Below are 57,671 nucleotides of genomic sequence, written 5' to 3'. Positions count from 1 at the left end.
TCCTCGACCACGCGATCGGGTAGGAGTTCCGACGGACCGATCCCAGAGAGGTACGACGACCATGACGGACACCTCGACGAACCAGCACACGACGGAGCAGCCCGCGCCGCCGGTGCCCCGCTCGGCCGTACGGGCCCGCTGGTCGGTGGCGCTGCTCTTCGTCATCATGGGCCTGGCCATCGGCGGGTGGTCGGCCCGCGTGCCGGAGGTGCGGGACGCGGTAGGGGTCGGCAACACCGGCTGGGGCCTGGCGAACATCGCCACGAACGCGGGGGAGCTGGTCTCCCTGGTCGTGGTGGCGGTGCTGATCAGCCGGATCAACACCCGCCGGCTGGCGCTGGCCGGGGCCGCGCTGATCCTGCTCAACGCGCCGCTGCTGGCCGCGTCCACCACTGTGGTGGCGCTGGTCGGCGGCCTCGCGGTCTGGGGCTTCGCGGCGAACCTGCTGGCCACGCCGATGAACGCCCAGTCGGTCGAGGTGCAGAAGCGGTACGGGCGGCCCATCCTGTCCACGTTCCACGCGGGCTTCAGCATCGGCATGCTGGTCGGCGGCCTCTGCGGCACCGGGGCCGCGGCGATCGGGATGTCGCCGTCGGCGCAGATGGCCGTCACCAGTGTCCTGCTGGGCGCGCTGCTGATCGGCACGCACCGCTGGCTGCCCGACACGCCCCGCCAGGAGACCAAGGACGGCGAGGCGCGGCGCCGGCTGCGTGACCGGTTCACCCCGCAACTGCTGCTGCTCGCGGTGATCGCCTTCCTCGCCTCGTTCATCGAGATGGCCGGCGCCCAGTGGAGCGCGCTGTACGCGACCGAGGTGGCCGGCGCCACGGCGGTGCTCGCCGCGGCCACGTACACCTGTCTCTCGCTGGCCGCGACCGTCGCCCGGCTGTTCGGCGACCGGCTGGCCGGCCGGGTCGGGCGGATCCGCTTCGTCCGGCTGTCCGCGCTGGTCGCGACGGCCGGCGTGGCGCTGCCGGTGGCGTACCCCCATCCGGCGGCGGTGATGGCCGGGTTCGGACTGCTCGGGTTCGGCCTGGCGTGCGTGACCCCGACGGTGCTCGGCTTCGCCGGTGAGCAGCCGGGCCTCACGTCCGGCGAGGGCGTCTCCGTGGTGGCGATGGGCCAGTGGCCGGGCGCGCTGCTCGCGGCGCCGGTGATCGGCCTGCTCGCCGGCGCGCTGGACCTGCGTACCGCGTTCGTGGTGGTGGCCGTGCTGGCGCTCGCCGTGGTGGCGTTGATCGGGCGGGTGCGGGCGGCGGCGCTGCCCGGCGAGAGCCCGGCCCCGCCCCGGCCGTGACGGCCGGGGCGGGGGCGGCGGTCAGAAGTCGTCGTCGAACGTGACGCTGCCGGTCACCCCGACCTGGTACGCCGACACCCGCCGCTCGAAGAAGTTGGACAGCTCCTGCACGTCCTGCAACTCCATGAACGCGAACGGGTTGGCGCTGCCGTACATCGGGGCGATGCCGAGCACTGCCAGGCGCCGGTCTGCCACGTGCTGGAGGTACTCGCGCATGTCGGCCAGCGACATCCCCGGCACGCCCTGGCCCAGCAGGTCCGCGGCGAAGCTCACCTCGCACTCCACCGCCTCGGCCAGCATCTCCTTCACCTGCTTCTCCATCTCGGCGTCGAACAGGTCCGGTTCCTCGGCGCGTACGGTCTCCACCACGTCGAACGCGAACGCCATGTGCATGGACTCGTCCCGGAACACCCAGTTGGTGCCGGAGGCCAGCCCGTTGAGCAGGCCCCGGGAGCGCAGGAAGTAGACGTAGGCGAACGCGCCGTAGAAGAACAGGCCCTCGATGCACGCGGCGAAGCAGATCAGGTTGAGCAGGAACGCCCGCCGGTCGTCGCGGGTCCGCAGCTCGCGCAGCTCGAAGATCGAGTCGATCCACCGGAAGCAGAACTCGGCCTTGCGGGCGATCGACGGGATGTTCTCCACCGCGGCGAACGCGGCGAACCGTTCCTTCTCGTCCGGCACGTACGTGTCGAGCAGGTTCAGGTAGAACTGGACGTGCACCGCCTCCTCGAACAGCTGCCGGGACAGGTAGAGCCGGCCCTCGGGCGAGTTGACGTGCTGGTAGAGGTTGAGCACCAGGTTGTTGGCGACGATCGTGTCGCCGGTGGCGAAGAACGCCACCAGCCGCGACACCAGGTGCCGTTCGGCGGGGGACAGCTTCGCCAGGTCGGCGAGGTCCGAGTGCAGGTCCACCTCCTCGACCGTCCAGGTGTTCCTGATCGCGTCCTTGAACCGGTCGAAGAAGCGCGGGTAGCGCATCGGCCGCAGGGTCAGGTCCATGCCGGGGTCGAGCAGCATGTGCCGGGTCGGTGCGGTGGTGGTCACTGGCATGCCTCGCAGCTCTCGGGGTTCTCCAGGGAACAGGCCAGCGCCTCGTCGTCGCTCACGGCGGAGACCACGCCGGGCACCGGGGCGGGCACCGGGGCGACGGTGGCCTGCTGGATGCGGGTGGCGGGACGGGAACGCAGGTAGTAGGTGGTCTTCAGCCCGGCCTTCCAGGCGTACAGGTACATCGAGGACAGCTTGCCGATGGTCGGCGCGCTCAGGAACAGGTTCAGCGACTGGGACTGGTCGACGAACGGCGCCCGCGCGGCGGCCAGGTCGATCAGCGCCCGCTGCGGCAGCTCCCAGGCGGTGCGGAACAGCTCCCGCACCGGCGCGGGCAGCTCGGTGATGTCCTGCACCGAGCCCTCGGCCCGCTTGATCCGGTCGCGGACCTGCGGCGTCCACAGTCCGCGGGCCTTCAGCTCCCGCACCAGGTACGTGTTGACCTGGAGGAACTCCCCGGACATCGTCTCGCGCTTGAACAGGTTGGACACCTGCGGTTCGACGCACTCGTAGCAGCCGGCGATGGAGGCGATGGTGGCGGTCGGTGCGATCGCCACCAGCAGCGAGTTGCGCAGCCCGCCTGCGGCGATCCGCTCACGCAGCGCCGCCCACCGTCCGGCCTGCGCCGGCTCCGCGCCCCACAGGTCCGGGTGCAGGTCACCCTTCGCGGCCCGGGTCTGCGGGTACGCCGGATGCGGCCCGAACCGCTCGGCCAGCCCGGCGGAGGTCTCCAGCGCGGTCAGCAGGATCTCCTCCTGCACCCGGGTGGACAGCTCCTTCGCCTCGGGGGAGTCGAACGGCAGGCGCAGCGTGAAGAACGCGTCCTGCAACCCCATCAGGCCGAGCCCGACCGGCCGCCAGCGCGGGTTCGACGCCGCCGCCTGCTCGGCCGGGTAGTAGTTGATGTCGATCACCCGGTCGAGGAACACCACAGCGGTGCGGACCGTGGCGCGCAGCCGCTCCCAGTCCACCCCGTCGGCGGTGACGTGGGCGCCGAGGTTCACCGAGCCGAGGTTGCACACCGCCGTCTCGGCGTCGTCGTTCACCTCCAGGATCTCGGTGCACAGGTTGGACAGGTGGATCACGTTGCCCGGCTCACCGGTCTGGTTGGACAGCCGGTTCGCGGCGTCCTTGAACGTCATCCAGCCGTTGCCGGTCTGCGCGAGCGTGCGCATCATCCGCCCGTACAGGTCCCGGGCCCGTACCGTGCGGACCGCGTTCTTCTCCGCCGCCCGGTACGCGGCGTCGAACGCCTCCCCGTACAGGTCGGGCAGCTCCGGGGCGTCCGACGGATCGACGAGCGACCACTCGCCGTCGGCCTCGACCCGGCGCATGAACTCGTCCGGGATCCAGTTGGCCAGGTTGAGGTTGTGCGTACGCCGGGACTCCTCGCCGGTGTTGTCCCGCAGCTCCAGGAACTCCTCCACGTCCGGGTGCCACGGCTCCAGGTAGACGCAGGCCGCGCCCTTGCGCCGGCCACCCTGGTTGACCGCGGCCACCCCGGCGTCGAGCGTCTTGAGGAACGGCACGATGCCGTTGGACCGGCCGTTCGTGCCCCGGATCAGCGCGCCCCGGCCGCGCACCCGCGACCAGGCGATGCCGATGCCGCCGGAGAACTTCGACAGCTTCGCCACCTGGTGGTAGCGCTCGTAGATCGAGTCCAGCTCGTCGCGCGGCGAGTCGACCAGGAAGCACGACGACATCTGGGTGTGCCGGGTGCCGGAGTTGAACAGCGTGGGGGAGCTGGGCAGATAGGCCAGGCTGGACATCAGCCGGTAGAAGCCGACCGCCTCGCCCGGGGTGCGGGACAGCCCGCAGGCCACCCGTAGCAGCCAGTACTGCGGCGTCTCCACCACCAGCCGCGACTGCGGGTGCCGCAGCAGGTAGCGGTCGGCCACGGTACGCAGTCCGAAGTACTCGAACCGCCTGTCGCCGTCCGGGTCCACGGCGTCGTCGAGCTTGCGGGCGTGCCGGGCGACGAATGCGGCCGTCTCGTCGCCGATCAGCCCCAGCCCGTGCGCGTACGCGATCGACTGGCTGAAGCTCGCCACGCCCTGACCGCGGACCTCCTTGTCCACGTACGCGGCCAGCAGCCTTGCCGCCAGCTTCGAGTACTGCGGCTCCTCGCCGATCAGCTCCGCCGCGGTCTGGATCGACAACCGGTCCAGCTCGGCGGTGGTCGCCCCGTCGTAGAGCCCGCTGATCGTCTTGGTGGCCACCCGCAGCGGGTCCACCTCGTCCAGGTCGGCGACCCAGCGTTCGACCGCCCGGACGATCTTGCCGACGTCCACCGGCTCGGTGTCGCCGTCCCGTTTGCGTACCCGCATCGCCGGCCGGCGGGCCTCGGACCCGCCGCCGGTGGCCGGCGGGCTTTCCTGCACGACAGTCATGACCTCTCCTCGCTGTCACCGTCTGGAGACGGCGGGAGACGCCAACGGGCACGGCGCGGCCGGCCCGGCTGCTGGCGTCGGTCGTCCCGCGCGACCTCCGGCCGCCGTACGCGGAGGCGCACGGCGCGCTGGCAGGTCTTCGGACTCGCGGGCCCGACCGGGGTCGCCGGTCGCCTACCGGCCGTCGCTTCCCAGGCCGGTGGCCCAGTGCTGTTGACGGCTGTCGTTCCCACTCACCGCTGCGGGGCAGTCCCGGATTTCCACCGGGTTCCCTCTTGCCTCGGCCCCGCCCCGGAGGGCTCGGCCGAACCAGCTGCGGCACCACCATATATGGCGGTGGGGGCGGTTGGGCAACACCAGATGTCGTGTCGGGCGTGTCGCATGGATCTCACTGTCCACAGTGCCTACCCCCGATGCCGGCGCTCGCCGCCGGGCGCGATACTCGGCGTATGGGGAATACCGGACGCCGCTGGGCGTGGGTGGCGGTCCTGCTCGTCGGCGTCGGGCTTCACCTGCTGGTGCTGGAGACACTGTCCGGCACCGGCACCGTCACGTTCGTGCCGGCGCTGATCGTGCTCGGCGCGTGCGTCGCGCCCGCCACGTTCCTGGCCTTCGCCCAGGGGCGGCCGGCCCGCCGCCCGGTCCCCGGCTCCGTCGTCGGCGTCGCCGCGCTCCTCGGCGGCGTGGTCGGCGTGGTCGCCGCCGGCTGGCTGGAGTACGGCACGCTGCACCGCCTCGGCGTCCTGCCGATGGCGCTCGTCGGCCTGGCCGAGGAGACCGCGAAGCTGATCGTGCCGGCCGGCATCCTGCTGCTGTGGCGGCGGCACCGGTCACCGGCGCAGGGCCTGGTGATCGGCGTGGCCTCCGGCGCCGGGTTCGCCGCGCTGGAGACCATGGGGTACGCGTTCGCCGCGTTCGTCGGGTCGGAGGGCAACCTCGGCGCCGTCGAGCGGACGCTGCTGGTTCGCGGTCTCACCGCGCCCGCCGCGCACCTGGCCTGGACCGGGCTGACCGCCGCCGCGTTGTTCACGTTCGCCGCCGCGCCCGGTGGCCGGAGACTGGCGGCGTTCCTGCTCACCTTCGCCGCCGCCGTCACGCTGCACACCTGCTGGGACACGTTCGGCACGCAGCCCGCGTACGTGTTCATCGGCGCCGTGTCGCTGGGCTGGGTGCTGCTGCGCCTGCACCTGGACCGCGAGCGGCCCGCCGCCCCGCCCCGGGCGCCGGAGCGTGATCCTCACCAGCTCGCCGAGGTGGCGGGGTCGGAGCCCTCCTGATGCCGCCATCTCGGCGAGCTGGAGTCGAGCAAGCGTCAGCCGGCGGCCAGCCGGACACCGAGCGCGACGAAGGCGACAGCGCAGAGCCGGTCGACCCGCCGCGACCAGCGGCTGTCGCCCCAGCGGCGGGCGAACCGCCCGGCGCCCAAGCCGAGAGCCAGGTCCACGGTGAGCTGCACCGCGACGAACAGCGCGCCGAGCAGCACCAGCTGTGCCGCCACCGGGCCCGCGTCGGGCCGGACGAACTGCGGCAGGAACGCCACGCTGAACAGGATCATCTTCGGGTTGAGCAGGTTCGTGAGCAGCCCGCGCCGGAACGCCCGCCCGGCGCCGCCGCCGTCCGCCCCGTCCGCCGCGCCGCCGGGCCGGCCCGTGCCGCGCAGCGCCCGCAGGCCCAGCACGATCAGGTACGCCGCACCGGCCCACCGGATCGCGGTGAACAGCACCGGGGACGCGGCGATCACGGTGGCGAGTCCGGCCACCACGGCGGCGACGTGCACCGCCTCCCCGGCCGCGACCCCGAGCGCCGCCACCGCCCCGGCCCGCGCGCCGTACCGGGTGGCGTTGGCGAGCACGAACATCATGTCCGGCCCGGGGGTGAGCATGAGCACCACGATCGCGGCCAGGTATCCCGCGAGCGTGGCCGCCGACAGTCCGAGCACGCCTCAGCCCTCCTCGACGCCGTCGAGCAGCGCCCGGCGCAGCGCCAGCCGGTGTTCGCGCCGGATCTGCGCCTCCCGGTAGCGCCGCCGGTCACCGTCGGTGCCGGGCAGCAGCGGCGGCACCGGCCGGGGCTGGCCCTCGTCGTCCACGGCCACCATCACCAGGTGCGCGGTCGCCACGTCCACCGGCGGCACCGCGCGGTCCCAGCGGTCCGCGCTGACCTTCACGGCCACCTCCATCGAGCTGCGGCCGGCCCAGGTGATCCGGGCGTCCACGTGCACCACGTCACCGACGCGGACAGCGCGCAGGAAGGCCGTCTCGTCGATGGCGGCGGTGACAGCCGGTCCGTCGGAGTGGCGGGCGGCGACCACCCCGGCGACCGAGTCGATCAGGTTGAGGATCCGGCCGCCGTGCACCGTGCCCATCAGGTTGGTGTGGTGCTGGTCCATGATCTGCGACAGGGTCAGGTGCGACGCCGACGGTGGTCGGCCGGTGAGGGTGATGGCATCGGTCACGGTGCGGTTCCGTCCTCGCAGAAGCGGACCGCCGACCGGACGGGGGAGTTGCACGCCGAGGCACGCCGACGGCTCCCGCCCGGCGTGTCACCCGCCCGACCCACCCGCGAGGTCGACGGCAGCGCGCACCGGTGGTACGCGCGACGCGGGCAGGTCTTCGGACTCGCGGGCCCGACCGGGGTCGCCGGTCGCCTACCGGCCGTCGCTTCCCAGGCCGGTGGCCCAGTGCTGTTGACGGCTGTCGTTCCCACTCACCGCTGCGGGGCAGTCCCGGACTTCCACCGGGTTCCCTCTTACGACACCCGGCCGTCGCCGACCGGGTGAACCAGCGCTCCCGGCAGCCTAACCCAGCCCCGACCCGCCCTCGCCGCGACCCGCGTTCCGCCCTTCGGCGCCCTGCCCCCGGCCGTCCCACAGGCACGCAGGCTCCGGCACACCCGGTGCCGCCCCGCATGCGCAGTCCGCATGGCGGGACGTCTCTCCCGCTCATCAGGAAGCCGGGCGGACCCGCGTCAGCGGGCGACGGGTCAGGAGGCGCGGCGGCGTCGAAGCAGTAGCGCGGTCACGCCGGCTGCCGCCACCGCGGCGACCGCTCCGCCGACCAGGATTCCCACCGGTAGACCGCCGTCGTCGGCGCCCGTCGAGGCGTCGGCACTCGCCGGAGACGCGTCCGCGCCTGCCGCAGCGCCCGCCGAGACGTCCGCGGAGGCGGCCGGCGAGGGAGTGGCCGGTGACGGGGCGGCCGCCGGGGGAGCGGCCGGGTCGGCGACGGTGAAGCGGTACGAGCCCTGGACCGGGTGGCCGTCGCGGGAGACCACGCGGTAGGCGACGGTGTAGGTGCCGTTGGCCAGCGGCTCCTCGATCGTCACCGTGCCCGTCGCGCCGTCCACGGCGGGCGCGCTCGCGGGCACCTGACGGTCGGTGGCGTCGCGCAGCGTGATGGTGGTGAAGGCCGGGTTGAGCCGCTGCAGGAACCGCAGCGTCACCTGCGTCGGCGCGGTGGTGAGCCGGGCGTCGCGGGCCGGCGTGGCCTCCTGCAGCGAGTTGTGCGCCGCCGCGGGCGTGGCCGGGACCAGCAGCAGCGCCGCGGTGAACAGCGCGGCGAGGAGTGCGGAGACGGTACGGGTACGCATGACGCGCCTTCCTGGTCGTGGTCAGCGTCGTGGTCAGCCGAGCAGTTGCTGGCCGATCCAGCCGCCCTCGGGGCAGCCGGGCGGTACGGCGAACACGGCGGAGCCGATCGGGGTGGTCCACTCGTTGAGCAGGTCCCGTTCGGCCAGCCGCCGCTGGATGGGCAGGAACTGCCGGGCGATGTCGGCCTGGTACGCGGCGAAGACGAGCCCGCTGTCCGCGTGTCCCTCGGCGGTCGGCGCGCCGTCGTAGTTGTAGGGCCGGCGCAGGATCTTCTGCCGGTCGTCGGTGACGCGGGCCCGGGTCAGGTGCGAGAAGTCCGGGATCACGGTGAGCCCGTCCGGTCCGAGCGCGGCGAAGTCGGGCTCGTCGTGCTCCGCCTCGCCGGTCAGCGGCGCGCCGGTGTCGAGGCGCCGGCCCACCGCGAGTTCCCGGTCGGCGCGGCCGAGCAGGTCCCACGTCTCCAGGTTCATGCTGATCCGGCGCACCACCAGGGTGGTGGAGTCGCGCAGCCAGTCCGGCCCGTCGGTCACCCAGACGGCGGTGTCCGCCGACACGCCGGGCTTCGGGTTGGCGGTGCCGTCGAGCTGGCCGAACAGGTTGCGCTGGGTGCGTCCGGGCTCGGCGCCGGCGGCCCGGCGGAAGCCCTGCTGCACCCAGCGGACGGTGGCGAACGGGCGGCTGTCCTTGGTCAGGACCCGTTGGGCGTGCGCGACGGTGAGCGGGTCGTCGGCGCAGATCTGCAGCAGCAGGTCGCCGCCGGACCAGCGGGGCTGCAACCGGTCGATCCGGAACGCCGGCAGGTCGGCCACCGACGTGGGGCGGCGGTCGTCGAGCCCGGCGGCGGCGTAGAGCCCGGGGCCGAAGCCGAACGTGACTGTCAGCCGGGCCGGCAGCAGGCCCAGTTCCGGCTCGGTGTCGGCCAGCGCCGGGCGACCCTGGGTGAGTCGGGCGGCGTCGTCGGAAAGCAGTCGCAGCATCCGCCCGAGCGCGGCCCGGTTCGTGTCCGGGCGCAGCGTGAACGCGACGAACGCGGCGTGCGCCTGGGGCTCGGTGGTGACACCGGACTGGCGCGCGCCGTGGAACGGCTCGACAGCGCTGCCGACCTGGGCCACCGGGACGGCGTCGTCGGGGCGTACCCCGTGGGAACGGAGGGCGGCGAGGGCACCCGCGCCGGCCAGCGCGCCCCCGGCGGCCGCCGCGCCGCCGGTGAGCAGGCCGCGCCGGCTGACCCGGCGCGCGGGCGCGCCGGTTCCGGTCATGACGCGGGGCTCGCGCCGTGTCCGGGCGCGTACGTCTCCTGGGCGCCGGTGAACGGCTTGGCCACCGCGGTGAACGTCTGGGTGCGCCCGTCGGCGAAGGTGAGCGTGACGTCGAGCTGGTCGCCGGGGCGCACCGGGCGGGTCAGGTCCATCAGCATGAGATGGTCGCCGCCGGGCTCCAGCGCGGCCTGGGACCGGGCGGCGACCACGACGCCGCCCTGCTTCTGCCGCATCGCCATCTTCCCGTCGGTCATGGCCATCTCGTGGATCTCGGCCCGGGACACGTCGGTGGTCACCCCGGTGATCGTGACGTCGGCGTCGCCGTCGTTGACGAGCGTGGCGAACGCGGCGGTCATGCCCCTGTCGGCGGCCTTCACCCACGGGTCGCGGATCGTCAGCACGCCCGCTGCCGCGCTCGCCGGGGCCGAGGCGGGCGCCGACGCCGACGGCGCGGTTGTGGGCGTGGCGTCGGCGGAGCCGCAGGCGGCGACGGACGCGGCCAGGACGGCGGCGCCGATCAGGGCCGCCGTGCGTGGGAAGCGGCGGCTGGTGGTGCTGGGCATGCGGTCGTCCCCTCGAAGATCCGGTGTTCGTACCGTTGGTCGGGGCGGCGCCGCGGATAGTTCCGGCCCGGGGAGTCGGTCGCGTCACATGCCACCCGGGCTCACCGCGACCGGGGACCGGGGAGCGCCCGGAAGGCATAATGGTTCCGGGTGTCACGTGGCGCGCCGGGCGCGGCCGTGGCCGGAGAGGGCGCCCGGACGAGGGAGGCGGACGGTGACGGCGACGACCGGGGCGACCCGCAACACCCGGCAGCGCGCCGAGGTGCTGGCGCTGCTGCGGGAGCTGGACGGCTTCCACAGCGCGCAGCAGTTGCACCAGATGCTCGTGCAGCGGCAGGCGAAGGTGGGTCTGACCACCGTCTACCGGACGTTGCAGCTGCTCGTCGACAACGGCGAGATCGACTCGGCGCGGCTGCCCGGCGGCGAGCACCTCTACCGGCGGTGCAGCCAGAGCCGCCATCACCACCACCTGGTCTGCCGCCGCTGCGGCCGTGCGGTGGAGGTGGCCGGCCCGGCCGTGGAGCGATGGGCCGACCAGGTCGCCGCGCAGCACGGTTTCACCGACGTCGGGCACACCCTGGAGATCTTCGGCACCTGCGACCGCTGCGCCGCCTGAGCCACCGGCGCGGGCGGTGACCCGCCCGCGCCGGACCGCCGGTCAGCAGTTGCGCAGCGCCGGTGACTGGTTCAGCAACTGGCCGCGGCTGGAGGTGAACCGGCGGTACGCCTCGGAGCCGGCCGCGCCGGGGCGGAAGGCTGCCACCCGGTGGCAGTTCTGGAACGCCAGCGTGATCCCGAAGTGCCGCTCCAGCCCGGCGCGGATCGCGTCGCTGGCCATCGCGCGCAGCAGTTGCCCGCGCTCGGCGTCGCCGGGCGGCGGTACGACGTTGTCGGCGAACTCGGCGTCGGTCGCGGCCAGGTCGGCGGCGACCCGGCTGACCGTCTCCCAGGCGTACGGCAGGGAGTCGCGGACACAGGCGACGAACGCCTCCTCGTCGACGGGACCGGTCTCGGCGGCGTGCAGCAGGGCGGGCGGAACGGTGAGCGACATGGGTCCTCCGGCAGCTCTAACGAACACGGTTTCCATTACCATCTGAGCACACCATGTCACCGGACGACCGTCAAGGACCGGCGCACGCGAAACGGCGGACGGACCCGAAGGCCCGTCCGCCGTGGGACGTCGCGGAACGTGTCAGCGCAGGTGCGCCTCGATCGCCTCGATGACCCGGGGCCGCAGCTCGGCGGCGCGGATCACCGCGTCGACCGAGCCGACCTCGACCGCCCGCTGGATGCTGTGCACCCGGTCGAACTCGGCGGCCACCTCGCCCAGCTTCTCCGCCCGCACCGACCCGCGCAGCTCGTCCAGCTCCGCGCTGAGCGTGGCCCGCTCGGTACCGGTGGCGGACGCCACCCGGCCCTCCAGCTCGCGTACCCGGGAATCGGCCGCGGTGCGGGCGGCGACCTCACCGGCGAACACCACGGCGGCGGCCGGCGCGCCACCGAGCACCGAGGCGAACGACCCCTCGATCGCCAGCACCGTCATGTCCGGGTTGAGCGCCTTGGAGAAGACCACGAACGCGCCGCCGTGATAGCGCGAGATCACGCAGAACACGATCGGGCCGCGGAAGTTGACGATCGCCCGGCCGATCTCCGCGCCGTACTCCAGCTGGAGCTTGCGCATCGACTCGGGTGAGCCGTCGAAGCCGGACAGGTTCGCCAGCACGACCAGCGGCCGGTTGCCGCTGGCCGCGTTGATCGCCCGCGCGGCCTTCTTCGAGGAGCGCGGGAACAGCGTGCCCGCGGTGTAGGTGTCCGGGCCGTCGGTGGGCGGGAAGCCGTGCCGGGGCACCGACCGCGACTCGATGCCGAGCAGGCACACCGGGATGCCGCCCAGGTGCACGTCCTGCACCACAGCGGTCTCCGCGTCGGCCATGCCCGCCCACCGCTCCAGCACCGGATGGTCCTGGTCGGCGAGGGCCCGCATGACGGTACGGATGTCGAACGGCTTCTTGCGGTCCGGGTTCGCGGTGGCGGAGAAGATCTCGCCCACCGTGGCGAAGTCGCTGCCGGCCACCGCGTGCGGGTAGCCGCAGATGTCCCGGTCCACCGGGTCCATGGTGACGGCCCGGCGCGGCGCGTGCTCGCCCGGCACGACGTACGTGTGGTCGTAGTGCGCCATCAGCACGTCCCGCGCGCCCGGCAGGTCCGGCGCCCAGTACTGCGCCTGCCCGTTCGGGCCCATCACCCGGTCGTAGCCGCCGATGCCGAAGTTGTCCTCGGCGGACACGCCGCCGGAGAAGTCCAGCGACTGCTTGCCGGTGAGCACCATCGCCGAGTCGGGCGTCATGACCAGCACGCCCTTGGTGTGCATGAGCATCGTCGCCTCGGCGTTCCAGTACGGCTGGGCGCCGACGTTGATGCCCGCGACCACGATGTTGATCTCGCCGCCGTCCTGGGTGAACTCGACGATCCGCTTCAGCGCCGCGGCCACCCAGTCCATGTTCTCGGTGCCGGAGGTCATCGAGATCCGGGCGCCGGCGCTCAGCGCGTACCACTCCAGCGGCACGCCCATCCGCTGCGCCAGGTCCAGCGCGGCGATCACCCGCCGGCACTCCGGCTCGGACAGCGCGCCCAGCGACTTGGTCGGATCGCCGAGCAGCACCACCCGGGTCACGCCCTGCGGGTGGCGGGGCGTCGGCGTGGTGACCACGCCGGCCACGATCGCCGCGCTGTTGCGGCCCTTGGGCCGGTCCACCGGCACCAGCTGGTGGTCCGCGTCCAGGTCGTGCTCGACGAAGTCGCCCAGCAGCCCGGTCAGCTCGTACGGGTAGACGGTGTTGCGGCTGGCCGCCCGCAGCACCTTCAGCCGGTACTCGTCCAGCGGCTCGACCGGCTCGCTCGGCGGCTCACCCACGTCCAGCCGGGCGTGCCCGGTGACGTCGAAGGTGATCCGCACGCCGACCTTGGTCAGCTCGCCGGTACGGCGGTCGCGCTGGCGCGCGATGAACAGGATCTCCTCCAGCTCCGCGCCCACCGTGGTGGGGCGTACCCGGCCGGCGATCAGCTCCATCTCCTCGCGGGTCAGCTCGCTGGGCGGCCACACGTAGATGACGATCCGGTTGGTCGGGAACCGCGACTTCGACGGCCGCCGCGACTGCGCCCGGCGGATCGAGTCGATGCAGGCCGCCACCGTGTCCTCGGTGGTGGGCAGCGACACCAGGCGGCCGTCCTGCTCCCGCAGCCCGGTCAGGTCGCGTACCTGCGCGAACGCGACCAGCCGCTGGTCGGACGGGTTCTGCCGGGCCACCGCCTGGAACAGGTAGACCTCCTCGTCCAGCGACGGCAGGCGGGTCAGGTCGAACTCGCGCAGCCGCTCCAGCTGCATCCGCTGCGCGATGTGCGGGTGCAGGCCGCGGATCAGGCGCTCCTCGGCCATCCCGTTTTCGCCGGGCCGGAACGTGAAGTGGTGGTGCATCACCGCGCCGCCGCGCCCGGCGACGGTGGTGGTGATCCGGCGTACCGCCGCCGGCAGCGGGTGCGCGTTCAGCACGTCGAGCAGCGCGGCGGCGGTGGCGTCGAAGTCCTCGGGCTGGTTCTCCCAGGACAGGTAGACGTCCGCGTCGACGGCGTCGCGGTCGCCGGCCACCTCGGCCAGTCCGCGCAGCGCGTCGCCGAGCGCGTCGAACCGCACCGCCGCCGACACGACGCTCGAACCGTCCCGCCCGGCCACCACGAACGTGCAGCCACCGGTGGCCCGGGTGGTGACCTCGGTGAGCGCCTTGTTGCCGTAGTAGCGGCGGGTCAGCACCTCCAGCATCGTCGCGTTGTCCAGGTCGTCGCGGACCAGGCGCTGGCCGAGCAGCCGGACCAGCGGCTCGGTGCTGCGTACCATCTCGGCGACCCGGTCGGCGCGGTCCGGCGCGTCCGGGTGCGTGTCGAGGTGCCGCAGGTGCGCGCGGACCCGCGCGTAGACCCGGGCCCGGTTGCGGCGCAGCAGCGGCTGGGCGAACCAGGCGAACACCACGCCCCGCGCCAGGTCGGCGACGACCGGGAAGCGGACCTGGGTGGCCGCGACGAGACGCTCCAGGGTGAGGCCGGCGGGCTCGCGCAGCGCCTCGTCCGGCGGCGGCTCGCGCAGCCACGAGCGCAGCAGCGCGGCGATCACCGTGGCGTCCGCGGCGGCCCGCTGCAGGGCCAGGAAGATCCGGAAGACCGCGGCCTCCAGCTCGGGGGAGCGGTCCAGCTCGGTGACACCGTAGTGGGCGAGCGCCTTGGCGAGGCGGGCCCGGAACGAGTCCGGGGAACCGGCCCGCTCGACGTCGAGGCTCTGCAGGTAGGTGTGGAAGTACTCGCGGGCGCTGTGCACGTGCCCGGCCGGCCCGTCGTCGCCGGGACGGTTGCGGCTCAGCTCGGCCAGGTCGGCGAAGACGCCGACCAGTTCCAGCTCCTCGGCCAGCGGCCGGTGCCCGGCCTCGGTGGCCGCCCGGCGCGCGTCCAGGTAGTCGTCGAGCACCCGGCGCTCGTCGTGCGGGTCGACGTCGTAGCCGAGCAGCAGCGCGCACAGGTCCTCCTGGCCGCGCTCGGCCCGGGACCGCGCCGGCACGTCCGCCGCAGGCGCCGGCAGGTCCAGCTCGACAGCGGGACCGGCCGGGCCGTCGGCGGCCTCGGCGCCTTCCTCGACGAGCGGCTCCAGACGCAGCAGCGGCGCACCCGCCTCCACCTGGGTGCCGACCTGAACCGACGACTCCTTGAGGCGGGCCCGGAACGGCGCGCGCAGCACCGTCTCCATCTTCATCGCCTCCAGCACCAGCACCGGCGCGCCGGCCTCGACCTCCGCGCCGACCGCAAGTGGCGTGGCGACCACGAGCGCCGGCATGGGGGAGCGCACCACGCCGCCCTCGTCGCGGCTGATCCGGTGCGTCACGCCGTCGACCTCGACCAGGTGCACCGGGCCGTGGGTGTCGGTGAGCAGGCGGAACCGGGCGCCGTTGACGGCGATCTGGCCGGTGTGCCGGTCGAAGCGGTCCAGCTCGACGTCGGCAGTGCGCACGTCGCCACCGGCCTCGACACCGACCCGGAACCGGTGCGCGCCGACCCGGGCCACCCGCATCCGGTAGGTCACGCCGCGCAGCTTCAGGTCCAGTGGCCGGCCGCTGCGGTGCTGCACCTGCGGGCGTCCACCCGCCGCTGTGGACAGCAACCGCTGCCGCTCGGCGGTCTCGTCCTCCTCGTACGCCTCGATCGCGGCGGCGGCGAGCGCGACGGCGGAGTGCCGGTGCGCGACCAGGCGGCCCTCGCCGCGTACCCGGTCGATCCAGCCGGTGTCCGCGCTGGCGTCGATCACCTCGGGCTGGTCGAGCAGGTCGAGCACGAAGCTCTTGTTCGTCGCGCCGCCGGCGATGACCACTGTGGTGTTCGCCATCGCCCGGCGCAGTCGGCCCAGCGCCTCGTCCCGGTCCCGGCCGTACGCGATGATCTTGGCGATCATGGAGTCGAAGTCGGCCGGGATGGTGTCGCCCTCGCTGACTCCGGTGTCGACCCGGATGCCCGGCCCGGCGGGCAGGTCCAGCCGGGTGATCCGGCCGGGGGAGGGCGCGAAGTCGCGGTCCGGGTCCTCGGCGTTGAGCCGCGCCTCGATCGCGTGCCCGCGCTCGACCGGCGGCTCGCCGGTGAGCCGGCCGCCACCGGCCACGTGCAACTGCGCCTTGACCAGGTCGAACCCGGTGGTCGCCTCGGTGATCGGGTGCTCGACCTGAAGGCGCGTGTTGACCTCCAGGAAGGCGAACAGCCGGTCGCCCGGGTGGTAGAGGAACTCGACAGTGGCCGCGCCCCGGTAGCCGACCGCCACCGCCAGGCGCTCCGCCGAGGCCTTCAGCTCCGCCGCCTGCTCCGGGGCGAGCACCGGCGACGCGGACTCCTCGATCACCTTCTGGTTGCGCCGCTGCACCGAGCAGTCCCGTACCCCGAGCGCCCACGCGGTGCCCTGGCCGTCGGCGATCACCTGCACCTCGACGTGCCGGGCGCCGGTGACCAGGCGCTCCAGGAACACCACGCCGCTGCCGAACGCCCGCGCCGCCTCCTGGCTGGTGCGCTCGTAGGCGTCGGCCAGCTCGGCGTCGCTGCGGATCACCCGGATGCCGCGCCCGCCGCCACCCGCCGTGGCCTTCAGCATCAGCGGGTAGCCGATGTCGGCCGCCGCGCGCAGCGCGTCCTCCAGGCTCTCCACCGCGCCGCGGCTCCACGGCGCGACCGGCACGCCGACCTCCTCGGCGATCAGCTTCGCGCCGATCTTGTCGCCGAGCTTGCGCATGGCGTCCGGGCTCGGCCCGACGAACGTCACGCCGATCTTCTCGCACAGCTCGGCGAACGCCGGGTCCTCGGCCACGAAACCCCAGCCGACCCAGGCGGCGTCCGCGCCGGTCTCCACCAGCGCGCGTTCCAGCGTCTTCAGGTCCAGGTACGGGCGGGCGGACGCGGGGCCCAGGTCGTAGGCGACGTCCGCCTCGCGGACGAAGGTGGCGGTACGGTCGACGTCGGTGTACAGCGCGACGGTCTCGATCCGGCTGCCGGTCTCCGCGGCCAGTTCCCGGACCGCGTGGATGAGCCGCATCGCGGACTCACCACGGTTGACGATGGCGACACGGGTGAACACGTGACCGTCCCCTTCGATAGAACCACGGTGGCGCGCCGGGTGGCGACGACGCCCCCGGCTTGCCTCACCCTTCCGCCTGCGCGCGTACGGCGCCATGTCGTAACGGCCGAAGCCTGAGCGGGAGCCGTTGTAGGAACCGAACAAAACTTTTTAGCCAGCCACTCACTACCCGCCGGTACGCGCTACGGCGCCGGACCCGTGCGGGTCCGGCGCCGTGACGTGCGTGCGGGGCTCAGCCCGGAATGTCCCGGGGGTCGCGCTCGCGGGGGTACGTGTTCTTCTCGCCGATGGTGCCGTCCTGCTTCTTGATCACGTGCTCGGCGCCGCGCTCGACCGCCATCTCCCGGCCGGCCGCCTCCGCCTCCGCCTTGGTGTCGTGGCGGCTGCTCGCGCGCTCGTTGCCCTCCGGGCGGTTCTTCCACTGCCCGTCCTGCTGGTAGGTGTCGATGTCGCCCTTCGCCATGCCGTCAGCTCCCTCGATCGCGTGTCCGATGACAAATGTCTGCCCATGCGAGGGGAGTGCTAATCCTGGCGGCCCGGATCCGTGCCTCACGCCGTGGCGTGCAGGCCCTGCCAGGCGCCGTAGCCGCCGAGCAGATCGGACACGTCGGCGTGACCGGCGTTGCGCAGCAGGCTGGCGGCGACCGAGGAGCGGTAGCCGCCGGCGCAGTGCACGACGATCGGGCGCCCCACGGGCACCTCGCCGAGGCGGTGGGTCAGCTCGGCCAGCGGAATGTGCCGGGAACCGTCCACCGCGCCCTGCTCCCGCTCGCCGGCGTTGCGGACGTCCAGCACCACCGGCGCGTCCGGGCCGTCGAGGGCGTCGCGCAGTTCGGTGGCGGTGATCCGGCTGGCCCGGGTCATCTCGGTGACCATCTCCAGGAAGGCGTTGTCGGGTTCGCGGAGGTAGCCGATCACGTGGTCGAAGCCGATCCGGGCCAGGCGGACGACGATCTCCTCCTCCCGGTCCTGCGGGGTCACCACGAGCACCGGCCGGTCGGGTGCGACGACGCTGCCGGCGGTCTCGGCGAACCTGCCGTCGGCCGGGACGTTGAGCGCGCCGCGCAGGTGCCCGGCGGCGTACTCCTGCGGGTCGCGGGCGTCGACCACGACGGCGCCGTCGGCCCGGGCGGCCAGGAACTCGGCCGGGGGGAGCGGGCGGGCCGGCCGGGCGTGGTCGAACAGCTCCCGCGCCTTGCGGTTGAGCACCGCGTCGAAGGCGAAGTAGCCGGGCGCGGCGGGCTGACCGCCGGTGACCAGGGCGAGGAAGCGCTCCTGGCTCATCGGGGCGCAGGCGTAGTTGGTGCGGCGTTGCTCGCCGATGGTGGACTGCCGTTCGGTGGACAGGTTCTTGCCGCAGGCCGAGCCGGCGCCGTGGGCGGGAAAGACGCGTACCTCGTCGGGCAGGCCCATCAGCTTGCGCTGCACGCTGTCGTAGAGCATCCGGCCGAGTTCCTCGGCGGTCACGCCGAACGAGGCGAGCAGGTCGGGGCGGCCCACGTCGCCGATGAACAGCGCGTCGCCGGTCAGCACGCCATACGGGACCGGGTCGTCGGCGTGTTCGTAGACCAGGATGCTGATCGACTCGGGCGTGTGTCCCGGGGTCTCCATGATCTCCAGGGTCACGTCGCCGAGGCTGATCCGTTCGCCGTCGGTGAGCTTGCGGCTCGGGTACTCGGTCTCGGCCCGGTGCCCGTAGCCGATCCACGCGCCGGTCGCGGCGGCCACCTCGAGGTGCCCGGCGAGGAAGTCGGCGTGGAAGTGGGTGTTGACGACGCCCTCGATCGTCAGGCCGTGTGCCTTGGCGTCGGTGAGGTACTCGTCGATGTCCCGGCGCGGGTCGACGAGCACGGCCCGGCCGGTGCGGTCGTCGGCGATCAGGTACGAGGCCTGGGACAGGCAGTCGAGGTAGTACTGGGTGAACAACATGAGCCGCACTCCTTCGCGCAGTGATGTCGGGCGATACGGCAACTGTAGCGCATACCCCGGGGGGTATATTCGGAGGCGGCTGTCGCCCGGAAGTATTTGCCGGAACGGCAAGGTTCCTTGCTGGCCGGTGGACCCCGGCGCACGATGGCGAGGGCCCGGGCGGGCAGACGCCCGGCGGCGAGGAGGCGGACATGACGGGGCACCACCACGAGCACCCTGCGGCGGACACCGACCCGGCCCGGTTCTGGGACGAGCGGTACGGCCAGCGGGACCGGATCTGGAGCGGCCGGGTGAACCCGGTCCTGGCCGAGGTGGCCGGCGCGCTGCCCCCGGGCACCGTGCTCGACCTGGGCAGCGGTGAGGGCGGCGACGCGGTGTGGCTGGCGACGCGGGGCTGGCGGGTCACCGCCGTGGACATCTCGTCGGTCGCGCTGGACCGCCTCGCCGTGGAGGCCGAACGGGCCGGCGTGGCAGACCGGATCACCACCGTCCGGCACGACCTCACCCAGGGCTTCCCGCCCGGCCGGTACGACCTGGTGTCCGCGCAGTTCTTCCAGTCGCCGCTGGTCCTGCCCCGGGAGAAGGTGCTGCCCCCGGCGGCCGAGGCGGTCGCGCCCGGCGGCCGGCTGCTCGTCGTCGAGCACGGCGCGCCGCCGCCCTGGGCCGGGCCCGACACCGGCCACCACCGGTTCGCCGAACCGGAGGAGATTCTGGCCGCGATGAGCCTCGACCCGGACGGCTGGGACACCGAGCGGCTGGGCGCGGCGCGCCGTACCGCCACCGGCCCGGACGGGCAGACCGGCGAGCTGATCGACCACGTGGTGCTGGTGCGGCGCCACTGACCGGACGCGCGGGATGGGAGCACCGTCGACCACCTTGTTGCACTATGTTGGCAACAGCAAAGATGCAGCAACAAAGTGGAGGATCGATGGCGCTCTACACCCTGCCCGACATGCCCTACGACTACGGCGCCCTGGAGCCCGCCATGTCCGGCGAGATCCTGGAACTGCACCACAGCAAGCACCACGCGGCGTACGTCAAGGGCGCCAACGACGGGCTGGAGCAGCTCGCGGAGGCGCGTGCGAAGGGCGACTTCGGCCGGCTGGTCGGGCTGGAGAAGACGTTCGCGTTCAACCTGTCCGGGCACGTGCTGCACACCATCTTCTGGGGGAACCTGTCGCCGGACGGCGGTGACCGCCCGGACGGCGAGCTGGCCGCGGCGATCGACGAGCACTTCGGCTCGTTCGACGCGTTCGCCGGCCAGCTGTCGGCGGCAACGAAGAGCGTGCAGGGCTCCGGGTGGGGCGTACTCGCCTGGGAGCCGCTGGGACAGCGACTGATCGTCGAGCAGGTCTACGACCACCACGGCAACGTCGGCCAGGGCACCACGCCGCTGCTGGTCTTCGACGCCTGGGAGCACGCCTACTACCTGCAGTACCGCAACGTGCGTCCGGACTACGTGGACCGGCTGTGGAACCTGGTGAACTGGTCGGACGTGATCGCACGCTTCGACGCCGCCCGCGCCGCGACGCCGAAGATCTGATCCGGTGAGCGGGCCCACCCCCGAGGCGGCGGAACTGGTGCAGCGCGCCGCCGGGGTGATCGCGGCCAAGCACCGGGGTGACCTCGCCGGTGCCGAGGATCTGCTCGCCGCGTTCCCCGGCGAGCAGGCCCGGACCCTCGGCTTCTACCTGCTCGCCGACCTGGCTCTCGGCCTGGTGCGGGCGAGCAGTGGGCAGAGCATGGACGACCTCGTCCGGGAGTTGTCCCTGCTGATCGCGGCCACCGCCGGCCGCCCGCCCGCCCCGAGCTGATCCCGGTGCCCGTGGGTCACCCGCCCACGGGCACCGACCCGGCCGCCCGCGCGGGCGGCCGGGTCAGCACCAGCACCAGCAGCCCGGCCGCGCACAGCGCGGTGCTCATGCCGTACGCCCACCGGTAGCCGACCTGCGCGGAGAGCCCGAGCAGCGGCCCGGCGAGCATCGCGCCGATCGGAAACGTGTTGGTGAACAGCGTGGTGGCCCGGCCCGGCTCGCCCGGCAGCAGATCCTGCACGTAGGCGATCCCGACGCCGGACACCGCGGCGATGAACAGCGCGTTCACCGGCTGCGCGAACAGCAGGAACGGCACGCTCGGCGCCAGCGCGGCGGTCGCGTAGTAGGCGACCCCGCAGGCGCCGCCGACCAGGATCAGCGGCCGCAGCCGGACCCGCGCGGTCAGCGCGCCCAGCCCGAGGATCAGCGGGATCTCCAGCGCCGCGCACAGGCCCAGCACCAGCCCGGCGCGGGAGGGGTCGTCGTGCAGTTCGGTGTCGATGAACAGCGGCATCGCCTGCACACCGACCGTCAGCGGACACTGGAGCAGCACGAACGTGAGCGCCGTCAGCGCCAGCCGCAGCCGGGACGCGCCGCGCGGGCCGGGCGTGGCGCCGTCCGGATCGGCCGCGACCGGCCGCGCCGGCAGCGGCAGCTCCTCCAGCCGGAACGCGGCCACCAGCGCGGCCAGCGCGTACATGACGGCGGCCATGCCGTAGACCAGGCGGAAGCCGCCGACGTCGAGCAGCACCGCGGCCAGCGCCGGCCCGGCCACCCAGGCGACCGAGAACACGGTACGCATGAGGCTGACGCCGAACGCCGCCCGCGCCGGATCGTCCCTGTCGAACAGCGCCCGGGTGTACGCGAACGACTGCGGGAACAGCGAGTTCGCCAGCGCGGTGGCGGTCGCGGTCAACCCCAGCAGGATCCAGTAGTCCCGGACGTACGCGGTCAGGCCCGCGCCCAGCACGCCGGCCAGCGCGGCGCCGACCAGCAGCGCGCGCCGGATCGGCAGGCGGTCCGACAGCCGGCCGATCAGCGCGGAGGCGACCACCCCGGACAGCGGCGCGACGACCAGGAACACGGTCACCCGTAACGGACTGGCGTGGACCTCCCGGTCGAGGAACAGCGACAGGAACGGCAGCACCACGGCGGTGGACAGACCGACGGTCAGGAAGACCACACCCAGCGGGAGCAGCCGGAATCGGCCGGCGCGCACCGCCGGCCTCGTGTCCACAGCCATGCGGCGGACTGTACGCCGCGGCGGCGCGGCGGCCGACCGGGTTTCCGCGGCCCGGACGGTCCCGGCGCTCAGCCGGCCGGGCGGGGCGGTACGCCGGCCCGGTCGCAGGCCTCCCGGTACATGCGCACCACCTCCCGGCGGATCTGCGCCCGTTCGGTGAGCCGGTGGGCGAACGGGACGCGCACCGGAACCTCCGTGCCGCCGACGGTGACGGCGAAGTCGATGCCGTCGGCGTCCAGGCCGGTGGTGCGGGCCGCGGTGGCGTCCGGCCGGCCGCCGAGCGTACGGCAGATCAGCAGCGCGTCCCCGGCGTGGTCGTCGTTCATGTGCCGGCTGACGGCCGCGACCACCTCCGGCGGGAAACCGGCGCTCACGCGGCGCCCTCCCGGCTGCCCGCCGCCATCAGGCGACCCAGGTCGGTGAAGACCGCGATGTTGTGCTCGTACGCCACCAGCACCTCGTCGCGCAGCGCCGCCCGGCCGGTCTCGTCCAGCGCGAGCGCGTCCAGCCTCGCCCGGTAGGCGTCCTTGTACGACTTCGGATCGGTGATCCGCGGGAAGCGGTAGAACGACGCCCCGGCCTCGCCGGTCACCCCGTAGTACCGGGCCACGCAGCGCCCGATGTGCCGCCCGCCGGACAGGTCGCCGAGATAGCGGATGTAGTGGTGCGCGATGAACCGCTCGGGCGATCCGGCGCAGGCCGAGGTGATCCGCGCGGCGTACGCGACAGCGGCCGGGACCGGCTCCATCACCTCGCGCCAGCGCGGGCCGAGCAGGAACCGCAGGTCGGCGGCGAGCGCGGGCAGCCGGGTCAGCGCGTCGTCGACGAACGGGCCGGCCAGCGGGTCCTCGCGCATCGTCTCCGCGACGCCCTCCAGCGCCGCGTAGATGCCGTGGTGCGCGACGACGAGCGCGGTGTAGCCGGCCACGTCGAGCTCACCGGCGGTGAGCGCGGAGACGTACCGCTGCGACTCGGCGCTCTGGTGCGCGTCGCGGGTCTCGGCGCGCAGCCGGGCCGCGAACGTCTGTGTATCCATCTGCTATCTCTCCTCGTCGGCTGACGGTCTTGCGGGCCGGCCGCGTCGGGGCACGATCAGCGGCAGCCCGTCACGCGGGTGGGGGACGACGTCGATGTCGTACCGGTAGACCCCGCTGAGCAGCGGGGCGGTCAGCACGTCGCGCGGCGCCCCGGCGGCGCGGACGCGACCGTCGCCGAGCAGGGTCACGGTGTCCGCGTACGCCCCGGTCAGCGTCAGGTCGTGCAGCACCACGACCACGGCGTCCCCGGCGCGGGCCCGCTCCCGGGCGATGTGCATGACCAGTTCCTGGTGCCGCAGGTCGAGCGCGGCGGTCGGCTCGTCGAGCAGCAGCGTGGTGGCCCGCTGCGCCAGGACCCGGGCCAGCGCGGCGCGGGCCTGCTCGCCGCCGGACAGCGCGGGGTACGGCCGGGCCGCGAAGCGGGCGACGTCGCAGCGGTCGAGCACGTCGGCGACGACGGCGTCGTCCTGGTCCCGCTCGGGTCGCCCGGCCCACGGCGCCCGGCCCATCCGCACCACCTCCCCGACCGTGAACGGGAAGCTGAGCGTGTTGCGCTGGGCGAGGACGGCGCGGCGCCAGGCCAGCTCCACCGGGCTCCACGACTCGCGGGGCAGCCCGTCGACCTCGATCCGGCCGGCGGCGGCCGGCACGTCACCGCTGATCGCGCCGAGCAGCGTCGACTTCCCGGCGCCGTTCGGCCCGACCAGGGCGTGCACCTCGCCGGCGCGTACCCGAAGGTCGATCCCGTCGAGCACGGTCCGGCCGGCGCGTTCGACGCGCAGCCCGGCCACCCGGATCCGGACGTGCCCGGCGGGCGCCGGGCGCGGCGGACGGGCGGCGGCGAACCGGCGCGGTGTACGCGGAAGGCTCATCCCCAGCCTCCGGCCCGGTCGCGGGTGCGGCGCAGCAGCCAGAAGAACGCCGGGCCGCCGATGACCGCGGTGAGCACGCCGAGGGGCAGCTCCTGGTGTTCGACGAGGGTACGCGCCGCGAGGTCGGCGCCGATCACCACGACGGCCCCGCCGAGCGCGCTGGCGACCAGCAGCACCCGGTGGCCCGGTCCGGCGACCATCCGGATCAGGTGCGGCACGACCAGTCCGACGAAGCTGATGATGCCGGTGAACGCGACAGCGGCGGCGCCGAGCAGCGCGGTGACGACGATCAGCCGCAGCCGCAGGCGTTCGGTGTTCACGCCGAGGTGCCGGGCGGCGGGTTCGCCGAGCGCGAGCAGGTCGAGCCGGCGCGCGTCGGCGCAGGCGACGGCGAGGCCGACGAGCAGGCACGGCGCGGCGAGACCGACGGCCGTCCAACTGGCCTGGGCGAGGCTGCCGAGGTTCCAGAACGCGATGGCCTGCACGCCGGACTGGTCGGTGACGAACATGAGCAGCCCGATCACCGAGCCGGCGACCGCGTTGACCGCGACGCCGGTCAGCACCAGCGTCACCACCTCGGTCCGGCCGCCGGAGCGGGCCAGCGCGTACACCAGGTAGGTGGTGGCGAGGCCGCCGGCGAAGGCGGCGAGCGGCACGGTCCATCCGCCCAGGACGGTGACGCCGGTGACGATGGCCAGGGCGGCGCCGACGGCGGCGCCGGCCGACACCCCGATGACGCCGGGCTCGGCGAGCGGGTTGCCGAAGACGCCCTGCATGACCGCGCCGGCGCAGCCGAGGGCGGCGCCGACGACGGCCGCCAGCAGCACCCGGGGGAAGCGGACGATCCAGAGCGCGTTCTCGCCCTGCGCCGCCGACGGCAGCGGACCGAGGTCCAGCCCGAGGCGGTGCAGCACGGAGCCGAGCACCTCGGCGGGGGAGATCGCCACCTGGCCGCGCCCGGCGGCCAGCAGGGCGACGAGCACGAGGGCGGCGCCGAGCCCGGCCACCAGGACGGCGCCCCGCCGGCCGGGCGACCGGGGCGCGCCGGTGACTGGCGCCGGGGCGGCGGGTGCGGGCCGCTTCCGTAGCGTGGTCACGACGGGTCCTCGCACGAGTGGACGGCGCGGGCCAGGGCCTGGACGACCCGGCCGGAGCGGACGCCGAAGGTGAGCAGCGTGCCGTCGGCCATGTCGACGACGCGCCGGTTCGCCCCGGCCGGCGTCTGCGCCACGCCGGGCAGCTTCACCAGGCCGTCGACGCCGCCGACGGAGGCGAGCCCGGCGCTCATCACCAGGATCACGTCGGGCGCGGCGTTGATGAGGCCCTCGCTGGTCAGCGGACGGAACTTGGACAGCCCGGCGGCGCTGCCGGCGTCGACGCCGCCGACCGCCTCGATCATCGCGTCGGACCCGGCGCCCCGGCCGCCGATCAGGTAGACCCCGGCGGTGCCGCGCAGGTAGAGGAACGCGATCCGTGGCGCGCGGCCCGCCGGGGCGGTACGCCGGGCCTCGGCGATCTCGCTCCGCACGCGGGTCACCAGCCGTTCTCCGGCCTCGGGCACGCCGAGCGCCGCCGCGATCGCGCGGATGTGCGCCGGTACGCCGTCGAGCGTCGGCTCGGCAGGTACCCGCACGACCGGGATGCCGGCGGCGCGGAGCTGGCGCAGCACCTCGGGCGGCCCGACGCCGTCGTCGACGAGCACGACGCTGGGGTCGAGGTCGAGCACCGCCTCGGCGGAGAGGTCGTGCCCGCCCGGGGTGACCACCGGCAGGTGCGCGGCGGCGGGGAACGTGGTCGAGGTGTCCCGCCCGATGACGTTGCCGCCCAGGCCGAGGCCGAAGACGATCTCGGCGATCGAGCCGTGCAGGTTCACCGGGAGGATGCGGCTGACGTCGTCGACGGTCACCGTCGTGCCGTCGCCGGAGCGTACGGTGGCCGGCAGCGCGGGCGTGGGCGCCGGGCGGACCGGCTCGACGTCGGCGTCGTCCACTGTCGCGGTGACCGGGCCGCAGCCGGCGGCGGACGGCGTACCCGATCGGCCCGGCGCGGCGCAGCCGGTCGCCGCCAGGGTCACCGCGAGCAGCGCGACGAGTGGTCCCCGGCCCGGTCGCCGGTGCGGGCGGCTCACCGGCCGGCACCGCGACGGCGCCGCCAACGGCCGAGGCCGAGCAGGACGACCAGGGCCAGCGCGGCGGCCACCACCCCGACGGTCCATCCGCGTCCGGCCCCGGAGGTGTCGCTGACCCGCGTGACGTGGAGGTCGGAGGCCGCGGCCTGCGACGGCGCCCCGGCCCCGGGCGCGGCGCCCGTCACCCCTGCCGCCCCCGCTGCGGCCGGCGGGTTGCCGGAGGCGGCCGGGGCCGGCGCGTCCTGTCCGGTGGTGGTCCGGGGCGTGGCGGCGGGCGTGGTCGCCTTCGGCGCCGGGCCGGCCTTCGGCGGGGCGCTCGTGGCGCCGGCGGCGAACGTGACCGGCACCCGTACGTCCTGGGACCGGTCGGAGGCCCGGGTGTGGTCGGCGCGGGTGACGACCGCGCACCGCCGGACGGTGCAGTCGACGTCGCCGATGGTGGGGGTCACCTTGACCGTCACCGAGAAGGAGCCGCCGGGGCCGTACGGCTCGGGCAGGCCCTCGGCGTAGGCGGGCGGGTTCGACGAGATCCACTGCGAGGCGCCGAGGCTGCCGGTGGTGTCGGCGCCGCCGCCGCACGGGGTCGCCGCCACGCCCGGTCCGTTGTCGACGCAGTACGCGACGTAGATGCCCTTGTCGACGTCGTAGCCGCGCCCGGAGACGGACACGGTGGCGCCGGAGCGGCTCAGGCCGGTGCTCGGGGTGACGGTGAGCTTCTGGCCGCCGCTGCCGGTGGCGGTGCCGGCGTGGGCCGGCGCGGGCGTGGCGACGACGGCGGCGGTGAGCAGAACGGTGGTCCAGATGGTGCGGCGCCGTGCTCGCATCGGGCTCCTCACACGACAGGTCCGGCCGGACGTGCCGGCCGAGCGGATACTTAGGTTTGGCTAACCTAAGTGGCGAACGCGCAGGTGGCAAGGGGTCCGTTCGGCTGAAGATCTTGGGACGCTTCGTGGATCACCCGATCATCTTAGGTTTGCCTAACCTAATGCCTTCGCTTCCCCTCCCGAGAGGAACAGCATGTTCAGATCCAGAGCCGGAGCCCTCCGGTCGATGCGCTGGGCGGCGGTGCTCGCCCTCGGCGTGTCGAGTGCGCTCGTGGGCGCCGGACCCGCCTCGGCGGCCGAGGCCGAGATCGCAAGCGGCAGCCTGACCTGGGGTTTCAAGGCCAGCTTCCGCAACTACGTCAAGGCCGGCAACGGGGACCCGCCGATCGCTGTCAGCAACGGCGCCACCGTCAACGCCGACGGCACGTTCACGTTCCCGTCGACCGGCGGCACGCACGACGCCGCCACCGGTACGACCAACGCCACGTACGGCGGCACCGTGGTGTTCTCGTACCCGGCGCACCTGCTGACCATCACGCTGGCCAACCCGACTGTCGCCGTCTCCGGCGGCACCGCCTCGCTGAAGGCGGACGTCGACCTGGCCACCACGATGACCGAGCCGGTCTCGGTGAAGCAGGCCACCATCGCCACCCTCACCGGCGCTCCCGCCACCAGCGGCAACACGGTGACCGGCAGCAACCTCGCCGCGGCGCTCACCAGCGTGGGAGCCGGCGCGTTCAACGGCTTCTACGCCGCCGGTGAGGCGCTGGACCCGGTGTCGTTCACGTTCACCACGGCAGGCGGCACCGCGCCCGCGACCCCGGCGGTGACCGTCGACCCGGCCCAGGGCCTCGACCCCGCCGGCGCGACTGTCACCGTACGCGGCACCGGCTTCGACCCGGACTTCAACAACGGGGCCGGCATCTACGTCTCGTTCGGACCGAAGGTCGACGAGCACTGGGCCAACGCCGGCGTCCTCCAGGTCACCAAGTGGGTCAACAAGACCAACGAGCCGACCGACGCCCGGGACCGGATGGCCGCCGACGGCAGCTTCACCACGACGCTGCCGATCAGCGCCGTCTACACCGACCGCAACGGCGACGAGGTGGACTGCACCGAGGTGCAGTGCTACGTCATCACCTTCGCCGCCCGCGGCTCGGCCGACCGCCGCCAGGACACGTTCACGCCGATCACCTTCACCCGTACCGGCGCGGGTGGGAACTCGGCCCAGCAGCGGATCACCAGCACGGTGACCGGCGGCCCGCTCAGCCTGAGCGTGGCCGGCGCGAACGTCGCCCTGCCGCCGGTCGGCAAGGGCGAGTACGCCCGGGCGCCGCTGAACACCGCCACGGTGGCCGACCTGCGCGGTGCCGGCACCGGCTGGAGCCTGGTCGGACAGGTTTCCGACTTCACCTCCGCCGCCGGTGGCGTCATCGCCGGGAACTACCTCGGCTGGGCGCCGACCGCGAACGTGGTGGACGACCCGCTGGGCGGCACCACCGGCGCCGTCACCCCGGGTGCGGTGGCCGCTCCCGGCGCCGGTCTCGGTGAGGCCCGAGCGTTGTGCACGGCCGGCGCCGGGACCAGCAACGGCGTCTTCGCCTGCGGCGCCGAGCTCAACCTCGGTGTGCCGGCGTCCGCCGCGGCGGGCGACTACGTCGCCACGCTCACCCTGACCCTCTCCTGATTCACCGACCGGGTCGGACCTGGTGGGGCGCGGGCACGTCGCCCGTGCCCCACCAGCGGCGTCCGCCCGGCGACCACCTCGCAGCGGAGCACGGTATGCCCCTCCTCACGCCCTCCACCCGCATCCCGGCCGCCCGGATCGGCGCCGCGCTCGCCGCCGTGCTGCTCGCGGTGCTGCTCGGGTCACCGTCGCGCGGCGAGGCGGCCCCCCGGCCGGCGCCGTCCGCCGACCCCGGCGCCGCCCGCTGGGCGGTCCAGCCGTCCGGGCCCGCGGGGCCGACCGGGCGCAACTACTTCACCTACGACCTGGCGCCGGGCGCCACGATCACCGACCACGTCGGGGTGACCAACCTCGGTGACCGGCCGCTCACCTTCGCGGTGTACGGCACCGACGCGTACACCACCACCGACGGCGCCTTCGCGCTGCTGCCCTCCGACCGGGCCGCCACCGACGTCGGCGCCTGGATCGGCGTCGAGCGGCGGAACTGGACCGTCCAGCCCGGCCGGCGCGCGGACATCCCGTTCCGCCTCACCGTGCCGCGCGACGCCACGCCGGGCGACCACACCGGTGGCGTGATCGCCGCGGTCGCCCAAGACGGCGTCACCGCCGACGGGCAGCGGGTCCGCCTCGACCAGCGGATCGCCGCCCGGGTCTACCTCCGCGTGGCCGGCGAGGTCCGCCCCGCCGTGACCGTCGAAACGGTACGCGTCGACTACGACACCCCGCTCAACCCGATCGGACGCGCCGACCTCACGGTCACCTACCGGATCCGCAACAGCGGCAACGTCCGCGTCGGCGGCACCGGCGCGGTGGTCGTCGACGGCCCGGGTGGCTGGACGCTGTCCCGGACCAGCCCGGTCGACCTGCCGGAGCTGCTGCCCGGCGCCGAGTTCACCGTCACCGAGCGGGTCACCGGGGTGCCGCCCGCGCTGCGGCTGACCGCGACAGTGGACCTCGCACCCACCACCGTCGACACCGCGCTGCCCCCGGTGCGGCGCACCGCGAGCGTGTGGGCGCCGCCCTGGCTGCTGATCGCCGCTCCGGCGGCCGCGGGAGCCTGGCTCCTCCACCTGCGCCGTCGTCGACGCCGCCCCACCTCGGCCGCGCCCTCCACCACGCCCGGGCCGGCGCCGGTGTCCGAGCCTCCGGCGACGGTTGCACCCGCCGGGCCGGCGTCGGTGTCCGAGCCCTCGGCCGCTCCCGGCGGGCCGGCGGATGCGTCCCGGGCCCCCGTCGCGGGAACGGCCGAACCCCCGGCGGGCGGCACGGCGGCCGGTGCCCGGTGACCCCGGTCCTGCCGGCCGCCGCCGCGATCCTCGCGCTGGCCGTGCCGGTCCCGGCACCGCCGTCCACGCCGGACGGCGCCGCCGTCTCCGCCCCGCCCGCGCCGTCGTCCACTGCGGCCTCCGCGCCGCCGCGGCCCGCTGTCGTCGTGCCGTCCGGCCCGCTGACTGTCGGGCAGCGGGTCACCGTCACGCTGCGCGGCTGGCCGGCCGGCCCGGTCCACCTCACGGTCTGCGGTAACGACGCCCGCCGGGGCGCGCTCGACTGCGCCAACGAGCAGGCCACCACCGTCCAGGTGCCGGCGGGCACGACGGCGGCGCCGATCGCGCTGGCGGCACCGCCGGTCGCCTGTCCCTGCGTGCTGCGCGCGCATGCGCTGACCGGCGCCGTCCAGGCCACCGCCGCGCTGCCGGTCCGCGGCGTGACCGCCGCCCCGGCGCCCGCGCCGGCCGCCACGCCACGACTGCACCTCGACGAGCTGCGCGTCGCCGGCCGCCGCCCGCTACGGGAATGGTTCGGGCTGCCCGAGACGCTCACCGTACGCGTCGCGCTGCGCAACCCCGGCCCGGCCGACGTGGTCGACCCGCCGTTCACGCTGCTGCTCGGCCGGCCCGGACGGGCGCACACCATCGTCGCCGCCCCGCCCCTGGGCACCATCGGCGCCGGGCAGGTCCGGACGTACGAGATCCCGGTGCCGGTGGACGTCGCCGTGCTCGGGGCACACGAACTCCACGGCCGCGTCGACCTGCCGGAACGGCCGGTCGCATTCGTGGTCGAGACCAGCCGCCACCCCTGGGGACTGCTCGGCGCGGCGGCGTCGGTCCTGGTGGTGGCGCCGATCGTGCTCCGGCCGCGCCCGCCGCGCCGCCGGGGGCGGCACCGCACCGGCGAGGGAACCGGCTAGCCGACGGCGGTGGGGGAGGGCGGCGCGCTGCCGCCCTGCGGCGCCTCGGCGGTCATCAGCCGCACGATCTCCGCCCGGTCCGCTGCCGACGGCATCCCCCACTCCGGCCGGTAGCCGAACGCCCGGTCCAGCGGGATCGACGAGGTCCGGCCGTCGAGGATCTCCACCGCGTCGGTGCCGATCAGCCCGGGATGCTCGACGCCGCACGCCTCGGCCACCTTGACCAGGTCGCGGCGCAGCGTCCGGATGTAGTTCGCGGCCCGTACCGACTTGCGGGCCGGGTCCAGACCCCGGGCCAGCCACGCGTTCTGCGTGGCGACGCCGGTCGGGCAGGTGTCGGTGTGGCACTTCTGTGCCTGGATGCAGCCGATCGCCAGCATCGCCTCCCGCCCGACGTTGACCATGTCGGCGCCGAGCGCGAACGCCACCACGGCGTTGTCGGGCAGGCCGAGCTTGCCGGCGCCGACGAACACCACCTTCTCGTGCAGGTCGCGTTCGGCGAAGGTGCGGTAGACCCGGGAGAAGCCCTGCTGGAACGGCAGCGAGACCGAGTCGCTGAAGATCAGCGGCGCGGCCCCGGTGCCGCCCTCGCCCCCGTCGACGGTCACGAAGTCCACGCCGCGCCCGGTGTCGCGCATCAGCGTGGCCAGATCCTCCCAGAACCCGAGGTCGCCGACGGCGGACTTGATGCCGACCGGCAGGCCGGTCTCGGCGGCGAGCAGCTCCACCCAGTCGAGCAGGCTGTCGCAGTCGGAGAACTCGGCGTGCCGGGACGGGCTGACGCAGTCCTGACCGGCCGGGACGCCCCGGGTGGCGGCGATCTCGGCGGAGACCTTCGCCGCCGGCAGCAGGCCGCCGAGGCTCGGCTTGGCGCCCTGGCTGAGCTTGATCTCCAGCGCGCGTACCGGCGCCGACGCCACCAGGTCCTTGAGCCGCGGCAGGCTGAACCGGCCCTGCTCGTCGCGGCAGCCGAAGTACGCGGTGCCGAGCTGGAAGACCAGCTCACCGCCCATGCGGTGGTACGGAGACAGCCCGCCCTCGCCGGTGTTCTGCAGACAGCCGGCCAGCGCCGCGCCCCGGTTGAGCGTCTCCACCGCGTTGCCGGACAGCGAGCCGAAGCTCATGCCGGAGACGTTCACCACCGACTCCGGGCGGAACGCCCGCGCCCGGCCGCGCGTCGCCCCGAGCACCTTGGCGCAGGGCAGCGTCACGTCGTGCCCGGCGGTCGGGGCCGACGGCGGCACCGCCCGGCCGAACGTGCGGTGCTTGATGATCGGATAGCCGGAGGTGTGCTCGATGTCGTTGTCGGTGCCGAACCCGAAGTAGTTGTTCTCCTGCTTGGCCGAGGCGTACACCCAGCGCCGCTGGTCGCGGGTGAAGGGCCGCTCCTCGTCGTTGCCGGCCACGATGTACTGCCGCAGCTCCGGTCCGATCGACTCGATCAGGTACCGGGCCCGGCCCAGCACCGGGAAGTTGCGGCGCAGCGCGTGGTCGCGTTGCAGCAGGTCCCGCGCCGCCAGCGCGGCGACGGCGGCGACGGCTGCGGGTACGGCTCTTCTCGCCCAGCTCATCCCGCCACTCTTTCCGGCACGGTCACCGGTCAAACGCCTGATGGAACCCGGCCGCCCCGGGCGGTGTCATGGAAGCGGACCGACGGCGGAGGCTGCCCTGGACGACGACGACCTCGTCACCCGCGTACGCGCCGGCGACCGGGAGGCGTACGACGCCCTGGTCGCCCGGCACACCGCGTCCGCGTACCGGACGGCGGTGCTGCTGGGCGCCGGTCCGGACGCCGAGGACGTGGTCCAGGAGGCGTTCGTGAAGGCGTACCGGAAACTGTCCCGCTACCGGGCCGAGGCGTCGTTCCGGTCCTGGCTGCTCGCGATCGTCGCCAACGAGACCCGGAACCTGCACCGGACGCGCAGCCGGCGCGACGGGCTGACGCTGCGCGCGGCGGCGGCGGAACCGGTCGTGGCCGGCGGCGCCGACGACGGGCTCGACGCGGTGCTGGCGGCCGAGCGCCGGGCCGCGCTGGTCGGAGCGCTGCGGCTGCTGCCCGTACGTGACCGCGAGGCGATCGTCTGCCGCTACCTGCTGGACCTCGGCGAGGACGAGACGGCCACGGTGCTGGGGCTGCCCCGGGGCACCGTGAAGTCGCGGACCCACCGGGCGCTGGCGAAGCTGCGTGCCCTGCTGGACCGGGAGGTGGCGCACCGTGGATGACCTGGAGCGGGAGCTGCGTGACCTGACCGGCTGGCTGGAGCCGGCGCGGACGCCCGACGTCACCGCGCGGGTCCGCGCCCGGCTCGACGCGCCCGCGCCGCGCCGCCGCCGGCGGTACGTGCTGGCCACCGTGCTCGCCGCGCTGCTCGTGGTGGCGCTGCCGCCGGGCCGCGCCGCGCTCGCCGACGCGGTGACCGGGCTGCTGCGGTTCTCCGGCGTGGTCATCGACTCCGCGCCCGCCCCGCCGCCGACCGGCACGCCCTCGCCACTGCCCGCGCAGCGGCACGTCGCCCTCGCCGAGGCGCAACGCCAGGTCCGCTTCCCGATCCGGGTGCCGTCCCGCCTGGGCGCGCCGGAACGGGTGCTGGTGGCCGACCCGGACGGCGCCGGCGGCCACCGGGTGGTCAGCCTGCTCTACCGGGGCGGCACGGTACGGCTGGACGCCTTCGACGGCTCGCTCGACATCGTGTTCCACAAGCGGTCCCTCGGCGCGGACGTGACGCTCACCCAGGTCGGTGGCGAGTTCGCGATCTGGGTCGGCGGTCCGCACGCGCTGGCGTACGTGGACCGGTCGGGCACGGAACGGGTCGCCACCGCGCGGTTGTCCGCGGCCACGCTCATCTGGGAGCAGGGCGGGCTGAGTTACCGGCTGGAGGGCGACCTCACCCGCGAGCAGGCGCTGGACGTCGCGGCCTCGCTCCGGTGAGCGACGGGAACCCGGCGGCCCCGGCCGGTGTCCTGTTGACGAGAGCCGTCGACGGGGAGGCCGCGATGTTCGTTGCGAGAAGAGTCCTGCTGGTGCCGGTCCTGCTGCTGGCCGGGTGCTCCGGTCCGGCCACGGTCCCGGCCGGAGCGCCGGTGACCTCGGCGCCGGCGGCCACCGAGCCGGCCGCGCCGGCGGCCTGCGCCGAACGGGTGGAGACCGGCCGGTTGCCGGACTGGGCGGACGCCGGGTTCACCGGCGACACCCGGATGCGGCACGTCTTCGGCGCCCGGGGCCACATCGTGGCGATCCTGTTCGCGTACCCGCTCGTGCACGCCCGGGGCGACGGTGCGAACAACAAGATCCTCTGGGTGCCGCGTCCCGAGGAAGGCCGCTCCGAGCCGGCGCCGCGGACGCCTCTGGTGATCACCGCGACCCGGGACGGGACGGGCGCCCCGGTCGTCCGCGAGGTGGACGGCGGGCCCGGGCCGTCCATCGTCGACCTGCCGGCCGCCGGGTGCTGGCGGCTGAGGCTGGACTGGTCCGGCCGCACCGACACGATGGATCTGGTCTACCGGCCGGGACCCGGCTGACCGGCATGGCCGCCGCCGGCGCGGGTAACGCTGCGTCATGGCGAAGTACACCGAGCCGGAACTGCGCGAGCGCCTCAAGGCCGAGATCCGCGCCTCCGACAAGGGCGGACGACCGGGGCAGTGGTCGGCCCGCAAGTCGCAGCTGCTGACGAACGAGTACAAGAAGGCCGGCGGGGGATTCGAGGGACCGAAGGACGCACGGCAGCGCTCGCTGCAGCGCTGGGGCGGCGAGAAGTGGCAGACCCGCAGCGGTGACACGCGCGCCCGCAACGGCGGCGAGACCCGTCGTTACCTGCCCGAACAGGCGTGGAAGGAGCTGTCGGAGGAGCAGCGGCGCGACACCGACACGCGCAAGCGCCGCGCGTCGCGCTCCGGCCGCCAGTACGTGCCGAACACCGGCCCGGCGAAGCGGGCCCGCCGGGACGCCACCGCCGCGGAGCAGATGACCGAGCTGCCGGTGACCGAGGCGGTCAAGCTCGTGCGCGACCTCGACACCCGTCAGCTCGACGCGGCGCTGCGCCGGGAACGGCGTGGCAAGGCCCGCAAGACGCTCATCGGACGGCTGGAGTCGGAACTGGGCCGCCGCCGGGCGGCGTGAGCGTGATCCCGTGGCGCACCGCGACGCAGGGGCCGGCCCGAAGGCCGGCCCCTGCGCGCGACAGTCAGCGGCGCGGGTGCTGCGGGATGCGCGGCAGCACGTAGGGCGGACCGGAGAACATCAGGTCTGCCTTGAGCTCGTGGTAGGCGAGCTTGGGCTGGTAGTTCTCGTCGTACACGGTGGCCAGGCCCTCCGGCGGGTCGGAGAACGCGCCGGGCACCCAGGAGTGCTTGTCGGTGAAGCCCCAGAGCGTGAACGACAGGCAGTGCCGCTCGGCCAGGCACGCCTGCATCAGCACGCTGAAGCCCGCCGCGGACGCCTGCAGGCGCGGGTTGATCTCGGCGGAGTCGCCGGCCTCCACCCCGTCGGTGATCTGGCTGCGCACGTCCACCTCGGTGAGCGCCGTGGCCAGCCCGAGCCCGGCGAACTTGCGCAGGGCCGCGACCACCTGGAGCGTGCTGAAGTTGCCGTACTGGGTGCCCAGGTGGCCCTGCGCGCCCACGCCGTCGATCGGCACGCCCTTGGCCCGCAGGTCACGGACCATGTTGTAGACGAACTGCGTCTTGTCGTCGGCCGGGTTGCCGGAGCCGAACGCCTCGATGTTGTAGTCGTTGTAGAACAGCAGCGCCTTCGGGTCGGCGGCGCGGGCCCAGCGGAACGCGTCGGCGAGGTAGCCGGGCCCGAGGTTCTGCGCCCAGAACCCCTTGTAGTGCAGGGTGGACGGGGTGTCCCAGGGGTCGCTGACCGCCTCGTTCACCACGTCCCACTGCCAGATCTTGCCCTTGAAGTGGGTGACCACCGCGGTGATGTGGTTGCGCAGGATCTGGCGCAGCTCGGCCTTGCTGATCGAGCCGTCCGCGACGCCGCTGGTCAGCCACGCCGGCAGCTGGTTGTGCCAGACCAGCACGTGGCCCCGGACCCGCTGGTTGTTCTTGCGGGCGAACTCGATCAGCTCGTCGGCCGGACCCCAGTTGTAGGTGCCGCGGGTGGGCTCCAGGCTCTCCCACTTCATCACGTTCTCGGCGGTGACGGTGGAGAACTCGGACGCGGCCAGCTCGCGGTACCGCGGCTCGGCGGCGTCGTTGAGGGCCGCCATGTCCACTGCGGTGCCCACGTACAGGCCGTGGCGCTTGGCCAGCTCGCGCAGGCTCTGCGCGGCCGGGTCGTACGGGCGTCCCGCCGTCGCGGGGACGACGTTGAGGGCGGTGGCGGTCACGACGGCGACCGCGCCGGCGGCGAGCCAGCGTCTCAGCTTCATCTCGTTCCTTCCGGGCAGGTGCGCTCGGCCCGAGGGCCGGCGGTGGCGGTGCCGGGGCCGCCGCGACGTGGAACGGAGCGGCGGGTGCCCGGGCGGGCGGTGCGGCTTCCGAAACTTCCGGGGCGTCTTCCGGAAGTAGCCCGAAACCTTACGGACCTCGATAGCCGCCCGTCAATCGCCGTTCGGGTAGGAGCGGGGCGTCTCAGCGCAGGGGCGCGCAGGAGGCCCGCACGACCAGCTCGGTGGGGAGCTGGATGTGGGTCTCCCGCTCGGCGCCGGCGATCAGGTCGATCAGCAGGCGCAGTGACTCGGCGCCCATGCGTTGCAGCGGCTGCCGGATCGTGGTGAGCGGCGGGTCGACCAGCGCCGACTCGGGGATGTTGTCGAAGCCGATGACCGACAGGTCGTCCGGTACGCGCAGGCCGAGGTCGCGGGCGACGTCCACGGTGGAGATGGCGGAGAGGTCGTTGCCGGCGAAGATCGCGGTCGGCCGGTCGGGGAGGGCGAGCAGTTCGGCAGCCGTGCTGGCGGCGCTCTCGGTGCGGAAGCCGCCCACCCGCACCAGCCGCTCGTCCACCGGCGTGCCCGCGTCGGCCATCGCCTTGCGGAACCCGGCCTCGCGCAGGCGGGCCGACTCCAGGTCGGGGCGGCCGCTGATGTGCGCGATCCGGCGGTGCCCGAGCGACAGCAGGTAGTCGGTGGCCAGCACCGCGCCGGCGAAGTTGTCGGAGTCGACAGTGGGCAGGCCGGACGGGCCGGTGTGCGGGTCGACGGCCACCACGTGGAAACCGTGCTTGGTCTCGACCACCGTCGGCGTCACGATCACCGCGCCGTCGATGAGCGTGCCGGACAGGCGTGCCAGCGAGCGCCGCTCCCACCCTATGGCCGCGCCCTTGCCGTCCCCGCTGGAGTAGGCGAGCAGTTGGTAGCCGCTGCCGGCGACCTCGCGGGAGGCGCCCTTGAGCAGCTCGGTGGAGAACGGCTCGAACTCGGCGACCAGGATGCCCAGCACGTTCGTCCGGTGGCTGCGCAGGCTCTGCGCCCCCAGGCTGGCCTCGTATCCGAGTTCGTGGATGACCTGCTGGACGCGCTCGACGGTGGCCTGTGCGACGCCGTACCGACCATTGACAACTTTCGATACGGTTGCCACCGAGACGCCGGCTGTGCGGGCCACGTCTGACATCTTGACGCGCTGCGGGAACACCACGCCGACGATGATAGAGGGCCTTCCCAGGGTGATCGAAGACGTTTTCGAAAACGTTATCGATACCGATTGACTTCACGTTACGGCCCTGTAAAACTCCCCGGCAGGTAACCCGACTAAGTGGTCGAGGAGACATCTATGGCGATGAAGCGCCGTGCTGGCGCCGTCCTGGCACTGTTTGTGACAAGCGCTCTGCTGGCCTCCGCGTGCAGTGGAGGTGGCGACGACGACAAGGCCGCCGAGAGCGAGCTGTACAAGAACCCGGTGACGCTGACCTGGTGGCACAACGCCTCGCAGGACGGGCCCGGCAAGACGTACTGGGAGAAGGTCGCCAAGGACTTCTCCGCGGCCCACCCGACCGTCAAGATCGAGATCGAGGCGATCGAGACGAACCAGCTCCAGCGCACCCGGCTGCCCGCCGCGCTGCTGAGCAACGACCCGCCGGACATCTTCCAGGCGTGGGGTGGCGGCGAGATGCGCGAGCAGGTCGAGGCCGACTACCTCAAGGACATCACCGACCAGGTGAAGAGCGAGGTCGCCGACATCGGCAGCGCCTCCGAGATCTGGCAGGTGGAGGGCAAGCAGTACGGCCTGCCGTTCCGGATGGGCATCGAAGGCGTCTGGTACAACAAGGACATGTTCGCGAAGGCGGGCATCACGGCGCCGCCGACCACCTTCGAGGAACTCAACGCCGCGGTCACCAAGCTCAAGGCCATCAACGTCATCCCGATCGCCCTGGGCGCCGGAGACAAGTGGCCGGCCGCGCACTGGTGGTACAACTTCGCGCTGCGGGCCTGCTCGGTCGACACGCTGAAGAAGGCGACCAAGGACCGGACCTTCGACGACCCGTGTTTCGTCAAGGCCGGCCAGGACCTGAAGAGCTTCATCGACACCAAGCCGTTCCAGAACAACTTCATCGCCACGCCGGGCCAGAACGACCCGACCAGCGCCAACGGTCTGCTCGCCAACGGCAAGGCCGCGATGGAACTGATGGGCGACTGGAACCGTGGCACCCTGGACACCGTCGCCACGGACAAGGCGGCCCTGGGCAAGTTCCTGGGCTGGTTCCCGGTGCCGGCGATCTCCGGCTCCGCCGGTGACCCGAAGGCGGCCCTCGGCGGCGGCGACGGCTTCGCCTGCTCGAAGAACGCCCCGGCCGAGTGCGTCGAGTTCCTCAAGTACATCGTCAGCCCCGAGGTGCAGAAGGGCTACGCCGCCACCGGCACCGGCCTGCCGGTCGCCAAGGGCGCCGCCGACGGCGTCACCGACCCGGCGCTGAAGTCCATCCTGGAGGCCACCTCCTCGGCCACCTACGTGCAGCTCTGGCTGGACACGGCCTTCGGCAGCACCGTCGGCACCGCGATGAACGACGCGATCGTCGCGATCTTCGCCGGCAACGGGACACCTGAGAAGGTCGTCTCGGCCATGAAGGCGGCCGCAAGCAAGTGACGTCCGCATCGCAGACCCGTACGCCCGCCGACGGCGCTCTCGCGCCGCCGGCGGGCCTCCGGCCCGGCGCACGAGCCGCCTCACGCCGCGCCGAGACCCGCCGCAAGTGGTACGAGATCATCGGCCTGACGACGCCGGCGGTCCTCATCTACGTGCTGTTCGTGCTGGTGCCGATGGGCTTCGCGTTCTACTACAGCCTGTTCCGCTGGCGCGGGGTCGGGCCGCCCACCGAGTACGTCGGCTTCCGTAACTACACGCTCGCGTTCCAGGACCCGATCTTCCTCGACGCGCTGCGCAACAACGCCATCATCGTCTTCGGGTCGCTGCTCATCCAGGGGCCCGTCGCGCTCGGCATCGCCCTGCTGCTCAACCGCCGCTTCCGCGGGCGCTCCGCGTTCCGCCTGCTGGTCTTCGTGCCGTACGTGCTCGCCGAGGTCACCGTCGGCATCATGTGGAAGCTGATCCTGACCGACGGCGGCACGCTCGACGCGCTGCTGCGGTCGGTCGGGCTGGGCGGGCTGGTGCAGGCGTGGCTGGCCGACCTCGACGTGGTCATCTGGACCCTGCTGTTCGTGCTCACCTGGAAGTACGTCGGCTTCGCCATCATCCTGCTGCTCGCCGGCCTGTCGAACGTGCCGCCCGAGCTGAACGAGGCCGCCGAGATCGACGGCGCGAGCTGGTGGCAGATCCAGCGTCACGTCACGTTGCCACTGCTCGGCCCGACCATCCGGATCTGGATGTTCCTGTCGATGATCGGCTCGTTGCAGGTCTTCGACATGGTCTGGGTGACCTCCGTGCCCGCGGTGCGGTCGCTCGGCGCCTCGGCCACCATGGCGACGTACATGGTGGACAACGGCTTCTTCGCCCGGCTGTGGGGCTACGGCAACGCGGTCGCCGTGATCCTGTTCGCCATCTCGTTCGTCGCGGCGCTGCTGTTCCAGCGGTTCCTGCTCAGCCGTGACATCGAGGGCGCCATCACCCGGAAGGGGAAGTGACAGTGGCCGTGAACTCCGTACCCGCCCCTTCGCCCGGGCGCCGTCCGGTGCAGTGGAGCTCGCCGCTGACGTACGCGATCGCGCTCGCGGTCGCGGCCGTGTCGATCGCCCCCGTCGTGTACGTCATCGTCGGTGGCTTCCGGACCACGCCGCAGATCGTGAACGACCCGGCCGGCCTGCCCGACCCGTGGGTCTGGGACAACTACTACCGGGTGCTCACGCAGAGCGACTTCTGGCGGCAGGCGTTCAACAGCGCGGTGATCGCTCTGGGCACCACGCTCGGCGTGGTGGTGCTCGGCATGGCCGCCGCGTTCGTGCTCGCCCGGTACTCGTTCCGGGGGCGTGAATGGCTCTACACGTTCTTCACGCTCGGTCTGCTCTTCCCGGCCGGCGCGGCGATCCTGCCGCTGTACCTCCTGCTGCGTGACCTGAGCCTGATCAACTCCTACTACGCGGTGATCCTTCCGCAGGTCGCCTTCTCGCTGCCGCTGACGATCGTCATCCTGCGGCCGTTCCTGTCGGCCATCCCGCGGGAGCTGGAGGACGCGGCCGCCATCGACGGCGCCGGCCGGCTCGGCTTCCTCTGGCGGATCGTGCTGCCGCTGTCGCGGCCCGCGATCGTCACCGTCGGTATCCTCGCGTTCGTGGCGAGCTGGAACGCGTTCCTCCTGCCGCTGCTCGTCCTCGGGGACGTCAACCTGCACACCCTGCCGCTGGGCGTGCAGAACTTCTCCAGCCAGTACACCACCGACACCGCGGGCGTCCTCGCCTTCACCTCACTGGCGATGCTGCCGGCGCTGCTGTTCTTCACCCTCGCGGAGAAGCAGATCGTGGGCGGGCTCCAGGGCGCGGTCAAGGGCTGAGCGGCAGCAGCACCAGCACAACCAATGGAAAGGCACACCATGACAGGGGTCCACGCGGTGGTGGACGGGCCGGTACCGGCCCAGGCAGATTCGGACCACGACCGGTCGGACGGGCACGACGCCGAGACGCGCGTACGGGAACTGCTCGCTCGCATGACGACCGAGGAGAAGATCGCGCAGCTCGTCGGGTTCTGGGAGAAGGAGGACGGTGAGGCGGTCGCGCCCCTGCAGGGCGAGTTCGCCGACAGCGGCCGGCTCGACGACTTCGCCCGGCACGGGCTGGGTCACCTCACCCGTCCCTACGGCACCCGCCCGGTCGATTCCGCGGCCCGCGCGGCCTGGCTGTGGAAGTTCCAGCGGGACCTGGTGACCGGTACCCGGCTGGGCATCCCGGCCATCGTGCACGAGGAGTGCCTGACCGGCCTGTCGGCCTGGAAGGCGGCCACCTTCCCGACGCCGCTTGCCTGGGGCGCCGCGTTCGACCCCGAGCTGGTCACCGAGATGGCGGCGGCGATCGGGGCCTCGATGCGCGCGCTCGGCATCCACCAGGGACTGTCCCCGGTGCTGGACGTGATCCGGGACCCGCGCTGGGGCCGGGTCGACGAGTGCATCGCCGAGGATCCGTACCTCGTGGGCACCATCGGCACCTCGTACGTGCGGGGACTGCAGTCGCAGGGCGTGCTCGCGACGCTGAAGCACTTCGCCGGCTACTCCGCCTCGCGGGCCGGGCGCAACTTCGGCCCGGTGCACGCCGGTCCCCGGGAACTCGCCGACGTGCTGCTGCCGCCGTTCGAGATGGCGATCCGCGACGGCGACGCGCGCAGCGTCATGCACTCGTACGCCGAGATCGACGGCGTGCCGGTCGCCGCCGACCCGACCATGCTCACCGACCTGCTGCGGGACCGGTGGGGGTTCGACGGCACCGTGGTGGCCGACTACTACGGCGTCGCCTTCCTCAACCTGCTGCACCACGTCGCGGCCGACCACGCGGACGCGGCGGCCCAGGCGCTGGCCGCGGGCCTGGACATCGAGTTGCCCACCGGCGACGCCTTCCTGACGCTGACCGAGTCGGTGCGGGCCGGCACTGTCGACGAGGCGCTGGTCGACCGGGCGGTGTTGCGCGTGCTGCGCCAGAAGCAGGAACTCGGGCTGCTCGACGCCACGTTCGCCGACGAGCCGCCGGGTGCCGTGGACCTCGACTCGCCGGAGCACCGGTCGATCGCGCGCCGGCTCGCCGAGGAGTCGATCGTCCTGGTCGCCAACGAGGACGTGCTCCCGCTGCCGGCGGGCCGCCGGGTGGCGGTGGTCGGCCCGAACGCCGACCGGCAGGGCGCGTTGTTCGGCTGCTATTCCTTCCTCAACCACGTGCTGGCCCATCACCCGGGCGTGGAGACCGGCTTCGAGGTGCCGACCGTCCTGGAGGCGGTGCGCGCCGAGTTCGGCGCCGACCGGGTCACCTTCGCGGCCGGCTGCGAGGTGGACTCGGCGGACCGGTCCGGCTTCGACGAGGCGGTCGCCGTCGCGTCCGCCGCCGACGTGGCGGTCCTCGTGGTCGGCGACCACGCCAGCCTGTTCGGCCGCGGCACGGTCGGGGAGGGCTGCGACCGGGACGACCTGGAGCTGCCCGGCGTGCAGCGCCAGCTCGTCGAGGCGGTGCTGGACACCGGCACCCCGGTCGTCCTGGTGCTGCTGACCGGCCGGCCGTACGCGCTGGGCTGGGCGCTGACCCGGTGCGCGGCGGTGCTGCAGACGTTCTTCCCGGGCGAGGAGGGCGCCGGGGCGATCGCGGGTGTGCTCTCCGGGCGGGTCAACCCGTCCGGCCGGCTGCCGGTCACCCTGCCCGGCTCGGCCGGCGCGCAGCCGTACTCGTACCTGCACCCGGAGCTGGGGGCGGGCACGAACGGCACCAACCTGCCGGCGACGCCGGTGGCGCCGTTCGGTCACGGGCTGTCCTACACCACGTTCGCGTACACCGACCTGACCGTGCCGGCCGAGGTGCCGGCCGACGGGGCGCTGCGGGTGTCGGTGCGGGTCACGAACACCGGCGCGGTCGCCGGTGACGACGTGGTGCAGCTCTACGGCCGGGACCTGGTCGCCTCGGTGACCCGGCCGGTGGCGCAGCTGCTCGGCTACCGGCGGGTGCGTCTGGAGCCGGGGGCCTCGGTCACCGTCGAGCTGAGCGTGCCGACCACGCGGCTGGCCTTCACCGACCGCACGCTCACCCGCGTGGTGGAGCCCGGGGAGGTCGACGTCTGGGTGGGTACGAGCGCCCGGCGCGACGTCCAGGCGCGGACCACGCTGACCGGCGACACCGTCGAGATCACCGCCGCCTCGCCCCGCTGGACGACCACCGACCTCCGCTGAACGGGGTCCGCCGGTCGTCCACGGGGCGGACGGCGGACCCTTTCAACCCATATTGGCGTTATGTCGATTTTGGCTCAGTAGGCTCCAGGATGTCATCCAGCCCCGGCTGGATCCCGGTCGCCGGCACCCACAGGGATGCGTGAGTCACGATGATGGACGCGGACACCATGGTCCTGCCCCGGATCGGGGACGCCGCGGTCGAGGACCCCTGGGGCGAGGACCGTCCGCGCCGCTCCACCGCCCGCGCCGCGACCGCCGCCGTGACCCGGTGGCGGATCGCGGCGTGGCTGCTGCCCGCGGTCCTGAGCGGCGCGCTCGGCGCGACCCGGATCGCGACAGCGGGTCCGAGCGCCGGGGAGTCGGCGGCCCGCCGGGCGGCGACGTCGCCCTGGCAGGGGATCGGGCTCACCGGCGACGACATCGCGCTCGGGCCGTACCACCTGCTCCTGCGCGGCTGGGCGGAGCTGTTCGGCGCGACGGACCTCGCGCTGCGCGTACCGTCGCTGCTGGCCATGGTCGGGGCCGCGGCGCTCGTCGGCGCGCTCGCCACCCGGATCGCCACGCCCGCCGCCGGCCTGCTGGCCGGCCTGATCTTCGCGGCGCTGCCGACCTCGATCCGGTACGCGCAGCAGGCGCAGCCGTACGCCCTGGCGGTGTTCGCCGCCGTGCTCGCCACCTGGCTGCTGGCGTCCGCGCTCGACCGGCCGCGCCCGCGGCGGCTCGTGCCCTACGCGGGCGCGGTGCTGCTGCTCGGTCTGTGCCAGCCGGTGGCGTTGCTGCTGCTCGCCGCGCACGGCTGGGTCGTGCTGGCGTTCCGCCGCCGGGACACCGTCCGGTGGCTGGCCGCAGTGGCCGTCGGGCTGCTGCCGGTCGCCGCGCTGCTCGCCGTCGGCGTGCGTGAGGGCGGGCGCCTGGCGTCCGGCGCGTGGCCCGGCGCCACCGTGCTGGCGGCCACGCCCGGAGAGCTGTTCGGCGTCGTCGCGCTCGGCGGCGTGCTGGCCGGGCTGGCCCTGTTCAGCCTCCCGCTGCGGTACCCGGCCGCGATCTGTACCGCCTGGGCGCTGGTGCCGGCGCTCGGGCTGCTGGCGCTGGCGCAGGCCGTGCCGGTCTGGTCGGCGGTGAACCTGCTGTTCACGGTGCCGGCCTGGGCGGTGCTCGGCGGGGTCGCCCTGGCCCGGGCGCGTGCCGCCGGCGCGCTCGCCGTGCTGGCTCTCGTGGCGCTGCTGGCGGCGGCGGCCCAGCTTCCCGCCTGAACGTCGACGAACGGGCGACGTCTGCCTGATTCGCCCTTTTTGTGGTTGATTGTCGGCTTAGCATTCGGTCGGCTCCTGAGCCTGCAGACCATGGGGGAAACGTGGCCGTCGCCGCCGATACACGCCCGTCCCGCGCCACGTCGGCCGGGCCGCCGGGCGGCCGCCCGATCGCGCCCGTCCCGCCCGGGACGCCGGCCGATCCGGACCGCCGGCAGCGCAACGTCCGCGCCCGCCTGGCGTACGCCCGGTGCGGCGCCGTCGCCGGTCCGCTGCGCCCGCCGCGCGGCCCGGACGCGGCGGTCGAGTTCCGCCCCACCGCCTCGGTGGCCGCGCGGGTCGTGCTGACGCTGCTGGTGCTCGTCAACAGCGCCGCCGGGCTCGTCTTCGTCGGCTGGCTGCTGCTGCCCCAGCACGTGCCCGGCCCCGGCGTGGTCGGGCTCGGCGGGTGGCAGACCGCCGCCGCCCGGCTCGCGTTCTGCGTCGTCGTCGGCGTCGAGCTGATCCGCCTGGCGCAGAACGTGGTGGTCTGGGTCTTCGCCTTCCACGCCCGGGACCCGGTGCCGGTCGACCCGCCGGTCGGCCTGCGGGTCGCGCTGCTCACCACCATCGTGCCGAGCAAGGAGCCGCTGGACGTCGCGGAGCGGACGCTGCGCCGGCTCCGGGAGATCGTCTACTGCGGGCACGTCGACGTGTGGATCCTCGACGAGGGCGACGACCCGGCGGTCCGGGCGATGGCCGCGCGGCTGGGCGTACGCCACTTCACCCGCAAGGGCCGGCCCGAGTACAACCGGCCCGGCGGCGAGTTCCGGGCCCGGACCAAGTCCGGCAACCACAACGCCTGGCGGGCCGAGCACGAGCACCGCTACGACGTGGTCGCGAACGTCGACCCGGACCACGTGCCGCTGCCGAACTTCCTGGAACGCACGCTCGGCTACTTCCGCGACCCGGATGTGGCGTTCGTGGTGACGCCCCAGGTGTACGGCAACATGCACCAGAACTTCGTCGCCCACGGCGCCTCCGTGCAGCAGTACCTCTACAACGGCCTGATCGCCCGCGGCGGCAACGGCCTGGACGCGCCGCTGCTCACCGGCACCGGGCACCTCTACCGCCCGGCGGCCTGGCGGACCATCGGCGGCTACCAGGACTCGATCATCGAGGACCACCTCACCAGCATCCGCGTGCACGCCGCCGTCAACCCGGCCACCGGCCGCCGGTGGAAGGGCGTCTACACCCCGGACGTGGTGGCGCTCGGTGAGGGGCCGACGTCCTGGGCGGACTACTTCAACCAGCAGAAGCGCTGGGCCGCCGGGATCTGCGAGATCCTGCTCCGCCGCGAGATGCGTACGCCGCGCGACCTGCCGTCGCGCCGTCGCTGGCAGTACCGCCTGCTCCAGTTCTACTACCCGAGCGTCGCGGTGAGCCTGCTGCTGGGCAACGCCGCCACCGCGCTCTACCTGCTGACCGGCGTCGACGCGGGCCGGCTCGACCCGCAGGTGTGGGCGACGCTGTGGGGCGCCACCGTCGGCACCTGGTTCCTGCTCTGGCTCTGGCTGCGGCGCTTCAACATCGCCCCGCACGAACGCGAGGAGGTGGGCATGGCCGGCATGGCGCTCGCCCTGTTCGCCGGGCCGGTCTACGTGGCCGCGGCGGCCGGCGCGCTGCTGCGCCGCCGGCTCGGCTTCGTGGTGACCGCCAAGGGGGCGCTGCGCACTGTGGAGTCCCTGCGCACGTTCCGGCTGCATCTGTGCTGGGCGCTGGCGGCGGCCGGGCTGCTCGCGGCGAGCTTCGCGCTCGGCCACGACTATCCGCTGCTGCGGATCTGGCCGGCGTTGACGCTGCTGACCGGGCTCGCGCCACCGCTGATCGCCTGGGTGGAGGGCCTGCGGGACCGCCGGCGCCGGTCGGCGGAGGCGGCGTGGAAGCAGACGGCGGCTGAGGGCGGTGTCCCGTGCTGAGGCCGACCGCGCCCCGGGTGGGCCTCGCGCTGGCCGGGTTGCTGCTGCTCGCGTACGCCTTCGTGGTGGCGCCCGGAGCGTGGCGCGACCCGGGCACGGGCGCATCGGCGCACGGGCGCGTCCCGGCGACGCCGCAGGCGAGCGCCGGCGCGCCGGGCGGCGGCCTGTTCCCCCCGGCCGGGCAGGCGTTCTTCGGGGTGATGACCGACAAGGGACCGCACGACTTCGCGCCGGTCGACCGGTTCGTCGAGGCGGCCGGGCGGGCGCCGCAGGTGATGCTCTTCGGCGCCGACTGGGCGTCGGCCGAGTTCGACCGGAGCCTGTTCGACCGGATCGCCGAGCGGGGCATGATGCCCATGCTCGGCTGGGAGCCGTGGGACCACACGGTCGACCTGGCGGCCCGGCGTACCGGCCTGGCGGTCCGGCAGATCGACCGGCTCCGGGCCACCCAGCCGGACTACCGGCTGGACCGGATCGCGCGCGGCGACTTCGACGCCTACCTGCGGTCCTGGGCCGAGGGGGTCCGGTCGCTCGGCTACCCGGTCGCGATCCGCTTCGCGCACGAGATGAACGGCGACTGGTATCCGTGGTGCGAGCGGGCCAACGGCAACCGCCCCGGTGACTACGTGCGGGCCTGGCGGCACGTGCACGACCTCTTCGCCCGGGCCGGCGCCACGAACGTCACCTGGGTGTGGAGCCCGAACGCCCGCTGGGACAAGACGACTGCCGGGCTGACCGGGCTCTACCCGGGTGACGACTACGTCGACTGGGTCGGCGTCACCGGCTACTACGGCACCGGCGCGTTCACCAAGACGTACTGGTCGTTCGACCAGATCTTCGGCCCGACCATCGCCGAGATCCGCAAGGTCACCCGCAGGCCGCTGGTGGTCACCGAGACCGGCGCCGCCGACACCGCCGGACGCAAGGCCCGGTGGATCCGGGAGACGTTCGGCTCCCTGCCCCGGTACCCGGACCTGATCGGGCTGATCTGGTTCGAGGTGGACAAGGAGCAGGACTGGCGCATCGCCGGGTCGCCCGCCGCGGCGACCGCGTTCGCCGAGGCGGTGGGCGGCGCGCGCTACGACGTGACCTGGTCGGCGACATCGAGGCCGCGCGCCGGGCCCTGACCCACCCTCCATGTCGGACGGTGCCGCTACTCTCCACGATCATGGATGAGAGAGAGCAGTTCCGGCGGGCGGCGATCGCGCAGGGCGTGCCCGAGGGCGAGGTGGCCCGCTTCGCGGAGCTGATCCGGTTCCGGATCCACGCCTGGCGGCGTGAGGACGGCGTGCACGCCGGGCGGCGGGGCGGGCGGCCGCGGCTGCCGGTGGGCGTGCCGTGGCCCACGTGCCCGGAGGGCTCTCCGTTGCCGTTCCTGCTCCGGCTCGACTGCGCGGCGCTGCCCCGGGTGCCCGGCCTCGCCCTGCCGGCCGACGGCACGCTGCTGTTCTTCCTCGACCAGGAGGGCGCACAGGACGTCTGCGGCATCGAGAACGAGAAGGCGTACGCGCGGGTCGTGTACGTCCCGGCCGGCTCCGAGACGGTGGACGGTGTGGACGTCCTACCCGCCGGGACCGACCTGGGCCGTTTCCTCGCCCCCGAGCACGAGATGTACGCCGGGCTCCAGGCGGAACTGCCGGACTGGCTGGACCGCTCGGAGGAGTGGCTGTGCGACACCCAGATCAAGCTGCTGCGCGACCTGCCGCACCGCAAGGAGATGGGCGCGCTGCTCGAGCAGCTCTGGCCGGAGCGGGACGGGTGGATTCAGCACGACGTCTTCGTCGGCGGCTACACCATCTCGGCGCAGGATCCGCCCGAGACGTTCATGACGGACCGGGAGCGGATGCAGCAGGCGAGCTCCCTGCCCCGCGCGGAGCGGCTGGTGGCTCAGTACGAGGAAGAACAGCGGGTGGTGCGCGAGTGGGTGCCGCTGGCCCAGTTCGGCGTACCGGACGAGGAGTACGTCAACGCGCGGTTCCTGATCCGCCACGACGACCTCGCCGCCGGGCGGTTCGACGGGGTGCTGTCCTTCTGCGAGTTCACCGAGTGACAGCCGGGCCGGTTCAGCGTGCGGACCGCCCGCAGCGCCGCCTCCGCGTCCTGCCCGCCGCCCGCGCGGACCGGTGATTTCGCCGATGCGCGCCGCGCCGAAGGCATCGATGCTGACCCATGTCGATGTAATTCCGGCGCAAGGAGTGACCGACGTGCCCACCACCATCCGTTCCCGTACCCCCGTCCGTGCCCTGGCCCGGTTCGCCGTGGCGGCGCTGCTCGCCACCGGCGGCGCGCTCGCCGCCCCGGTCGCGGCGAGCGCCGCCAGCCCCTACGAGCGCGGCCCGGCGCCCACCAGCGCCATCCTGGAGGCCGGCCGCGGCCCGTTCGCCACCTCGTCGATCAACGTCTCCTCGCTGAGCGTGACCGGCTTCGGCGGCGGCGTCATCTACTACCCGACCAGCACCGCCGAGGGCACCTTCGGCGCGGTCGCCATCTCGCCCGGCTACACCGCCTCCTGGTCCAGCCTGAGCTGGCTCGGCCCGCGGATCGCCTCACACGGCTTCGTGGTGATCGGCATCGAGACCAACACCCGGCTGGACCAGCCGGCCAGCCGGGGCCGGCAGCTCCTGGCCGCGCTGGACTACCTGACCGAGCGCAGCTCGGTGCGCGGCCGGATCGACTCGTCCCGGCTCGCGGTGGCCGGTCACTCGATGGGCGGCGGCGGCAGCCTGGAGGCCGCGGCGGCCCGGCCGTCGCTGCAGGCCGCCGTCCCGCTGGCGCCGTGGAACCTGGACAAGACCTGGTCCGATGTACGGGTGCCGACGCTCATCATCGGCGGCGAGACCGACAGCGTCGCGCCGGTGGCGACCCACTCGATCCCGTTCTACAACAGCATCCCGGCGTCCTCGGAGAAGGCGTACCTGGAGCTGGACGGCGCGAGCCACTTCTTCCCGCAGACGACGAACACGCCGACGGCGAAGCAGATGGTGGCCTGGCTGAAGCGGTTCGTCGACGACGACACCCGCTACGAGCAGTTCCTCTGCCCCGGCCCGAGCGGGTCGGCGATCCAGGAGTACCGCAACACCTGCCCCAGCGCCTGAGCCCGTCCGCTGCCGGGGTGGTCGTCGCGACGACCACCCCGGCAGCATGTCCGCCTCTTTTCCGACGGGTTGCCCATCTGTGACACTGCATGCATGCTTTCTGCATCGACAGTGCATATTGCTCTGCGGGGCCGGGACGACGAGTGCGACGCGATCCGCCGGCTCCTCGACCGGGACTCCGGCGGCGCGCTGCTGTTCCACGGGCCGCCCGGCGCCGGCCGCAGCGCCCTGCTGGCGTACGCCCGCCGGTGGGCGACGGGACGCACGGTGCTCACCGGCGCCGGCCTGGCCGACGAGTCGACGCTGCCCTACGCCGGCCTGCACCGCCTGCTCGACCCGGTGCTGGACGCGGACACCGCACTGCCGGTGCGGCAGCGCCGGCTGCTGCGCCGCGTGCTCGGCGGCGACGGCTGCCCGGCCGACCAGCGGCTGGCCCTCGCCGCGGCGGTCCGCTCCCTGCTCGCCGCCGTGGCCGCGGACCGGCCGCTGCTGTGCACGGTGGACGACCTCGACATCGGCGACCGGCAGAGCGCCTGGACGCTCGCCGTCGTGGCGCGCCGGCTGCGCCGGCTGCCGGTGGCGGTGCTGCTGACCGCCACCGCCCCGGCCACTGTCGACGGCGTGCCGGCGCACCGGCTGCGCCCGCTGGACGCCGACGAGTGCCACGCGATGCTCACCGACCGGGGGCACCGGCCGTCCGCGCCGGTGGCCGCCGCGCTGGCCACGCTCAGCGGCGGCAGCCCGGCGGCGCTGGCCGACCTGGCCGGCAGCCTCACCCCGGCCCAGTGGCGGGGCGAGGCGCCGTTGCCCGGCACGCCGCCGGTGGACGGCGCGCTCGCCGCCGCGTACCGGGCCCGCCTGGACCGGCTGCCGGCGCCGACCCGGCGGATGGTGCTGCTCGCCGCGCTCGACCACGCCGCCGACCCGGGCACGCTGGTACGCGCCGCCTGGTCCGCCGGTCTGACCGTGGAAGCGCTCGCCCCCGCCGAGGCGGCCGGGCTGCTGCGGACCGGGCCCGACGGGGTGACGTTCCCGCACCCGCTCGCCCGCACGATGATCACCGCCGTCGCGCCGCTGGCCGACCTGCGCGCGGCGCACCTGCTGCTGGCCGGCACGCTCGCCGGCGGCCCGCTCGGCCGCGCGCTGCGCCACGCCACCGCCCCCGACTGCCCGGCCGACGTGCTCGCCGCCGAACTGACGGCGGCGGTGGACGGGGCGTCCGACCGCGCCGCCGCGGCCTCCGCGCTGCGCCGCGCCGCCGAGCTGACCGCCGATCCCGGGCGGGCCGCCGAACTGACGGTGGCGGCGGCCCGCTGCGCCTGGACCGCCGGCGACCCGGACCAGGCCCGGGGGCTGCTACGGCACCTGACCGCCGCGCCGCCCGCACAGGACCGGGCCGACCTGCTCCGCGGCGAGATGCAGCTGCGCTGCGACGCGCCCGCCGCCGCGGTCGCCACGCTGCTGGCCGCCGCCGACGCGGTCGCGCCGGCCGACCGGCGCTCCGCCCTGCTCGCGCTGGTCCGCGCGGGCGAGGCCATCTGCGTCACCGGCGACCAGTTCCGCTACGCCGAGGTGGCCCGCCGCGCGGAGGCGCTGCGGCGGCCCGGCGACCCGCCCGACCTGGACCTGCTGGCCACCTTCGCGGTGGGCGTCGGGGCGACCCTGCGCGGCGACCACGCCCGTGGCGGTCCGGCGCTGCGCCGGGTCGTCGTCCTCGGCGGCCGGCTGTCCGGGCCCGCGCTCACCCCGGGCGCGCTGGTCTGCGCCGCCGCGGCGGCGCTGCTGGTGGCGGTGGACGGGCCCGCGCACCGGCTCGCCGGCCGGGCGGTCGACGTGGCCCGCTCGCGCGGCGAGCTGTCCCTGCTGCCCCGGGCGCTGGAGCTGCGCGCCGTCGCCGAGTACTGGCTGGGCCGGCACGAGGCGGCGGCGGAGACCGCCCGCGAGGGCGTGCGCGCCGCCCGCGACACCGGCCAGCACGCCTGCGCCCAGGTGCACCTCGGCATCCTCGCGGTGCTGGCCGCGGTACGCGCCGACCGGGCCGGCGCGCTGGCCCGGATCGCCGAGATCGGTGACGGGGCCGCGCCCGGGAGCCGGCCGGACGCGTACGCCAGGTGGGCGCTCGGTGTGCTGGACCTCATCGACGGCCGGTACGCCGACGCGGTCGCCCGGTTGTCCACGCTGGCCCGCACCGGCACCGGCCGGGGGCAGGTGCTGGTGCAGGTGATGGCCACGCCGTACCTGGTGGAGGCCGCCGCCCACGACGGCGGGCGCCCGGCCGCCGCGCTCGCCGTGTTCGACCACTGGGCCAGCAGCACGGCCAGCCCCTCGCGGCGGGCCCTGGCGGCGCGCTGCCGCGCGCTGCTCGCGCCCCGGGGCGGCCCGGAGGCCGAACGGGAGTTCCACGCGGCGCTGCGGCTGCACCCGGCCGACACCGACCGGTTCGAGCGCGCCCGCACCGAACTGCTGTTCGGCCGCGAGCTGCGCCGCCGGCGCCGCCCCCGCGACGCCCGGGCCCACCTGCACCGGGCGCGGGAGACGTTCACAGTGCTCGGCGCGACCGTCTGGGCCGACCGGGCGGGCGAGGAGCTGCGCGCGGCGGGGGAGTCGGTCGGGCCGGCGCCGAACGGCCCGGAGCAGCTGCTGACCGGGCAGCAGCTGCACATCGCCCGGTTGGTCGCGCAGGGGGCGACCAACCGGGAGATCGCCACCCGGATGTCGCTGTCCACCCGGACCGTCGACCACCACCTGCGCAACGTGTTCCACCGGCTGGGTGTGCGCTCCCGCACCGAACTGGCCCGCCTGCTGGCCTGACCACCGGCCGCGCCGCGCCGGGCCGCGCCGCGACCGTCGTCGGGCCGGGCCGCAGGCACGTCGCTCCGCGCCGGCCCCGCGACCGGCACGGTGTACGCCGTGACCGTGCACACCCGCCACACCTCCCCACCCCCGGTCGCGGAGAGTCACGGGAGTGTCCGGCGGGGCGTGCGCACATGGCCGCCTTTGCTCTGCAGCCGCGTACGCATCGATCACTGACAGTGCTCGTTCGGGATCTTGCCGAAATCGGGCTGACCGTCCGGGCCGCAGGTCAGTGCAGTGATGCGCCAATGGCTGCAGAGCAAAGGCGGCCGAAAGGCCTGCCTGCCCGACCCCGACGCTCTCACGCTCGGTGAGGTCGACGCAGAGTGAGACAGGTGGGGAATCCGTCTGCCGGCTGCGCCGGTCGCACGGCATCAGCACGCTCCCGACCGTCGTGCGCGCCGTCCCGGCGGCGTCACCGGGGCCGGACCTCCGGCGGGTCGACGGTGACGAGGTGGTGACGCGGGCTGCGGCAGGGTCGCGGCACGACGACGGCACGGTTCGAGGGGGCTGCATGATCAGGACGATGCTCCGGCTGCGCGCGCGCCCCGGGTGCGAGCCCGCCGTCGGGCCCGCGTTCGAAACCGTGGCGGGACAGCTCGGCGCGCTGGCCGGCAACCTGCGGCACGAGCTGCTGCGCGACGCCCTCGACCCGCGCGGCTTCGTCGTCGTCACCGAATGGGCCGACGAGGCGGCGCTGAGCGCGTACCGGCGCGGGCCGGTGGCGGCCCGCCTGGCCGGCCTGCTCCAGCCGCTGACCGAGCCGGCCGACGGCCCCGGCTACCCGCTGCTGCGCGAGACCGGGGACGGCGAGGGCCCGGTCTACGTGGACGTCGAGCTGACCGTGCCGCGCGACCGCCTCGCCGAGTTCCACCGGGGCTACCCCGAGGTGGTACGGCGGATGACCGCGATACCCGGCTACCGCCGCGAGCAGCTGCTGCGCGAACCCGGCTCGGACATCCACCACATCTTCGCCGAGTGGGACGGCGCCGCGCCGTTCCTCGCCTGGATCAGCGACCCGGCCCACGCCTCCGCGCAGGCCGGACCGATCGCACCGTTCCTTCTCGACATCCGGCGCCGCCTGTTCCACGTCGTGCCCGACGCGGACGGCAGCAGTCACCCCACCACGGGCTGGGAGGCCGACGTGCACAGGACAACAGACGTACTCGTCGTCGGGGCGGGGCCCACCGGGCTGACCGCCGCCGTCGAACTGGCCCGGCGGGGCATCGACTGCCTGGTGATCGACAAGCAGGCCACCCCGCCCGGCCACGCCGACAAGGCGATCGGCGTGCACTGCCGCACCATGGAGATCTGGGAGGAGCAGGGCGTCGTCCGGGAGGCCATGGACGCCGGCATCTGGCTCACCGGCAACATGGTGTTCGTCAACGGCGCGCAGACCCACCGGATGAGCTGGGAGCTGCCCGGCCTGCCGTACGCCCACCTCGGCCTGCCGCAGTACGAGACCGAGCGCATCCTCACCGACCGGCTCGCCGCCCTCGGGGTGCGCCCGCGGCGCGGCGCCGAACTCGCCGACCTCACCCAGGACGCCGACGGCGTGACCGCCACCGTCCGCACCGCCGACGGCGGCACCGAGACGGTACGCGCCCGGTACGTCGTCGGCGCCGACGGCGCGCACAGCCGCGTCCGGGAGCGGCTCGGGCTCACCTTCACCGGCGGGCTCGGCCGGTTCCCGCAACTGTTCATGCTGGTCGACGTCGACGTGAACTGGGACATGCCGGACGGGCACCTGCTGCGGTTCCTGCACATGACCGACGGGCAGATGGACGGCATGCTCGTCTGCGTACCGCTGCGCGGCGAGCACCGCTACCGCATCGCCACCCTCGCCCCGCCCCGGTTCTTCGCCCAGACCGGCGGACGCGACGCCCCGCCCGGGTTCAGCGAGGAACTCGACGAGCCCACCATCGAAGACGTGCAGGCCGCGCTGGACCGCCTCGCGCCACCCGGCACCCGGGCGAGCAACCTGCGCTGGTCGTCGGTGTTCCGGATCAGCCACGGCATCGTCGACCGCTACCGCGACGGCCGGATCTTCGTCGCCGGGGACGCCGCCCACCTGCACCCCCCGGCCGGCGGCCAGGGCATGAACACGGGCATCCAGGACGCCTGGAACCTGGCCTGGAAACTCGCGCTCGCGGTACGCGGGCTCGCCGCGCCCGGACTGCTGGACAGCTACGAGACCGAGCGGCGGCCGGAGGGCGAGGAGATCGTCGGCCGGGCGGTACGGATGGCCGGCACCGAGGAGGTGGACCGCGCCGACCTGGAACGGCAGTTCCTCCAGGAGATGTCCATGCTGCTCAGTTACGCCGGCAGCCCGCTGGTCGGGGAGACCGTCGCCGACCCGGCCGCGCTCGGCGACGCGCCCCGCCCCGGCGACATCGCGCCCGACGTCGACGGGCTGCGCCGCCGCGGCGTCGGCCACCCGCTGCGGCTGCGTGACCTGACCCGGGGCACCCGGCACACGCTGCTGCTCTACGCCGACCGCACGGCCGGCGCGGAGGAACTCGCCGCGTTCACCGGCCTGTGCGCCGACGCGCGGCGGCTCGCCGGCGGGGAACTCGACGCGTACCTGCTGCTCGACCCGGACGCCGACGAACCGCGACTGCTGGACCCGCCGGTGGTGCGCGACGCCGAACGGCGCTTCCGCGCCGGGTACGGGCTGGACGGCACCGGCCTGTACCTGATCCGCCCGGACGGGCACGTCGGCTTCCGGGGCGCGCCGGTCGACCCGGACGCGCTGCGCAAGCACCTGCACCTGGTGTTCGGGAGCGCGCGGTGAGCCGGGTCCGGACCGTGCTGGCGATGCGGACCCGGGAGGGGTGCGCGGAGCGCTTCGAGGCCGAATGGCTCAGCGCCGCCGAACAGATCCGCACCCTGGACGGCTGCCTGCACCAGGACCTGGTCCGTGACGCCGACGACCCGCGCAGCTACCTGGTCATCAGCGACTGGGCCGACCGCGAGCGGCTGGACGCGTTCGGCCGCAGCGAGCAGCGCGACCGGCTGCTGCGCGTCATCCGGGAGCTGCGCGAGTCCGCCGACCGGCACACCTACCAGGTGCTGCACAGCGTGGCCGGCGAGCCGGGGGAGGGGCGATGACCGACGACGTGATGCCGGCGAGCGAGCTGTACACCGACTCGTTCGCGGCCGACCCGTACCCCGCGCTGGCGCGGCTGCGCGCCGAGCGGCCGGTCTGCCCGGTCGGCTCGCCGCGCTTCGACTCCTGGCTGATCACCCGCTTCGACGACGCGCGCACCGCGCTGACCGACCCGCGCCTGTCCAAGGACCTGTACGGCCCGGACCAGCACTACCTGAAGATCTTCGGCCCGAACTCCGAGGGCCTGAACCGCAACATGCTCAACTCCGACCCGCCGGAGCACACCCGGCTGCGTCGCGTGGTGTCGCAGGCGTTCGCGCCGCGGCGGATCGAGGCGCTGCGCCCCCGGGTGGCGTCGATCGTCGACCAGTTGATCGACAAGATGGCGCCGCACGGCGAGGCGGACCTGATGCACGAGTTCGCCATCCCGCTGCCGATGACTGTCATCTGCGAACTGCTCGGCGTGCCGCCGGCCGACCACGACCGGGTGCTCGACTGGACCCAGGTCATCCGCACCTCCGGCTCCACCAGCCGGCCGCCGGCGCAGGAACGGGCCGCGGTGCAGGAGGCCCAGTTGCGGCTGCACCACTACCTGGCCGGGCTGGTCCGGGCCAAACGCGACGACCCGGCCGACGACATCATCGCCGCGTTGATCCGGGCGGTCGACCAGGACGGGACGCTGTCCGAGGCGGAGCTGGTCACCACCACGTTCCTGCTGCTGTTCGCCGGGCACCAGACCACCGCCGACTTCCTCGGCAACGCGGTGCTGGCGCTGCTCACCCACCCCGAGCAGATGGAACTGCTGCGCGCCACGCCGCGCCTGCTGCCGGCCGCGATCGAGGAACTGCTCCGGTTCGACGGGCCGCTGCCCGTGGCCAGCCCGCGCATCGCCACCGAGGACGTCGACTACCAGGGCGTACGCATCCCACGCGGCGCGATCGTCGGAGTCGCGATCAACGCGGCCAACCACGACCCGGCGCACTTCGCCGACCCGGACCGGCTGGACTTGCGCCGCGTCCGGGGCCCGCACCTCGGGTTCGGGCACGGCGTCCACTACTGCCTGGGCGTCTCGCTGGCCCGGATGGAGGCCGAACTCGCGCTCGGCGCGCTGCTGCGCCGGCTGCCCGGACTGCGCCTGGGCGTGCCGCTCGCGCAGGTGCGCCGGCTCCCCGCCGCCTCGCCGTTCCGCGGCCTGCTGGAACTGCCTGTCACCTTCACCGCCTGACGGCGCCGCCTCGCGCCGCCGCCCCCGTCGCAATCATCAAGGAGCAGTCATGGTCTTCCGCAACGTGATCGTCTGTCACATGGTCCCCGGCAGCGAGCAGATCGTCGGCGACGTGTTCGGCCACTACGACCAGGCCACCCGGCCGCAGGACCTGGGCGTCATCGGCCGGTACCTGCTGTCCCACCACGACCTCTACCTGCACGTGATCGAGCGGGAGCAGGACCCGCGGATCTCCGGGCAGACGCGCGGGCTGCCCGCCTTCCAGAAGATCGCCGAGGAGATCGGCCCGTACGTGACCCCGTACCCGCGCTACTGGAAGAACCCGTCGGACTCGGTGGCGAAGGAGTTCTACCACTGGGCGCCCGAGGGCGAGCCGCCCGCCGACACCACGCTCACCGTCATCGTCGGGCGGATCAAGCCCGGCGCCGAGCCGGACGTGGCACGGGTCTTCGCCGAGTCCGACGCCGGGTCGCTCCCGGCCGACCTCGGGGTCACCGGCCGCTGGCTCTACTCGATCGACGACGTCTACGTGCACCTGCTGGAACAGGAGACGTCGGCGGCCGAGGCCACCCGCGACCGGCACGGCGACAAGCCCGCCTTCGGCAAGGTGATGCAGGACCTCGGCCCGTACATCGAGCCGTACCGGCCGGACAAGTGGCAGGGCCCGCAGGACTCCCTGGCCACCGTCTTCTACCGCTGGCAGGCCCAGGACTGAGCACGCCTCCGCGCACCCGCCCTCCGGGTGGCGGGAGCGCGGAAACGCCGCCCCCGCGACCGGCCGTACGCCAGGCTGGTGCGGGGGTGCCGGGTGCCGACGAAGGAGATCGTCCAGCACGTCGGGGCGCTGCTGGACCTGGCCGGGGTGCTGGTGATCGCGGTCGGCGTCGCGGTCGCCACAGTCGTGTTCGCGGTGCGCTGCGCCCGGACCCGGCAGGTGGTGGCGCACTACCGCGCGTACCGGCAGGGGGTCGGCCGGGCCATCCTGCTCGGCCTGGAGTTCCTGGTCGGCGGTGACATCATCCGGACCGTCGCGGTGTCGCCCACGTTCACCAGCGTCGGCGTGCTGGCGCTGATCGTGCTGGTCCGTACGTTCCTCAGCTTCTCCCTCGAGGTGGAGCTGGACGGCCGGTGGCCCTGGCAGGGCCGCCCTCCGGCGGACCGGCCGAGCGTCGGCGCCCGCCCCCAGCGCTGAACGTCGTACCCCTGCGGCAGCATGCCGGACATGGCGGAGTTCCGGATCGTGCGCGGCGACGCGACGAGCCCGCAGGCGAAGGGCCCCAAGATCGTCGCGCATGTCTGCAACGATCTGGGCGGCTGGGGGAAGGGCTTCGTCCTCGCCGTCTCGCGGCGTTGGCCGGAGCCGGAACGCGACTACCGGGAGTGGCACCGGCACCGGGCCGGCAACGACTTCG

51 protein-coding genes and 2 riboswitches (2 of these 53 cut by a window edge) are annotated in these 57,671 nt (G+C 74.0%); of the genes, 30 read left to right on the top strand and 21 right to left on the bottom strand.

The window, feature by feature from the left end; all coding sequences use genetic code 11:
- Both PVK74_RS08580 and PVK74_RS08575 read left to right on the top strand, forming a co-directional pair.
- Positions 1–23 carry the 3' end of a condensation domain-containing protein gene (locus tag PVK74_RS08580; RefSeq protein ID WP_274478758.1) on the top strand. 1,417 nt of this gene lie to the left of the window's left edge, so only the last 23 of its 1,440 coding nucleotides appear in the window; the start codon falls outside the window, past its left edge; it ends in the stop codon at positions 21–23.
- 38 nt (positions 24–61) lie between these two features.
- Positions 62–1,297, top strand: a complete 1,236-nt coding sequence (locus tag PVK74_RS08575; protein WP_043323370.1) for an MFS transporter — start codon at positions 62–64, stop codon at positions 1,295–1,297.
- A gap of 21 nt (positions 1,298–1,318) precedes the next feature.
- Here PVK74_RS08575 and PVK74_RS08570 read toward each other — a convergent pair whose 3' ends face one another.
- Both PVK74_RS08570 and PVK74_RS08565 read right to left on the bottom strand, forming a co-directional pair.
- Entirely contained in the window at positions 1,319–2,347 is a 1,029-nt protein-coding gene (locus tag PVK74_RS08570) for a ribonucleotide-diphosphate reductase subunit beta (protein WP_043323372.1), read from the bottom strand.
- Positions 2,338–4,734, bottom strand: coding sequence for a ribonucleoside-diphosphate reductase subunit alpha (locus PVK74_RS08565; protein ID WP_069088465.1), 2,397 nt, complete (start codon positions 4,732–4,734; stop codon positions 2,338–2,340). Before PVK74_RS08565 ends, PVK74_RS08570 begins: the two co-directional genes overlap by 10 nt.
- 113 nt (positions 4,735–4,847) lie before the next feature.
- Positions 4,848–5,064: riboswitch (cobalamin riboswitch) on the bottom strand.
- Between the two features lie 119 nt (positions 5,065–5,183).
- Here PVK74_RS08565 and PVK74_RS08560 point away from each other — a divergent pair.
- Complete coding sequence (locus tag PVK74_RS08560; RefSeq protein ID WP_209962284.1) at positions 5,184–6,011, top strand: PrsW family glutamic-type intramembrane protease; 828 nt, start codon at positions 5,184–5,186, stop codon at positions 6,009–6,011.
- 35 nt (positions 6,012–6,046) lie between these two features.
- Here the strand turns inward: PVK74_RS08560 and PVK74_RS08555 are convergent, their stop codons facing one another.
- The 5 genes from PVK74_RS08555 to PVK74_RS08535 all read right to left on the bottom strand — a co-directional run bounded on the left by PVK74_RS08555 (position 6,047) and on the right by PVK74_RS08535 (position 10,145).
- Positions 6,047–6,673 (bottom strand): LysE family translocator, encoded by a 627-nt coding sequence (locus PVK74_RS08555; RefSeq protein ID WP_274478757.1) that lies wholly within the window; start codon positions 6,671–6,673, stop codon positions 6,047–6,049.
- Positions 6,674–6,676: 3 nt separating this feature from the next.
- Positions 6,677–7,189, bottom strand: coding sequence for an acyl-CoA thioesterase (locus PVK74_RS08550; protein ID WP_073828221.1), 513 nt, complete (start codon positions 7,187–7,189; stop codon positions 6,677–6,679).
- 131 nt (positions 7,190–7,320) lie between these two features.
- A riboswitch (cobalamin riboswitch) is annotated at positions 7,321–7,534 on the bottom strand.
- A gap of 182 nt (positions 7,535–7,716) precedes the next feature.
- Entirely contained in the window at positions 7,717–8,322 is a 606-nt protein-coding gene (locus tag PVK74_RS08545; protein WP_274478756.1) for a copper resistance CopC family protein, read from the bottom strand.
- 33 nt (positions 8,323–8,355) lie between these two features.
- Positions 8,356–9,582 (bottom strand): Dyp-type peroxidase, encoded by a 1,227-nt coding sequence (locus PVK74_RS08540; RefSeq protein ID WP_064445654.1) that lies wholly within the window; start codon positions 9,580–9,582, stop codon positions 8,356–8,358.
- On the bottom strand, positions 9,579–10,145 hold the full coding sequence (locus PVK74_RS08535) for a copper chaperone PCu(A)C (RefSeq protein WP_064445655.1): 567 nt from the start codon (positions 10,143–10,145) through the stop codon (positions 9,579–9,581). The genes PVK74_RS08540 and PVK74_RS08535 overlap by 4 nt, the downstream gene beginning before the upstream one ends.
- 214 nt (positions 10,146–10,359) lie before the next feature.
- On the opposite strand from PVK74_RS08535, the gene PVK74_RS08530 reads away from it, so the two are divergent.
- A complete protein-coding gene (locus tag PVK74_RS08530) occupies positions 10,360–10,761 on the top strand; it encodes a Fur family transcriptional regulator (protein ID WP_043323380.1) in 402 nt (133 codons plus the stop codon).
- 42 nt (positions 10,762–10,803) lie between these two features.
- Here PVK74_RS08530 and PVK74_RS08525 read toward each other — a convergent pair whose 3' ends face one another.
- The 4 genes from PVK74_RS08525 to PVK74_RS08510 all read right to left on the bottom strand — a co-directional run bounded on the left by PVK74_RS08525 (position 10,804) and on the right by PVK74_RS08510 (position 18,726).
- A complete protein-coding gene (locus tag PVK74_RS08525; RefSeq protein WP_043323383.1) occupies positions 10,804–11,196 on the bottom strand; it encodes an SCO5389 family protein in 393 nt (130 codons plus the stop codon).
- Positions 11,197–11,337: 141 nt separating this feature from the next.
- Entirely contained in the window at positions 11,338–16,797 is a 5,460-nt protein-coding gene (locus tag PVK74_RS08520) for an ATP-binding protein (protein ID WP_274478754.1), read from the bottom strand.
- Positions 16,798–17,029: 232 nt separating this feature from the next.
- The gene (locus tag PVK74_RS08515; protein WP_030499192.1) at positions 17,030–17,260 is read right to left on the bottom strand and encodes a DUF2188 domain-containing protein; all 231 of its coding nucleotides are present in this window, start codon (positions 17,258–17,260) and stop codon (positions 17,030–17,032) included.
- An 86-nt stretch (positions 17,261–17,346) separates the two neighbouring features.
- Positions 17,347–18,726: an MBL fold metallo-hydrolase gene (locus PVK74_RS08510; protein WP_274478753.1), complete on the bottom strand. Its 1,380-nt coding sequence runs from the start codon at positions 18,724–18,726 to the stop codon at positions 17,347–17,349.
- A gap of 191 nt (positions 18,727–18,917) precedes the next feature.
- Here PVK74_RS08510 and PVK74_RS08505 point away from each other — a divergent pair, with 191 nt between their 5' ends.
- The 3 genes from PVK74_RS08505 (at position 18,918) to PVK74_RS08495 (ending at position 20,540) form a co-directional block, all read left to right on the top strand.
- Positions 18,918–19,568, top strand: coding sequence for a class I SAM-dependent methyltransferase (locus PVK74_RS08505; protein ID WP_274478752.1), 651 nt, complete (start codon positions 18,918–18,920; stop codon positions 19,566–19,568).
- Positions 19,569–19,654: 86 nt separating this feature from the next.
- Entirely contained in the window at positions 19,655–20,269 is a 615-nt protein-coding gene (locus tag PVK74_RS08500; protein WP_064445658.1) for a superoxide dismutase, read from the top strand.
- 4 nt (positions 20,270–20,273) lie between these two features.
- Positions 20,274–20,540, top strand: coding sequence for a hypothetical protein (locus PVK74_RS08495; RefSeq protein WP_064445659.1), 267 nt, complete (start codon positions 20,274–20,276; stop codon positions 20,538–20,540).
- A 16-nt stretch (positions 20,541–20,556) separates the two neighbouring features.
- On the opposite strand, the gene PVK74_RS08490 is transcribed toward PVK74_RS08495, so the two are convergent.
- From PVK74_RS08490 to PVK74_RS08460, 7 genes are all read right to left on the bottom strand, one after another.
- Entirely contained in the window at positions 20,557–21,783 is a 1,227-nt protein-coding gene (locus tag PVK74_RS08490; RefSeq protein WP_274478751.1) for a sugar efflux transporter, read from the bottom strand.
- A 68-nt stretch (positions 21,784–21,851) separates the two neighbouring features.
- Positions 21,852–22,157 carry a DUF2470 domain-containing protein gene (locus PVK74_RS08485; protein ID WP_013286808.1) on the bottom strand — a complete coding sequence of 102 codons (306 nt, stop codon included), beginning with the start codon at positions 22,155–22,157 and terminating at the stop codon, positions 21,852–21,854.
- Entirely contained in the window at positions 22,154–22,819 is a 666-nt protein-coding gene (locus PVK74_RS08480; protein ID WP_274478747.1) for a biliverdin-producing heme oxygenase, read from the bottom strand. The genes PVK74_RS08485 and PVK74_RS08480 overlap by 4 nt, the downstream gene beginning before the upstream one ends.
- 3 nt (positions 22,820–22,822) lie before the next feature.
- Complete coding sequence (locus tag PVK74_RS08475) at positions 22,823–23,692, bottom strand: heme ABC transporter ATP-binding protein (RefSeq protein WP_051610918.1); 870 nt, start codon at positions 23,690–23,692, stop codon at positions 22,823–22,825.
- Complete coding sequence (locus tag PVK74_RS08470) at positions 23,689–24,789, bottom strand: FecCD family ABC transporter permease (protein ID WP_113972921.1); 1,101 nt, start codon at positions 24,787–24,789, stop codon at positions 23,689–23,691. The genes PVK74_RS08475 and PVK74_RS08470 overlap by 4 nt, the downstream gene beginning before the upstream one ends.
- The gene (locus tag PVK74_RS08465) at positions 24,786–25,820 is read right to left on the bottom strand and encodes a heme/hemin ABC transporter substrate-binding protein (RefSeq protein ID WP_274478745.1); all 1,035 of its coding nucleotides are present in this window, start codon (positions 25,818–25,820) and stop codon (positions 24,786–24,788) included. Before PVK74_RS08465 ends, PVK74_RS08470 begins: the two co-directional genes overlap by 4 nt.
- A complete protein-coding gene (locus tag PVK74_RS08460) occupies positions 25,817–26,644 on the bottom strand; it encodes a neocarzinostatin apoprotein domain-containing protein (protein ID WP_064445663.1) in 828 nt (275 codons plus the stop codon). The genes PVK74_RS08465 and PVK74_RS08460 overlap by 4 nt, the downstream gene beginning before the upstream one ends.
- A 193-nt stretch (positions 26,645–26,837) precedes the next feature.
- Between PVK74_RS08460 and PVK74_RS08455 the strand changes: the two genes are divergently transcribed.
- From PVK74_RS08455 to PVK74_RS08445, 3 genes are all read left to right on the top strand, one after another.
- Entirely contained in the window at positions 26,838–28,331 is a 1,494-nt protein-coding gene (locus PVK74_RS08455) for an HtaA domain-containing protein (protein WP_064445664.1), read from the top strand.
- 95 nt (positions 28,332–28,426) lie between these two features.
- Positions 28,427–29,617 carry a WxL protein peptidoglycan domain-containing protein gene (locus PVK74_RS08450; protein ID WP_274478743.1) on the top strand — a complete coding sequence of 397 codons (1,191 nt, stop codon included), beginning with the start codon at positions 28,427–28,429 and terminating at the stop codon, positions 29,615–29,617.
- Positions 29,614–30,519, top strand: coding sequence for a hypothetical protein (locus PVK74_RS08445; RefSeq protein WP_274478742.1), 906 nt, complete (start codon positions 29,614–29,616; stop codon positions 30,517–30,519). Before PVK74_RS08450 ends, PVK74_RS08445 begins: the two co-directional genes overlap by 4 nt.
- Here PVK74_RS08445 and PVK74_RS08440 read toward each other — a convergent pair.
- Positions 30,516–32,090, bottom strand: a complete 1,575-nt coding sequence (locus PVK74_RS08440) for an FMN-binding glutamate synthase family protein (RefSeq protein WP_274478741.1) — start codon at positions 32,088–32,090, stop codon at positions 30,516–30,518. The genes PVK74_RS08445 and PVK74_RS08440 overlap by 4 nt on opposite strands.
- A gap of 40 nt (positions 32,091–32,130) precedes the next feature.
- Between PVK74_RS08440 and PVK74_RS08435 the strand changes: the two genes are divergently transcribed.
- The 4 genes from PVK74_RS08435 to PVK74_RS08420 all read left to right on the top strand — a co-directional run bounded on the left by PVK74_RS08435 (position 32,131) and on the right by PVK74_RS08420 (position 34,636).
- Positions 32,131–32,742 carry an RNA polymerase sigma factor gene (locus tag PVK74_RS08435; protein WP_069088477.1) on the top strand — a complete coding sequence of 204 codons (612 nt, stop codon included), beginning with the start codon at positions 32,131–32,133 and terminating at the stop codon, positions 32,740–32,742.
- Positions 32,735–33,448, top strand: a complete 714-nt coding sequence (locus tag PVK74_RS08430; RefSeq protein ID WP_064445669.1) for a hypothetical protein — start codon at positions 32,735–32,737, stop codon at positions 33,446–33,448. The genes PVK74_RS08435 and PVK74_RS08430 overlap by 8 nt, the downstream gene beginning before the upstream one ends.
- 65 nt (positions 33,449–33,513) lie before the next feature.
- A complete protein-coding gene (locus PVK74_RS08425; protein ID WP_104113478.1) occupies positions 33,514–34,038 on the top strand; it encodes a hypothetical protein in 525 nt (174 codons plus the stop codon).
- A gap of 37 nt (positions 34,039–34,075) precedes the next feature.
- Entirely contained in the window at positions 34,076–34,636 is a 561-nt protein-coding gene (locus PVK74_RS08420) for a DUF5872 domain-containing protein (protein WP_043323404.1), read from the top strand.
- 64 nt (positions 34,637–34,700) lie between these two features.
- On the opposite strand, the gene PVK74_RS08415 is transcribed toward PVK74_RS08420, so the two are convergent.
- Positions 34,701–35,894, bottom strand: coding sequence for an endo-1,4-beta-xylanase (locus PVK74_RS08415; RefSeq protein ID WP_043323406.1), 1,194 nt, complete (start codon positions 35,892–35,894; stop codon positions 34,701–34,703).
- A gap of 202 nt (positions 35,895–36,096) precedes the next feature.
- Entirely contained in the window at positions 36,097–37,101 is a 1,005-nt protein-coding gene (locus PVK74_RS08410; RefSeq protein WP_113972916.1) for a LacI family DNA-binding transcriptional regulator, read from the bottom strand.
- Positions 37,102–37,278: 177 nt separating this feature from the next.
- On the opposite strand from PVK74_RS08410, the gene PVK74_RS08405 reads away from it, so the two are divergent.
- The 16 genes from PVK74_RS08405 to PVK74_RS08330 all read left to right on the top strand — a co-directional run.
- Positions 37,279–38,547, top strand: a complete 1,269-nt coding sequence (locus tag PVK74_RS08405; protein WP_274478740.1) for an ABC transporter substrate-binding protein — start codon at positions 37,279–37,281, stop codon at positions 38,545–38,547.
- Entirely contained in the window at positions 38,544–39,542 is a 999-nt protein-coding gene (locus PVK74_RS08400; protein WP_043323411.1) for a carbohydrate ABC transporter permease, read from the top strand. Before PVK74_RS08405 ends, PVK74_RS08400 begins: the two co-directional genes overlap by 4 nt.
- Positions 39,539–40,405, top strand: coding sequence for a carbohydrate ABC transporter permease (locus tag PVK74_RS08395; RefSeq protein WP_043323413.1), 867 nt, complete (start codon positions 39,539–39,541; stop codon positions 40,403–40,405). The genes PVK74_RS08400 and PVK74_RS08395 overlap by 4 nt, the downstream gene beginning before the upstream one ends.
- A 39-nt stretch (positions 40,406–40,444) precedes the next feature.
- Positions 40,445–42,769, top strand: coding sequence for a beta-xylosidase/alpha-l-arabinosidase (locus PVK74_RS08390; RefSeq protein WP_274478737.1), 2,325 nt, complete (start codon positions 40,445–40,447; stop codon positions 42,767–42,769).
- Positions 42,770–42,918: 149 nt separating this feature from the next.
- Positions 42,919–44,022 (top strand): glycosyltransferase family 39 protein, encoded by a 1,104-nt coding sequence (locus tag PVK74_RS08385; RefSeq protein ID WP_274478735.1) that lies wholly within the window; start codon positions 42,919–42,921, stop codon positions 44,020–44,022.
- Positions 44,023–44,123: 101 nt separating this feature from the next.
- A complete protein-coding gene (locus tag PVK74_RS08380) occupies positions 44,124–45,977 on the top strand; it encodes a glycosyltransferase family 2 protein (RefSeq protein WP_274478734.1) in 1,854 nt (617 codons plus the stop codon).
- Positions 45,971–47,104, top strand: a complete 1,134-nt coding sequence (locus tag PVK74_RS08375; RefSeq protein ID WP_064445672.1) for a glycoside hydrolase family 26 protein — start codon at positions 45,971–45,973, stop codon at positions 47,102–47,104. The genes PVK74_RS08380 and PVK74_RS08375 overlap by 7 nt, the downstream gene beginning before the upstream one ends.
- A gap of 41 nt (positions 47,105–47,145) precedes the next feature.
- Positions 47,146–48,027, top strand: a complete 882-nt coding sequence (locus tag PVK74_RS08370) for a DUF1963 domain-containing protein (RefSeq protein WP_274478731.1) — start codon at positions 47,146–47,148, stop codon at positions 48,025–48,027.
- 154 nt (positions 48,028–48,181) lie between these two features.
- Positions 48,182–49,072, top strand: coding sequence for an alpha/beta hydrolase family protein (locus tag PVK74_RS08365; protein ID WP_274478730.1), 891 nt, complete (start codon positions 48,182–48,184; stop codon positions 49,070–49,072).
- Positions 49,073–49,165: 93 nt separating this feature from the next.
- On the top strand, positions 49,166–51,883 hold the full coding sequence (locus PVK74_RS08360) for a helix-turn-helix transcriptional regulator (RefSeq protein WP_274478728.1): 2,718 nt from the start codon (positions 49,166–49,168) through the stop codon (positions 51,881–51,883).
- 568 nt (positions 51,884–52,451) lie between these two features.
- Positions 52,452–54,719 carry an FAD-dependent oxidoreductase gene (locus PVK74_RS08355; protein ID WP_274478727.1) on the top strand — a complete coding sequence of 756 codons (2,268 nt, stop codon included), beginning with the start codon at positions 52,452–52,454 and terminating at the stop codon, positions 54,717–54,719.
- Positions 54,716–55,036 (top strand): putative quinol monooxygenase, encoded by a 321-nt coding sequence (locus PVK74_RS08350; RefSeq protein WP_043323424.1) that lies wholly within the window; start codon positions 54,716–54,718, stop codon positions 55,034–55,036. The genes PVK74_RS08355 and PVK74_RS08350 overlap by 4 nt, the downstream gene beginning before the upstream one ends.
- On the top strand, positions 55,033–56,259 hold the full coding sequence (locus tag PVK74_RS08345; protein ID WP_043323426.1) for a cytochrome P450 family protein: 1,227 nt from the start codon (positions 55,033–55,035) through the stop codon (positions 56,257–56,259). The genes PVK74_RS08350 and PVK74_RS08345 overlap by 4 nt, the downstream gene beginning before the upstream one ends.
- Before the next feature lie 49 nt (positions 56,260–56,308).
- Complete coding sequence (locus PVK74_RS08340) at positions 56,309–56,974, top strand: TcmI family type II polyketide cyclase (RefSeq protein ID WP_274478726.1); 666 nt, start codon at positions 56,309–56,311, stop codon at positions 56,972–56,974.
- A 93-nt stretch (positions 56,975–57,067) separates the two neighbouring features.
- Positions 57,068–57,451, top strand: coding sequence for a DUF1622 domain-containing protein (locus tag PVK74_RS08335; protein ID WP_113972909.1), 384 nt, complete (start codon positions 57,068–57,070; stop codon positions 57,449–57,451).
- A 30-nt stretch (positions 57,452–57,481) separates the two neighbouring features.
- On the top strand, positions 57,482–57,671 hold the beginning of the coding sequence (locus PVK74_RS08330) for a macro domain-containing protein (protein ID WP_274478725.1). The gene runs 284 nt beyond the window's last position; the window shows 190 of its 474 coding nt (coding positions 1–190); its start codon is at positions 57,482–57,484; the stop codon falls past the right edge of the window.

The organism is Micromonospora chalcea, from assembly GCF_028768405.1.
GTDB classification, from domain to species: domain Bacteria; phylum Actinomycetota; class Actinomycetes; order Mycobacteriales; family Micromonosporaceae; genus Micromonospora; species Micromonospora chalcea.
This window is presented reverse-complemented; position numbering and strand designations above follow the sequence as displayed.

Coding starts and splice junctions, on each gene's coding strand:
- PVK74_RS08575 (WP_043323370.1), top strand. CDS start 62: ATGACGGACACCTCGACGAACCAGCACACGACGGAGCAGCCCGCGCCG.
- PVK74_RS08570 (WP_043323372.1), bottom strand. CDS start 2,347: ATGCCAGTGACCACCACCGCACCGACCCGGCACATGCTGCTCGACCCC.
- PVK74_RS08565 (WP_069088465.1), bottom strand. CDS start 4,734: ATGACTGTCGTGCAGGAAAGCCCGCCGGCCACCGGCGGCGGGTCCGAG.
- PVK74_RS08560 (WP_209962284.1), top strand. CDS start 5,184: ATGGGGAATACCGGACGCCGCTGGGCGTGGGTGGCGGTCCTGCTCGTC.
- PVK74_RS08545 (WP_274478756.1), bottom strand. CDS start 8,322: ATGCGTACCCGTACCGTCTCCGCACTCCTCGCCGCGCTGTTCACCGCG.
- PVK74_RS08540 (WP_064445654.1), bottom strand. CDS start 9,582: ATGACCGGAACCGGCGCGCCCGCGCGCCGGGTCAGCCGGCGCGGCCTG.
- PVK74_RS08535 (WP_064445655.1), bottom strand. CDS start 10,145: ATGCCCAGCACCACCAGCCGCCGCTTCCCACGCACGGCGGCCCTGATC.
- PVK74_RS08525 (WP_043323383.1), bottom strand. CDS start 11,196: ATGTCGCTCACCGTTCCGCCCGCCCTGCTGCACGCCGCCGAGACCGGT.
- PVK74_RS08515 (WP_030499192.1), bottom strand. CDS start 17,260: ATGGCGAAGGGCGACATCGACACCTACCAGCAGGACGGGCAGTGGAAG.
- PVK74_RS08510 (WP_274478753.1), bottom strand. CDS start 18,726: ATGTTGTTCACCCAGTACTACCTCGACTGCCTGTCCCAGGCCTCGTAC.
- PVK74_RS08505 (WP_274478752.1), top strand. CDS start 18,918: ATGACGGGGCACCACCACGAGCACCCTGCGGCGGACACCGACCCGGCC.
- PVK74_RS08500 (WP_064445658.1), top strand. CDS start 19,655: ATGGCGCTCTACACCCTGCCCGACATGCCCTACGACTACGGCGCCCTG.
- PVK74_RS08490 (WP_274478751.1), bottom strand. CDS start 21,783: ATGGCTGTGGACACGAGGCCGGCGGTGCGCGCCGGCCGATTCCGGCTG.
- PVK74_RS08480 (WP_274478747.1), bottom strand. CDS start 22,819: ATGGATACACAGACGTTCGCGGCCCGGCTGCGCGCCGAGACCCGCGAC.
- PVK74_RS08475 (WP_051610918.1), bottom strand. CDS start 23,692: ATGAGCCTTCCGCGTACACCGCGCCGGTTCGCCGCCGCCCGTCCGCCG.
- PVK74_RS08460 (WP_064445663.1), bottom strand. CDS start 26,644: ATGCGAGCACGGCGCCGCACCATCTGGACCACCGTTCTGCTCACCGCC.
- PVK74_RS08455 (WP_064445664.1), top strand. CDS start 26,838: ATGTTCAGATCCAGAGCCGGAGCCCTCCGGTCGATGCGCTGGGCGGCG.
- PVK74_RS08450 (WP_274478743.1), top strand. CDS start 28,427: ATGCCCCTCCTCACGCCCTCCACCCGCATCCCGGCCGCCCGGATCGGC.
- PVK74_RS08440 (WP_274478741.1), bottom strand. CDS start 32,090: ATGAGCTGGGCGAGAAGAGCCGTACCCGCAGCCGTCGCCGCCGTCGCC.
- PVK74_RS08435 (WP_069088477.1), top strand. CDS start 32,131: ATGGAACCCGGCCGCCCCGGGCGGTGTCATGGAAGCGGACCGACGGCG.
- PVK74_RS08425 (WP_104113478.1), top strand. CDS start 33,514: ATGTTCGTTGCGAGAAGAGTCCTGCTGGTGCCGGTCCTGCTGCTGGCC.
- PVK74_RS08420 (WP_043323404.1), top strand. CDS start 34,076: ATGGCGAAGTACACCGAGCCGGAACTGCGCGAGCGCCTCAAGGCCGAG.
- PVK74_RS08415 (WP_043323406.1), bottom strand. CDS start 35,894: ATGAAGCTGAGACGCTGGCTCGCCGCCGGCGCGGTCGCCGTCGTGACC.
- PVK74_RS08390 (WP_274478737.1), top strand. CDS start 40,445: ATGACAGGGGTCCACGCGGTGGTGGACGGGCCGGTACCGGCCCAGGCA.
- PVK74_RS08385 (WP_274478735.1), top strand. CDS start 42,919: ATGATGGACGCGGACACCATGGTCCTGCCCCGGATCGGGGACGCCGCG.
- PVK74_RS08370 (WP_274478731.1), top strand. CDS start 47,146: ATGGATGAGAGAGAGCAGTTCCGGCGGGCGGCGATCGCGCAGGGCGTG.
- PVK74_RS08360 (WP_274478728.1), top strand. CDS start 49,166: ATGCTTTCTGCATCGACAGTGCATATTGCTCTGCGGGGCCGGGACGAC.
- PVK74_RS08355 (WP_274478727.1), top strand. CDS start 52,452: ATGCTCCGGCTGCGCGCGCGCCCCGGGTGCGAGCCCGCCGTCGGGCCC.
- PVK74_RS08345 (WP_043323426.1), top strand. CDS start 55,033: ATGACCGACGACGTGATGCCGGCGAGCGAGCTGTACACCGACTCGTTC.
- PVK74_RS08340 (WP_274478726.1), top strand. CDS start 56,309: ATGGTCTTCCGCAACGTGATCGTCTGTCACATGGTCCCCGGCAGCGAG.